The sequence below is a fragment of the Advenella sp. FME57 genome (assembly GCF_014897675.1).
GTDB lineage: Bacteria > Pseudomonadota > Gammaproteobacteria > Burkholderiales > Burkholderiaceae_B > Advenella.
On record NZ_JABUXU010000003.1, the window covers coordinates 228,397 to 286,067 of the forward strand.

General features: G+C 55.2%; 52 protein-coding genes (2 of these 52 only partly in view). 29 read left to right on the plus strand and 23 right to left on the minus strand.

The window, feature by feature from the left end:
- The 3 genes from INT32_RS05730 to INT32_RS05740 form a co-directional block, all read right to left on the minus strand.
- Positions 1-620: the 5' portion of an ABC transporter substrate-binding protein gene (locus tag INT32_RS05730; RefSeq protein ID WP_370540178.1), read on the minus strand. It extends 550 nt beyond the left edge of the window; 620 of the gene's 1,170 nt are visible here — the first part of the coding sequence; it begins with the start codon at positions 618-620; its stop codon lies off the left edge, out of view.
- Positions 621-772: 152 nt separating this feature from the next.
- Positions 773-2,347, minus strand: a complete 1,575-nt coding sequence (locus INT32_RS05735) for a benzoate-CoA ligase family protein (protein WP_193087763.1) — start codon at positions 2,345-2,347, stop codon at positions 773-775.
- Between the two features lie 160 nt (positions 2,348-2,507).
- Entirely contained in the window at positions 2,508-2,978 is a 471-nt protein-coding gene (locus tag INT32_RS05740; RefSeq protein WP_193087764.1) for a DUF4863 family protein, read from the minus strand.
- A gap of 144 nt (positions 2,979-3,122) precedes the next feature.
- On the opposite strand from INT32_RS05740, the gene INT32_RS05745 reads away from it, so the two are divergent.
- The 10 genes from INT32_RS05745 to INT32_RS05790 all read left to right on the plus strand — a co-directional run bounded on the left by INT32_RS05745 (position 3,123) and on the right by INT32_RS05790 (position 14,191).
- Complete coding sequence (locus tag INT32_RS05745) at positions 3,123-4,037, plus strand: helix-turn-helix transcriptional regulator (protein ID WP_193087765.1); 915 nt, start codon at positions 3,123-3,125, stop codon at positions 4,035-4,037.
- 124 nt (positions 4,038-4,161) lie between these two features.
- A complete protein-coding gene (boxC, locus tag INT32_RS05750; RefSeq protein WP_193087766.1) occupies positions 4,162-5,823 on the plus strand; it encodes a 2,3-epoxybenzoyl-CoA dihydrolase in 1,662 nt (553 codons plus the stop codon).
- Between the two features lie 95 nt (positions 5,824-5,918).
- A complete protein-coding gene (boxB, locus tag INT32_RS05755) occupies positions 5,919-7,346 on the plus strand; it encodes a benzoyl-CoA 2,3-epoxidase subunit BoxB (protein WP_193087767.1) in 1,428 nt (475 codons plus the stop codon).
- Between the two features lie 62 nt (positions 7,347-7,408).
- On the plus strand, positions 7,409-8,674 hold the full coding sequence (boxA, locus tag INT32_RS05760; protein ID WP_193087768.1) for a benzoyl-CoA 2,3-epoxidase subunit BoxA: 1,266 nt from the start codon (positions 7,409-7,411) through the stop codon (positions 8,672-8,674).
- 283 nt (positions 8,675-8,957) lie between these two features.
- Positions 8,958-9,785: an ABC transporter substrate-binding protein gene (locus tag INT32_RS05765; RefSeq protein WP_193087769.1), complete on the plus strand. Its 828-nt coding sequence runs from the start codon at positions 8,958-8,960 to the stop codon at positions 9,783-9,785.
- A gap of 134 nt (positions 9,786-9,919) precedes the next feature.
- Positions 9,920-10,615 carry an amino acid ABC transporter permease gene (locus INT32_RS05770; RefSeq protein ID WP_193087770.1) on the plus strand — a complete coding sequence of 232 codons (696 nt, stop codon included), beginning with the start codon at positions 9,920-9,922 and terminating at the stop codon, positions 10,613-10,615.
- A complete protein-coding gene (locus INT32_RS05775; protein WP_193087771.1) occupies positions 10,612-11,331 on the plus strand; it encodes an amino acid ABC transporter permease in 720 nt (239 codons plus the stop codon). Before INT32_RS05770 ends, INT32_RS05775 begins: the two co-directional genes overlap by 4 nt.
- Positions 11,328-12,071 carry an amino acid ABC transporter ATP-binding protein gene (locus INT32_RS05780; RefSeq protein WP_193087772.1) on the plus strand — a complete coding sequence of 248 codons (744 nt, stop codon included), beginning with the start codon at positions 11,328-11,330 and terminating at the stop codon, positions 12,069-12,071. The genes INT32_RS05775 and INT32_RS05780 overlap by 4 nt, the downstream gene beginning before the upstream one ends.
- Positions 12,072-12,077: 6 nt before the next feature.
- Positions 12,078-13,229, plus strand: a complete 1,152-nt coding sequence (locus INT32_RS05785) for an isopenicillin N synthase family oxygenase (protein WP_226816569.1) — start codon at positions 12,078-12,080, stop codon at positions 13,227-13,229.
- A 242-nt stretch (positions 13,230-13,471) separates the two neighbouring features.
- A complete protein-coding gene (locus INT32_RS05790; protein WP_193087773.1) occupies positions 13,472-14,191 on the plus strand; it encodes a GntR family transcriptional regulator in 720 nt (239 codons plus the stop codon).
- A 48-nt stretch (positions 14,192-14,239) separates the two neighbouring features.
- Here the strand turns inward: INT32_RS05790 and INT32_RS05795 are convergent, their stop codons facing one another.
- Positions 14,240-15,664, minus strand: coding sequence for a biotin carboxylase N-terminal domain-containing protein (locus tag INT32_RS05795; protein WP_193087774.1), 1,425 nt, complete (start codon positions 15,662-15,664; stop codon positions 14,240-14,242).
- Between the two features lie 87 nt (positions 15,665-15,751).
- On the opposite strand from INT32_RS05795, the gene INT32_RS05800 reads away from it, so the two are divergent.
- The 5 genes from INT32_RS05800 (at position 15,752) to INT32_RS05820 (ending at position 21,234) form a co-directional block, all read left to right on the plus strand.
- Positions 15,752-15,964, plus strand: a complete 213-nt coding sequence (locus INT32_RS05800) for an acetyl-CoA carboxylase biotin carboxyl carrier protein subunit (RefSeq protein ID WP_193087775.1) — start codon at positions 15,752-15,754, stop codon at positions 15,962-15,964.
- A 43-nt stretch (positions 15,965-16,007) separates the two neighbouring features.
- Positions 16,008-17,255, plus strand: a complete 1,248-nt coding sequence (locus tag INT32_RS05805; protein ID WP_193087776.1) for a CoA transferase — start codon at positions 16,008-16,010, stop codon at positions 17,253-17,255.
- Between the two features lie 73 nt (positions 17,256-17,328).
- Positions 17,329-18,891 (plus strand): acyl-CoA carboxylase subunit beta, encoded by a 1,563-nt coding sequence (locus INT32_RS05810; RefSeq protein WP_226816572.1) that lies wholly within the window; start codon positions 17,329-17,331, stop codon positions 18,889-18,891.
- 100 nt (positions 18,892-18,991) lie between these two features.
- The gene (locus INT32_RS05815; protein WP_193087777.1) at positions 18,992-20,008 is read left to right on the plus strand and encodes a tripartite tricarboxylate transporter substrate binding protein; all 1,017 of its coding nucleotides are present in this window, start codon (positions 18,992-18,994) and stop codon (positions 20,006-20,008) included.
- Between the two features lie 209 nt (positions 20,009-20,217).
- Positions 20,218-21,234: a tripartite tricarboxylate transporter substrate binding protein gene (locus tag INT32_RS05820; protein WP_193087778.1), complete on the plus strand. Its 1,017-nt coding sequence runs from the start codon at positions 20,218-20,220 to the stop codon at positions 21,232-21,234.
- 101 nt (positions 21,235-21,335) lie between these two features.
- On the opposite strand, the gene INT32_RS05825 is transcribed toward INT32_RS05820, so the two are convergent.
- Together INT32_RS05825 and INT32_RS05830 are read right to left on the minus strand one after the other, a co-directional pair.
- The gene (locus INT32_RS05825) at positions 21,336-22,142 is read right to left on the minus strand and encodes an aspartate dehydrogenase (protein WP_193087779.1); all 807 of its coding nucleotides are present in this window, start codon (positions 22,140-22,142) and stop codon (positions 21,336-21,338) included.
- A 333-nt stretch (positions 22,143-22,475) separates the two neighbouring features.
- Entirely contained in the window at positions 22,476-22,916 is a 441-nt protein-coding gene (locus tag INT32_RS05830; protein WP_193087780.1) for a nuclear transport factor 2 family protein, read from the minus strand.
- A 233-nt stretch (positions 22,917-23,149) separates the two neighbouring features.
- On the opposite strand from INT32_RS05830, the gene INT32_RS05835 reads away from it, so the two are divergent.
- Positions 23,150-23,404, plus strand: coding sequence for a hypothetical protein (locus INT32_RS05835; protein WP_193087781.1), 255 nt, complete (start codon positions 23,150-23,152; stop codon positions 23,402-23,404).
- 325 nt (positions 23,405-23,729) lie between these two features.
- On the opposite strand, the gene INT32_RS05840 is transcribed toward INT32_RS05835, so the two are convergent.
- Positions 23,730-23,936, minus strand: coding sequence for a hypothetical protein (locus tag INT32_RS05840; protein WP_193087782.1), 207 nt, complete (start codon positions 23,934-23,936; stop codon positions 23,730-23,732).
- A 370-nt stretch (positions 23,937-24,306) separates the two neighbouring features.
- Positions 24,307-24,582, minus strand: a complete 276-nt coding sequence (locus INT32_RS05845; protein ID WP_193087783.1) for a hypothetical protein — start codon at positions 24,580-24,582, stop codon at positions 24,307-24,309.
- Positions 24,583-25,298: 716 nt separating this feature from the next.
- Between INT32_RS05845 and INT32_RS05850 the strand changes: the two genes are divergently transcribed.
- A complete protein-coding gene (locus INT32_RS05850; protein ID WP_193087784.1) occupies positions 25,299-25,943 on the plus strand; it encodes a hypothetical protein in 645 nt (214 codons plus the stop codon).
- Positions 25,944-26,178: 235 nt separating this feature from the next.
- Here INT32_RS05850 and INT32_RS05855 read toward each other — a convergent pair whose 3' ends face one another.
- Positions 26,179-26,628 (minus strand): DUF4142 domain-containing protein, encoded by a 450-nt coding sequence (locus INT32_RS05855; RefSeq protein WP_370540179.1) that lies wholly within the window; start codon positions 26,626-26,628, stop codon positions 26,179-26,181.
- An 859-nt stretch (positions 26,629-27,487) separates the two neighbouring features.
- On the opposite strand from INT32_RS05855, the gene INT32_RS05860 reads away from it, so the two are divergent.
- Positions 27,488-28,339: an SDR family oxidoreductase gene (locus INT32_RS05860; protein WP_193087786.1), complete on the plus strand. Its 852-nt coding sequence runs from the start codon at positions 27,488-27,490 to the stop codon at positions 28,337-28,339.
- 160 nt (positions 28,340-28,499) lie between these two features.
- Here INT32_RS05860 and INT32_RS05865 read toward each other — a convergent pair whose 3' ends face one another.
- On the minus strand, positions 28,500-29,300 hold the full coding sequence (locus INT32_RS05865) for an alpha/beta fold hydrolase (protein ID WP_193087787.1): 801 nt from the start codon (positions 29,298-29,300) through the stop codon (positions 28,500-28,502).
- A gap of 185 nt (positions 29,301-29,485) precedes the next feature.
- Here INT32_RS05865 and INT32_RS05870 point away from each other — a divergent pair, with 185 nt between their 5' ends.
- A complete protein-coding gene (locus tag INT32_RS05870; RefSeq protein WP_193087788.1) occupies positions 29,486-29,944 on the plus strand; it encodes a MaoC family dehydratase in 459 nt (152 codons plus the stop codon).
- 159 nt (positions 29,945-30,103) lie between these two features.
- On the opposite strand, the gene INT32_RS05875 is transcribed toward INT32_RS05870, so the two are convergent.
- Entirely contained in the window at positions 30,104-31,297 is a 1,194-nt protein-coding gene (locus INT32_RS05875) for an acyl-CoA dehydrogenase (RefSeq protein WP_193087789.1), read from the minus strand.
- 167 nt (positions 31,298-31,464) lie between these two features.
- Here INT32_RS05875 and INT32_RS05880 point away from each other — a divergent pair, with 167 nt between their 5' ends.
- Positions 31,465-32,358 carry a LysR substrate-binding domain-containing protein gene (locus INT32_RS05880; protein ID WP_193087790.1) on the plus strand — a complete coding sequence of 298 codons (894 nt, stop codon included), beginning with the start codon at positions 31,465-31,467 and terminating at the stop codon, positions 32,356-32,358.
- 346 nt (positions 32,359-32,704) lie between these two features.
- On the opposite strand, the gene INT32_RS05885 is transcribed toward INT32_RS05880, so the two are convergent.
- The 6 genes from INT32_RS05885 to INT32_RS05910 form a co-directional block, all read right to left on the minus strand.
- Positions 32,705-33,073, minus strand: a complete 369-nt coding sequence (locus INT32_RS05885; RefSeq protein ID WP_193087791.1) for a DUF4180 domain-containing protein — start codon at positions 33,071-33,073, stop codon at positions 32,705-32,707.
- A gap of 591 nt (positions 33,074-33,664) precedes the next feature.
- Complete coding sequence (gene purU, locus INT32_RS05890) at positions 33,665-34,516, minus strand: formyltetrahydrofolate deformylase (RefSeq protein WP_193087792.1); 852 nt, start codon at positions 34,514-34,516, stop codon at positions 33,665-33,667.
- A gap of 31 nt (positions 34,517-34,547) precedes the next feature.
- Positions 34,548-35,660, minus strand: coding sequence for an NAD(P)/FAD-dependent oxidoreductase (locus INT32_RS05895; protein WP_193087793.1), 1,113 nt, complete (start codon positions 35,658-35,660; stop codon positions 34,548-34,550).
- Complete coding sequence (locus tag INT32_RS05900) at positions 35,660-36,181, minus strand: flavin reductase family protein (RefSeq protein WP_193087794.1); 522 nt, start codon at positions 36,179-36,181, stop codon at positions 35,660-35,662. Before INT32_RS05900 ends, INT32_RS05895 begins: the two co-directional genes overlap by 1 nt.
- Before the next feature lie 36 nt (positions 36,182-36,217).
- Entirely contained in the window at positions 36,218-36,850 is a 633-nt protein-coding gene (gene pdxH / locus INT32_RS05905; RefSeq protein WP_193087795.1) for a pyridoxamine 5'-phosphate oxidase, read from the minus strand.
- A gap of 95 nt (positions 36,851-36,945) precedes the next feature.
- Complete coding sequence (locus INT32_RS05910; protein WP_193087832.1) at positions 36,946-37,512, minus strand: gamma-glutamylcyclotransferase; 567 nt, start codon at positions 37,510-37,512, stop codon at positions 36,946-36,948.
- Between the two features lie 217 nt (positions 37,513-37,729).
- On the opposite strand from INT32_RS05910, the gene INT32_RS05915 reads away from it, so the two are divergent.
- Both INT32_RS05915 and INT32_RS05920 read left to right on the plus strand, forming a co-directional pair.
- Entirely contained in the window at positions 37,730-38,530 is an 801-nt protein-coding gene (locus tag INT32_RS05915; protein ID WP_193087796.1) for a ThiF family adenylyltransferase, read from the plus strand.
- Positions 38,531-38,907: 377 nt separating this feature from the next.
- Positions 38,908-39,597 carry a DUF2239 family protein gene (locus INT32_RS05920; RefSeq protein WP_193087797.1) on the plus strand — a complete coding sequence of 230 codons (690 nt, stop codon included), beginning with the start codon at positions 38,908-38,910 and terminating at the stop codon, positions 39,595-39,597.
- A gap of 164 nt (positions 39,598-39,761) precedes the next feature.
- Here INT32_RS05920 and uvrA read toward each other — a convergent pair whose 3' ends face one another.
- Entirely contained in the window at positions 39,762-45,458 is a 5,697-nt protein-coding gene (gene uvrA / locus INT32_RS05925) for an excinuclease ABC subunit UvrA (protein ID WP_193087798.1), read from the minus strand.
- Positions 45,459-45,924: 466 nt separating this feature from the next.
- Between uvrA and pdxA the strand changes: the two genes are divergently transcribed.
- The 3 genes from pdxA to INT32_RS05935 all read left to right on the plus strand — a co-directional run bounded on the left by pdxA (position 45,925) and on the right by INT32_RS05935 (position 48,525).
- Positions 45,925-46,950 (plus strand): 4-hydroxythreonine-4-phosphate dehydrogenase PdxA, encoded by a 1,026-nt coding sequence (gene pdxA / locus INT32_RS05930; protein ID WP_193087799.1) that lies wholly within the window; start codon positions 45,925-45,927, stop codon positions 46,948-46,950.
- A 98-nt stretch (positions 46,951-47,048) separates the two neighbouring features.
- A complete protein-coding gene (locus INT32_RS22265; protein ID WP_024006693.1) occupies positions 47,049-47,177 on the plus strand; it encodes a hypothetical protein in 129 nt (42 codons plus the stop codon).
- A gap of 415 nt (positions 47,178-47,592) precedes the next feature.
- Positions 47,593-48,525, plus strand: coding sequence for a glycosyltransferase family 2 protein (locus INT32_RS05935; protein ID WP_193087800.1), 933 nt, complete (start codon positions 47,593-47,595; stop codon positions 48,523-48,525).
- Positions 48,526-48,638: 113 nt separating this feature from the next.
- Here INT32_RS05935 and INT32_RS05940 read toward each other — a convergent pair whose 3' ends face one another.
- Positions 48,639-49,139 carry a hypothetical protein gene (locus INT32_RS05940; protein ID WP_193087801.1) on the minus strand — a complete coding sequence of 167 codons (501 nt, stop codon included), beginning with the start codon at positions 49,137-49,139 and terminating at the stop codon, positions 48,639-48,641.
- Between the two features lie 110 nt (positions 49,140-49,249).
- Here INT32_RS05940 and ettA point away from each other — a divergent pair, with 110 nt between their 5' ends.
- Positions 49,250-50,923 (plus strand): energy-dependent translational throttle protein EttA, encoded by a 1,674-nt coding sequence (gene ettA, locus INT32_RS05945; protein WP_193087802.1) that lies wholly within the window; start codon positions 49,250-49,252, stop codon positions 50,921-50,923.
- A gap of 253 nt (positions 50,924-51,176) precedes the next feature.
- Positions 51,177-51,395, plus strand: coding sequence for a glycine zipper 2TM domain-containing protein (locus tag INT32_RS05950; protein ID WP_128395392.1), 219 nt, complete (start codon positions 51,177-51,179; stop codon positions 51,393-51,395).
- 495 nt (positions 51,396-51,890) lie between these two features.
- Here the strand turns inward: INT32_RS05950 and minE are convergent, their stop codons facing one another.
- The 4 genes from minE to INT32_RS05970 form a co-directional block, all read right to left on the minus strand.
- Positions 51,891-52,175 carry a cell division topological specificity factor MinE gene (minE, locus tag INT32_RS05955; RefSeq protein ID WP_193087803.1) on the minus strand — a complete coding sequence of 95 codons (285 nt, stop codon included), beginning with the start codon at positions 52,173-52,175 and terminating at the stop codon, positions 51,891-51,893.
- 1 nt (position 52,176) lies between these two features.
- The gene (gene minD, locus INT32_RS05960; RefSeq protein ID WP_193087804.1) at positions 52,177-52,992 is read right to left on the minus strand and encodes a septum site-determining protein MinD; all 816 of its coding nucleotides are present in this window, start codon (positions 52,990-52,992) and stop codon (positions 52,177-52,179) included.
- A 96-nt stretch (positions 52,993-53,088) separates the two neighbouring features.
- Complete coding sequence (gene minC / locus INT32_RS05965) at positions 53,089-53,985, minus strand: septum site-determining protein MinC (RefSeq protein WP_193087805.1); 897 nt, start codon at positions 53,983-53,985, stop codon at positions 53,089-53,091.
- A 21-nt stretch (positions 53,986-54,006) separates the two neighbouring features.
- The gene (locus INT32_RS05970; protein ID WP_193087806.1) at positions 54,007-55,767 is read right to left on the minus strand and encodes a glutamine--tRNA ligase/YqeY domain fusion protein; all 1,761 of its coding nucleotides are present in this window, start codon (positions 55,765-55,767) and stop codon (positions 54,007-54,009) included.
- Positions 55,768-55,872: 105 nt separating this feature from the next.
- Here INT32_RS05970 and INT32_RS05975 point away from each other — a divergent pair, with 105 nt between their 5' ends.
- Together INT32_RS05975 and INT32_RS05980 are read left to right on the plus strand one after the other, a co-directional pair.
- Positions 55,873-57,033, plus strand: coding sequence for a cytochrome ubiquinol oxidase subunit I (locus INT32_RS05975; protein WP_193087807.1), 1,161 nt, complete (start codon positions 55,873-55,875; stop codon positions 57,031-57,033).
- Positions 57,030-57,671: the 5' portion of a cytochrome d ubiquinol oxidase subunit II gene (locus INT32_RS05980; protein ID WP_193087808.1), read on the plus strand. The gene runs 414 nt beyond the window's last position; 642 of the gene's 1,056 nt are visible here — the first part of the coding sequence; it begins with the start codon at positions 57,030-57,032; its stop codon lies beyond the right edge, outside the window. Before INT32_RS05975 ends, INT32_RS05980 begins: the two co-directional genes overlap by 4 nt.

The following is a 57,671-nucleotide window of genomic DNA, read 5'->3' on the forward strand; positions in this document are numbered from 1 at the left end:
TGGAATTCCACGTTGGGGAAGGGCAGCGTGAGCTCTTTGATCACTTTGCCGCCCTTGGCTTCGAAACCTTCGCGGAAACCATCGGCCGCCTCGGTGCCGGCGGCGTATTTCCAGTTGATGGTAACAGCGGTTTTATGCTTTTGCTTTTCGGCGGCAACAATGCCCATGCCATAGGCGGGCTGCCAATTGGTGAATGAGCTGCGGAAGATGTTTTTGGCACACAGCGGCCCGGTGAGCATATCTGCACCGGCGTTGGGAATAATGTAGATGACGCCGCTGTCACGAGCGATTTTCGCCATCCCCATGGCCACCCCGGAATGCACTGTGCCTACCAGCACATCGACCTTGTCGCGCTGCACCAGCCGGTTGGTGTTCTCCGGCGCCTTGGCCGGATCAGATTCGTCATCGACAGCAAAATATTGTATCTGCTGGCCGCCCAGTTTGCCGCCCTGTTCCTCGACATACAGTTTAAAGCCATTTTCGATCGCCTTGCCAAGCGCCGCATAGGTGCCTGTGGCTGGCAGCATGAGGCCCACCTTGACCTCGGCCTGCGCCGCCTGACCCAATCCCCCGGCCAGCATGATCGCTGTCGCGATCGTGGCTTTTCTCACATTATTCATTGTCCTGTCTCCTGAATGTACGACTGTTTTTTATGATGACTGCTTATTTGTGTTGCCACGAACGACGCCGCTTGTCGCGATCCTGGTACCGCATTTCCAGGATCACGGCATACCTTGCGATAGCCCGCTATGCCTGCCTTTTGGTTGATGACTTACGCCACCTCATGCTGATTCATTTCACGCAGACGGAAGCGCTGGATTTTGCCGGTTGCCGTTTTGGGCAGCTCATCCAGAAATTCAATGCTGCGTGGATATTTGTGCGGCGCCAGCCGGGATTTGACAAAGGCCTTGAGCGCATCCCTGAGCGTGTCGTCGGCCGCCGGCGCCGTTTCCTTGAGCACCACATAGGCGCGGGTCTTGACCAGCCCCTGCGAGTCAGTAACGCCGATCACGGCCGCCTCCAGGACGGCTTCATGCTCAATGAGCGTCGCCTCCACTTCGAAGGGAGACACATACTGTCCGCTCACCTTCAGCATGTCGTCGCTGCGACCCGCATAGGTGTAATAGCCGTCGGCATCGCGCGAATACTTGTCGCCACTCTTGGTCCACTCCCCCTGAAATGTTGCTCTTGTCTTTTCCCGGTTGTTCCAGTACATGAGGGCAGCGCTTTTTCCCTTGACGTACAGATCGCCGATTTCGCCATCTGCGACGATAGCACCTTGCTCGTCGCGAAGCTCGAGTTCATAGCCGGGTACGGGTTTTCCTGTGGTGCCATAGCGGATGTCATCGGGCCTGTTGGACAGAAAAATATGCAGCATTTCGGTCGAGCCGATGCCATCGATGATATGACAGCCGAAATGGGCCGTGAAGCGCTCGCCAAGCTCCCGTGGCAGCGCCTCGCCGGCTGACGAACACATGCGCAATTGCACCTCGTCGCGGGTGGGCGTATTGGCAGCGGCCAGCATGCCGGCATAACCGGTTGGTGCGCCGCAAAATACAGTAGGCTGATGTTTGCGCATCGCCTCAAAGACGGCCTCCGGGGTGGGGCGGCCCTCGATCAGAATCACGCTGGCACCTACGCCCAGCGGGAAGGTCAGGGCATTGCCCAGCCCGTAGGCAAAAAACAGCTTTGCAGCTGAGAGAATACGGTCCGATTCGGTCAGCCGCAGCAGGTCCTGTGCATAATAGCGAATCGTCCAGTAGGGGTTGGCATGACTATGTATGGTGCCTTTAGGCTTGCCGGTCGAACCCGAAGAGTACAGCCAGAAGGCCGGTTCGTCGGCTTGGGTGCTACAGGGACGGTGACAGGGCGTGGCCGCGGCCAGCACCTGGTCCATGCTCAACTGGCCATGCGAGAGTTCACCTTGCGGGCGCGACACGAGGATATGCTTGATTTCGTGCTCTGCTTCGCTCATGGCCTGAGCCAGCACCGGTAGCAGCGCGGCCGACACCATCGCGGCCTGGCAGCGACTGTCTTCAATGATGTATTTATAGTCCTGTGGTGTCAGCAGGGTATTGATGGCAACCGGCACGATACCGGCATGAATGGCGCCCAGGAAGGCGACAGGCCAGTCTGTGCAATCGTTCATCAGCAGCAGCACCCGTTCCTCGCGGTGCACGCCGAGGTTTTTCAGTACAGAGGTCAGGCGCCGCACTTTGTCAAAAAGCGCCTCATAGGTCAATGTGCCGTTGCTATCGATGTACGCAAGGCGATCCAGACGGTGCTGGTTGGTTTGCATCAGATAGTCGGCAATATTGAACTGATTGCTGTTTTCAGGGGTCTGCATGGTTAACTCCGCTAAATGCCTGGCTGCTTATTGCCAGCTCACTACAAGTTGTTGGCACTGCCGCGCTGCGAGTGGATCGATTGGCTGTCTTTATCGGCTTTGCGCTATCTCGATACGGCTGCAGCCTGGTTATCGACAGGATCTGAAGTCCTTTGGCCTGTCATTGCTGTTGCGCCGTGAATTCTATTTTTCCTTCCGGCAGCAAATACAGCACATGGGCTGCGCCGTTGCTGACGGTGGGATAATGTGCGGAGTCCGGGGCGTAGACCTTCCAGCCGGCATCACAACCATCAAACCGGGCGCCGGGGGTGATCGGCATGATCAGATCGATTTCGCCATTGGGATGACGGTGATGGGGACCGCGGATATCCAGCATGCTCACCACATCTACGGAAAATCCGTGGGTCGCTTCGGACGGCTTGCTCACCCGGCCGTATTTGAGTCCCTGCGCTTCGTGCTTGCACATCCAGCCATCCTGCACGCCTTCAATACAGGCCGCGCTGATGTCGCGATACCACTGGCTATCCGCACCGTAGTGGCTATTGAGCCAGACCTGTAACGTCTCATCCAGCGGACGGTTTGCGATTTGCCAGGTTACTGCCTGGATGAGCGTGTCGAAATGTTCACGCATGCTGAAAGTCTCCTTAACACCTGATTTTTTTTCGTGCATTATTTTGCATGTAGATGATAAGATATGCATGCAGTTAAAATCAGTCAAGATTTTTGCTCTATCTTTAGGGAAAACACTAGCTCCCGATTTACGAAATGGCACGCTATGACGCTGGAAAATTCATTTGAAATAGATCCGATGGAAGACAAGACGCCGCTGTTGCGGGCGTTGGGTGAACGGATCCGCTCACTGCGAGCGCGCAAGGGGATCACGCGCAAGAAGCTGGCGAGTCTGGCGGGCATTTCCGAGCGCCATATGGCCAATCTTGAGCTGGGTACCGGCAACGCAACCATACTGGTGCTGCATCAGGTCGCCCAGGCGCTGACCTGCTCGCTGGCCGAACTCATCGGCGACGTTACCACCTCGTCGCCCGAGTGGCTGATGATCCGGGAGTTGCTGGAGAACCGCAGCGAGAAGGACCTGCATAAAGTGCGGCTGCGACTGATTGAACTGTTCGGCGCTGACAAGACCCCGGGCTCGCGCCTGTCACGCATTGCCCTGATTGGCCTGCGCGGCGCAGGTAAATCTACGCTGGGCCGCATGCTTGCGGACCGGTTGGGCTATCCGTTTATCGAGCTGTCCCATGAAATTGAACAGACGACCGGTTGCAGCATCAACGAGATTCATTCGCTGTACGGTCCCGTGGCCTACCGTCGCTATGAGCGACGCGCGCTGGAAGAAACCATCCAGCTTTATCCTGAAGTAGTGATTGCCACGCCGGGCGGGCTGGTTTCCGAAGCGGCCACCTACAATAATCTATTGGAGCATTGTCTGACGGTCTGGCTGCAGGCCACGCCGCGCGAGCACATGGACCGCGTCATCGCCCAGGGAGATTTCCGTCCCATGTCCGGCAGCAAGGAAGCCATGCACGATCTGAAACTGATTCTGGAGGGCAGGGTGGCCTTCTACAGCAAGGCGGACGTGCATCTGGATACCAGTCTTCAGCCTCTTGAAGAGACCTTTGACGCACTGTTTGCGAAAGTCCAGGCAGCCCGCCAGTCAGCCGAAGTATTGACCTGATTCTACGTGAATGCCTAGGGTAAGTCCCTAGTTAAACGGCTTGACCACCTATAGAATCATGCAATATAGTGCCTCTAATGACAAACAAAATGCAATGAAATGCATGACTCTATTGGAGACAGCCATGAGCGAGCTGAAAGTCAATTACCAGACCAACCCGTCGCAGTACAAGCACCTCTCATTGACGATCGAAGGCAATATTGCGCGCCTGACGATTGACATCGACGAGGATAGCGGCATCCGCCCCGGCTATAAGCTGAAACTGAACTCTTATGATCTGGGCGTGGATATTGAATTGCACGATGCACTCAATCGCCTTCGCTTTGAACATCCCGAAGTGCGCAGCGTAATCGTATCCAGTGGCAAGGAGCGCATATTCTGCTCGGGCGCCAATATTTTCATGCTGGGTCTGTCCAGCCATGCGTGGAAAGTCAATTTCTGCAAGTTCACCAATGAGACGCGCAACAGCATTGAGGATACCAGCGAGCATTCGGGGGTGAAATTTATTGCCGCTGTCAATGGCGCCTGCGCCGGTGGCGGCTATGAGTTGGCTCTGGCCTGTGATGAAATCTATCTGGTGGACGATCGCTCCTCGTCGGTATCGCTGCCCGAAGTCCCGTTGCTTGGCGTTCTACCAGGTACGGGCGGCCTGACACGGGTAACCGATAAGCGCAAGGTCCGCCATGATCACGCCGATATTTTCTGCACACTGGTCGAGGGTGTTCGTGGCCAGCGGGCTAAAGACTGGAAGCTGGTTGATGAGGTCGTCAAGCCTGCCAAGTTTCAGGACACCATCAACGCCCGGGCAATGGAGTTGGCGCAGCAGCATGGTTCAGGTTCATCGACGGGACTGCAGGGGGTGGCGCTGACGCCGCTTGAAAAACACGAAACCGCCGACAGCCTGCATTACAAATATGTCAGCGTCGATATTGACCAGGCAGGCAAGTTCGCCACGTTCACTCTGAGGGGCCCCGACGCGGCGCAGCCCGAGAGCATTGAGGCCATCATGCAGGCCGGCATGACATGGTGGCCACTGCAAATGGCGCGCGAACTGGATGACGCGATTTTATCGATGCGCACCAACGAGCTGGACAGCGGGCTTTGGCTGATCAAGACGGCCGGCAGTCCCGAGGCCGTCCTGCAAAGCGACGAAATCCTGCTGAACAATAAAGATCACTGGTTCGTGCGTGAAACCCTGGGTCTGTTGCGCCGCACCCTGGCGCGCCTGGATGTCTCGTCCCGCTCCCTTTTTGCACTGGTCGATGAGGGTTCGTGCTTTGCCGGATCGTTGCTGGAACCGGCGCTTGCCTGCGATCGCATCTATATGCTGACCCTGCCTGACGACCAAGACCGCACGCCGCATATCACGGTTGGTCCAATCAACTTTGGGTTTTTGCCCATGGTAACGCGACAGTCGCGCCTGGCGCGCCGCTTCTATGATGATCAAGCCAGCCTGGAGGCGATCAAGTCCCTGGCCGGCCAGGGACTGGAGGGCGATCAGGCCGAACAGGCCGGGCTGGTTACCTATGCGCTGGATGACATTGATTGGGACGAAGAGGTACGGATTGCCATTGAAGAACGGGTGTCCATGTCGCCCGATGCGTTGACCGGCATGGAAGCCAACCTGCGCTTTAACGGCCCGGAAAATATGTGGACCCGCATTTTCGGCCGTCTGACGGCCTGGCAAAACTGGATCTTCATCCGGCCCAATGCGGTCGGTGAAAAGGGTGCCCTCAAATTGTATGGCAAGGGCGAAAAACCGAACTTTGACCGCAATCGCGTCTGACCCAATCGCGTCTGACTGCTAGCTGCGTATATCCATCAAAATGAAGGAGCAGGGTAACCCATTGATATACCCGCTCCATGACACTGGAGATCACTATGTCGAGCATCAACTACAATGAGAAAATCCCCAATAATGTGAACCTGTCCGAAGACAGGACGCTGCAGCGCGCGCTTGAGCACTGGCAACCGAATTATCGCAAATGGTGGAACGAAATGGGTCCCGACGGCTCCCAGGACTTTGACGTCTACTTGCGTACCGCGACCAGCGTCGATCCGCAGGGATGGGCTTCCTTTGGTTATGTGAAGATGCCGGATTATCGCTGGGGCATCTTTCTGAACCCGCGCGATGCGGAGCGTCAGGTCAATTTCGGTGAACACAAAGGCGAGAAGGCTTGGCAGGATGTGCCGGGTGAGCATCGCGCCAATCTGCGTCGCATTATTGTGACCCAGGGTGATACCGAGCCGGCATCGGTGGAACAGCAGCGCTATCTGGGGCTGACCGCGCCGTCCATGTATGACTTGCGCAATCTGTTCCAGGTCAACGTGGAAGAGGGGCGGCATTTGTGGGCCATGGTGTACTTGCTGCACAAGCATTTCGGTCGTGATGGCCGTGAGGAAGCAGAAGCGCTGCTGGAGCGCAATAGCGGTGACGAAGACAATCCGCGGATTCTGGCTGCCTTCAATGAAAAAACGCCAGACTGGCTATCGTTTTACATGTTCACCTATTTCACGGACCGCGACGGTAAATTCCAATTGTGTGCGCTGGCCGAATCCGGCTTTGATCCGCTGGCCCGCACCACAAAATTCATGCTGACCGAAGAGGCGCATCATATGTTCGTCGGCGAGTCGGGCGTATCGCGGGTCATCCAGCGAACCTGCGAGGTGATGAACCAATTGAAAACCGATGATGCCGCGCGCCTTCGCGAGGCCGGCGTGATTGACCTGGAAACCATTCAACGCTATCTGAATTTTCATTTCAGTGTCACCATTGACCTGTTCGGCGCCGATGAGTCCAGTAACGCCGCCACGTTTTACAATACTGGATTGAAAGGGCGCTACGAAGAGACCAAGCGTGACGACGACCATAAATTGTACGATCGCACCTACAACGTGCTGGCCGTGCAGGATGGTCGCCTGGTCGAGCGTTCTGTGCCGATGCTCAACGCGCTGAACGAAGTGTTGCGCGATGACTATATCAAGGACTCGGTCGGTGGGGTCAATCGCTGGAACAAAGTGATTGAGAAGGCGGGTATTCCCTTTCGCCTGAAGACACCGCACAAGGCATTCAACCGGAGCATTGGCACCCTGTCGGGCGTGTTTGTTTCTCCTGACGGCACGATGATGTCCGAGGCCGAATGGGTCAGGCGCGAGCGCGACTGGTTGCCGACAAATGAAGATCGGGCCTTTGTCGCTTCTCTGATGGGACGCGTCGTCGAGCCGGGTAAATTTGCCAACTGGATCGCGCCGCCTGTCATGGGCATCAATCGCCAGCCGGTCGATTTTGAGTATGTGCGATTCAACTAATCAGGGATGCCCGGAAAACGGGCATCCAATAACATGGAAATAGATTTCGGAGGCAGACTGTTATGGCGACGATCGAACAAGCCCAGGTAATAAAAAAACAGCACCTGATTGATCCGGAAATTTGTATACGCTGCAATACATGCGAGGAGACCTGTCCGATCGATGCGATTACGCACGACGGCACCAATTACGTCGTCAAGCCCGACGTCTGTAACCATTGCATGGCCTGCGTGGCGCCCTGTCCTACAGGCGCCATAGACAACTGGCAGCCGGTGCACGCAGAAAAAATGTATTCAATCGATGAACAATACAGCTGGGACGAGCTGCCGGCGCCGCTGGCGCTGGATGTGCCGGATATACCGGCGGTCCCCGATGCCGGCGCGACTGATGCAGATGCAGAGGTGGATGCGCAAGTAACCATCCAGGGCAGCAATTATGTCGCCGGCTCGCAGATTCCTCCCTGGTCAGCGTCGCACAGCTATACAAACTTGTATGGCACGCGCAACGTGGTGACGGCAACGGTGTCGGGAAACTACCGTTTGACCGATGATTCGTCCGATAGCGACATTCGTCATGTCGTGCTGGATTTTGGCGATGCCCCATTTCCTGTGCTGGAGGGCCAGTCCATCGGCATTATTCCACCGGGCACTGACGCCGGTGACCGTTTGCATCATGCCCGTCAATATTCGCTGGCCAGCCCGCGGGACGGCGAGCGGCCCCGCTACAACAACGTATCGATCACCGTCAAACGGGTAGTGCAGGACTATGATGGCAATCCGGTCCAGGGCGTCTGTTCCAACTACGTATGTGATTTGAAGAAGGGTGACAAAGTACAGGTCATCGGGCCCTTTGGCCATACCTTCCTGATGCCGAACCACCCTGGTGCAAATATCATCATGATCTGCACCGGAACGGGTAGCGCACCCATGCGCGCGATGACCGAGAGGCGCCGGCGCAAGCGCCTGGAAGGGCAGGGCGACGAACGCGGCAAGCTCATGCTGTTCTTTGGTGCCCGTTGCAAGGAAGAATTACCTTATTTCGGACCGCTCAACAAGTTACCCAAAGACTTTATCGATATTAATTTTGCGTTTTCGCGCACGCCAGGTCAGCCCAAAAAATATGTGCAGGATGTGATGCGCGAACGCCTGCCCGATCTGCTTGCGCTGCTGAAGAACGAGGACACTTATATTTATGTCTGTGGCGTCAAGGGGATGGAGTCTGGCGTGCTGGAGGCGTTGCAGGAAGCGGCCACTGCCGGCGGCATGCAATGGTCCGAACTGCATGCCACGCTCAGGGAAAAAGGGCGTCTGCATCTGGAGACGTATTAGTTGCTGTATCTGTTGGAGCAGAGCAAAAGTCGCAGCCTGTGGTCCGGATGCGACTTTTTTGCGTTTGCTGGGGTTGCCTATGGACGGGCTAAAGGACACTGCGCCATGCTCCGATGGCGCTGCGGCAGTACGCATAGCCAACGCTAGACATGGAACCTGATTATTATCATATAACCATTGGTTATTTTATTGGCTTTTGTTATGCTGATATAGTTTTTTTCACGAATATCTGCATTCCAAATAACGCTTGAGCATAACGCCAACTATCAGGAAATCTGCCATCATGAAACTGAGAAAACTTTTACCCTTGCTGGGCGCGACCCTCATTGGCCTGAGCGCCGTCAACGCCCAGGCTGATCAACTGGACGATATTAAGAAAAACGGCGAACTGGTTGTCGGTGTTCTGGGCACAGATGAACCGGCAACCTTCATAGACCCCAAAACCCGTGAATTCATTGGCTATGAAGTGGATCTTGCCAAGGCGGTAGCCGACAAGATCGGCGTCAAGGCCCGCTTCAAGCAGGTAGCCGTGGCTGCCCGCATTCCGGAACTGCAGCAAAAGCACGTAGATATTATTGCCGCCGGCCTGACGCACAACAAGGAACGCGAGGCGCAGATCGATTTTTCCGTGACCACTTTTGTGACCGGGCAGAAGGCGCTGGTGCGCAGCGATAGCGGTATCAAGGACTTGCCCGGACTGGCAGGCAAGAAAGTGCTGACCATCCGTGGCGGTACCCAGGAGCCCAATATCCGCAAAGCGGTGCCTGATGTGAACGTGGTCACGTTCGATACCAGCCAGCAGGCGTTTCTTGCATTGCAACAAGGCAAGGGTGTGGGCTATGTTGACGATGAAGCAGCGCTGCTGCGCGTCTACGCCAAGCTGGGGCCCAAGCAGAAGGATTTTGTGGTGCTCAAGCAAAGCATCAGTGAAGAACCGCTGGCATTCGGCTTGCGTAAAGGCGAAGCCAGTTTGAAAAAAGTGGTCGACGATACGCTGCGTGAACTTGAAGCCTCTGGCGATGCCGAGAAAATTTTCTTCAAATGGTATGGGCCGGATACCAAATCACAGTTTTCAACGCGCAGTTTTAAACTCGAAACCGATAAAATTTAAGAGTAGACTGGATATCCGCAAGACAGCATCGGAACAACGGCCGGTTGCTGTTGCTACGCGACGGCGTGTGCTGCGCTCGACCAGCGCAGTAGATTTCACGCCGTTTTTTGTTTCCATGACTACGCGACCAATCCATGCCCGAGTTTGACGCTTCCATGCTGCTTAGCGGCCGATACCACGAAATGCTGCTGGCAGGATTATGGTTATCCATACAATTGCTGGCCATTTCACTGGTGCTCGCGCTGCCACTGGCCACCTGTATCGCCTTGCTGCGCCTGTCGCCGCTGCCGTTGCTGCGCGGTCTGGGCTTTGCCTATGTCGAGACCATCCGTAATATCCCGTTGCTGGCGCATATGCTGTTCTGGTATTTCGGTGCGCCCGAGATGCTGCCCGAAGCAGCAAAGCAATGGCTTTATGCCGGCAACACCGAAGCCAGCTGTGCGGTCATTGCACTTACGCTTTATACCGCAGCCTATATGGCTGAAGACATCCGCAGCGGCATCCGGGCTATTTCATTTGTACAGATGGAAGCGGCACGTGCGCTGGGGCTGAGTTTTCTGGCAGCCATGCGTCTGGTCATCCTGCCACAGGCCATGCGGGTCATTACGCCTCCGTTGATTTCGCAGACATTGAATTTGTGGAAGAACACCAGTATTGCAACCGTCATCGGCGTGGCAGAGCTCATGTATCAGGCCGGCCAGGTCGAAAGCGCCAGCTTCAGAAGTTTTGAATCCTTTGCCTTTGCCACCTCTGCCTATCTGAGTCTGTCGCTGCTGATCACCGCGCTGGCGGCGTGGTTCCAGCATCGTTATCCGCCGAGGGCGCTATGAGCGGATTCCTGGAGGTCATCGATACGTACTGGCTGTACTTTCTGATTGGACAGTATCCGAATGGGCCGCTGGGCGGCCTGGCGCTGACTTTGCTGCTGGCAAGCTGTGCGCTGGTCATGGCCATGCCGCTGGGCATTCTTCTGGCGTTTGCCCGCATCAGCCCGTGGCGGGCGGTGCGCTGGCCCGTGACTATCCTGGTTTTTGTGGTGCGTGGAACGCCGTTGTTGATGGTGGTGTTCTGGGCCTATTTCTTTTTGCCCAGTGTGACCGGCATAAAAACCAATCAGTTCTGGACCATGCTAATTGCCCTGGTTGTTTTCGATGCCGCCTATCTGGCCGAGATTATCCGGGCTGGCATCCAGGGTCTGCCCAAGGGACAGATGGAGTGCGCCCGTTCGTTGGGCTTCGGTTATTTTCGAGCCATGCGACTGGTAATATTGCCGCAGGCGATCAGGCATATGCTGCCATCGCTGGTCAACCAGTTTATTTCGACGATCAAGGAAACCTCCTTGGGTTATATCATCGGTCTTGCGGAGGTCTCTTTTATCACCTCGCAGATCAATACCCAGGTGATGGTGTATCCGGCGCAGATTTATCTCGTCCTGGGCCTGACCTACCTGCTGCTGTGTTTCGGCCTGTCCCGTTTTGCCTATTGGCTTGAGCGCCGACGTGGGAAACAGCAAGCGGCCATCGCTGCCCGCAAGGAAGCAACATGATTAAATTTGAAAATGTGAATAAATGGTATGACAAGTACCATGCCCTGGTGGATGTCACGGAAACCGTCGCGCGCGGGGAAGTGGTTGTCGTGTGCGGCCCGTCGGGATCAGGCAAATCGACCCTGATCCGCACGATCAACCGCCTGGAACCCATCCAGGCGGGCCATATCCGCGTCAATGGTCAAGATATCCATGATAAATCGATAGATTTGAATGCCTTTCGCTCGGGCATCGGTTTTGTTTTCCAGCAGTTCAACCTGTTTCCTCATCTGAGCGCTCTGGAAAACTGTACCCTGGCGCCCATGCATCTGCGAGGACTGTCTGCCCCGGCTGCCCGGGAAAAAGCCTTGTCCTTGCTGGACCGGGTCGGACTGGCCCATAAGGCTGACGCGATGCCCGATGCGCTGTCGGGCGGGCAGCAGCAGCGCGTTGCCATTGCTCGTGCGCTGGCCATGGAGCCGCCACTGATGCTGTTTGATGAGCCGACCAGTTCGCTGGATCCGGAGATGGTCGGAGAAGTGCTGTTGGTCATGCGGGATCTGGCTAAAGACGGCATGACCATGGTATGCGTGACGCACGAGATGGGATTTGCGCGCGAAGTAGCCGACCGGATTCTGTTTATGGATGCAGGCAAAATGTTGGAGCGCGCCACACCGGACGATTTTTTCAACCGGCCGCAGCACCCCAGGGCCGCACAGTTTCTCTCCGATATACGCACGCCATTTGCCCGGGCAGTATGACAACGGTTGCCCGAGCAAGATGACAACTGGAATATTCTTGCCATTGCCATTGCCATTGCCGTTGTGCCCGCTATTGCCGTCGTTCGCAAACCGCCAGGCGGCGCCAGATCTTCAATCATTCCTTCAATAAAGACCATGACTTATACCCCAGAGGCCCACGCGGCACTACCGATTATTGATGTCTCTGCGCTGGTAACCGATAGCAGCCGCCAGGCATTGCAGTCGGTTGCCGATCACATTCGCAATGCCTGTCGTGTTCACGGTTTTTTCTACATTTCCGGACACGGCGTAGAGTCGGCGTTGATTCAGCGCCTGGATGCGCTCAGTCGCCAGTTCTTTTCTCTGGACGAGCAGGAAAAGATGCGCTGGCGGATGGCGCTGGGTGGCCGGGCGTGGCGTGGTTACTTCCCTCTTGGTGGTGAATTGACTTCAGGCAGGCCGGACTGGAAAGAAGGGCTCTATCTGGGTACCGAGCTGGCCGATGATCATCCGCTGGTGCAGGCAGGCACGCCCGTACATGGGCGCAACCTATTTCCAGACATCCCGGGCATGCGCCAAACCATCTTGCAATACATGGAAGCGGTCACCGCGCTGGGTCATATCCTGATGCGGGGTATTGCGCTCAGTCTGGCGCTACCGGCAGACTACTTCGAGCGCCGCTACACCGCTGACCCTTTGATTCTGTTTCGCATTTTTAACTATCCGACCCAGGATGTGCCCGAAGACATGGACGTGCATTGGGGCGTAGGCGAACATACGGATTACGGTTTATTGACCATTTTGCTACAGGACCAAATCGGTGGCTTGCAGGTAAAGACGCCTGACGGCTGGGTTGATGCTGCACCGGTGCCGGGCACTTTCATTTGCAATATCGGCGACATGCTGGAACGCATGACCGGCGGCTTGTATCGATCAACCGCACATCGGGTCGTGCGCAATACCTCGGGATGCGACCGGCTGTCTTTCCCGCTGTTCTTTGACCCCAATTATTTTGCACAGATGCAGCCCATCGAAGGGCTGCCCGCCGTCCCCGATTCGGACGACAGCGCATCGCGCTGGGACAAGGCAAATGTGCATGCCTTCAATGGTATTTACGGAGATTATTTGCTCAATAAGGTATCCAAGGTATTTCCGCAATTGCGCCAGGATGTCTTGTAAGAGGTGACCAGCGCGACATGGATATTTCGCTGGCACGAAAAAGCCGGATGCTGTGATGAATGGCCCATAGAGCAGGGCGACAGCAGGCTCAGACGCTACAGAATAATGATCATATAATCCCGACAATCCTATTGTTAACTATATGAATTATCACAACGGCGTTATAATACGCTGAATCGTCTGCAATCATTTTCTGCCGGGCGCCGTGTCTACAAACGCATGCCAGCGAACAGGATTTTATTTTGAAACCAACTGATCAAGACGCGCTTGATAATTTTGAAAGTTCGGTCGGATTTCGACTCTTTGCGGAACGCAAACAACTCACATTATCGCTGCCAGAGCAGATTGCCGCCCAGCTGGGTGACCAGATCATCAGCGGCTCCATGGCCAACAGCGCGCATATTCCCGAGCAGGAACTGGCCGAACGGTATGAAGTCAGCCGGGGGCCAGTGCGCGAGGCGTTAAGGATCCTGGAACGAGAAGGCCTGGTTGTCGTCAATCCCAGACGCGGAGCCAGTGTGTCTGAGTTGAACGCCGATGAACTGGCCGAGATATTCGAAGTGCGCAGCAGCCTGTTGTCTCTGGCGGCGCGAAAGAATGCGGTGACCCAAAATCCTGAATTGCTCAAGCTGCTTGAGCACGGAATCAAAAAGCTTGCGTCGTGCATTGACACGCCCGCCGATGGCAGTCTTTACGCCGAGACCACTTACCGCCTGTCTTTGCTGACGGCGCGCTACGCCAACAATACGCGCTTAAGCCAGATCGTGACCTCCTTGTCGTTGCAAACCCTGCGTTATTCGAAGCTGCAATTTCGATCCCGGGAACGAAGAGTGCGCTCTATCGAACACTGGCGGCGCTCCCTGCAGGCCTGCAAAGCAGGTGACGCTGAACTGGCGGCCCAGATTTGTCAGCAGCGGATCCAGGAGTCCTGGGATGCCACGCTCGCGGCTCTGCAAGCCTAGAAGCACTAGAGACCCGGCCGATCCGCAATGGGGCTGCCGCGCGATGTATCACGGGGCAAGCGGGCGTTTTCTATCGGGTGCTGCCTGTCTGACAATATCCTGTGCCAGTTGCGTATGAACCTGTCCTTGGCAAAAGTCCGGATATTCCAATGCGGCCAGCAGGAACGGTATATTGGTCTTGATGCCTTTGATAACGCTGTCTGATAATGCGCTTCTTAAGCGCTCAATGGCCTGGTGCCGGGTGACGCCATGCGCGATCACCTTGGCAATCATCGGATCATAAAACGGCGATACCCTGGTGCCTTCTGCGTAGCCTGTTTCAATGCGAATGCCTGCGCCCTGGCCCAATCGGAAAACGCTTAATAATCCGGGAGACGGGGTGAAACGCCATGGGTCTTCGGCATAAATGCGAACCTGGATCGCATGGCCGTCAGGGGCCTGCGGCCGATTGGGAATCACTTCGTGCAGATGTTTGCCGGCGGCCAGCGCAATCTGGCTTTGCACAATGTCAATGCCCGTGACTGCTTCGGTGACGCCATGCTCGACCTGTAGCCGGGTGTTCATTTCCAGAAAACTGAAACCAGTTTGCTGATCGTATAAGGTTTCCACCGTTCCAATATTGTTATATTTCACGTTTTCCATGATGCGAACAGCAGAGTCTGCCATCGATACGAGCGTGGCCCTGTCAATGGCCGGGGCGCCCGCTTCTTCGATTACTTTTTGATGGCGTCGCTGGATTGAACAGTCGCGCTCGAAAAGATGCATGGCGTTGCCAAAGTTGTCTGCCATGATCTGAAATTCAATATGCCGCGGCTGCGCAAAGAGGCGCTCGGCATACAACTGGCTGTTGCCGAAACTTCTTTGCGCCAGGCTCGTGGCCTGTTCGAGCGCAGCGGGCAATGCTGAAGCTTCATGCACCGCAATCATGCCAATGCCGCCACCGCCTGCCGCAGGCTTGATCAACAACGGAAAACCCGCGCTTGCGGCCTGGTGGCATTGCTGTTCTGCCGTGCCCTGGAGGATGCCGCTGCTGCGGCACATCGGCATGTCGTGCCGCGCCATCAGTTCCCGTGCCCGGGTTTTGTGCCCCATGGATTCGATCCAATGCGGCGATGGACCAATGAACACCAGTCCGGCGCGCTGCACGCGTGCGGCGAACTCGGCGTTTTCCGATAGAAACCCATACCCTGGATGGATCGCGTCGACGCCAGCCGATTGCGCGACGGCCAGTATTTTGTCCATATTCAGATAACTGTCGGCCGCAGCGGGGGCGCCAATACAGATTTTTTCCTCGGCCTGGCGCACGTAGGGCAGGTCGGCATCTGCCTCTGAATAGATCACCGTGCAATCTATACCCATTTGCGTTGCGGCGCGAATAACCCGTGCAGCGACAGCGCCCCGGTTTGCCACCAATATTTTCTTGAACACTGTCAGATCTCCTGTTGTACTCTTCAACGCCGGTTTGCCGGCCATCGAGCAATGATTGATTGTGTAATTTCAATTTGTATATTATATTATTGTTAACAATCTGTTTGTTAATTTATTTATAAGGCAAAAAATATGGACGTTCTGTCAGAAGTGACCGGCACGGTATGGAAAGTCGTCGTTAATGATGGCGATACGGTTCAAGAGGGCCAGACTTTGGTGATTGTGGAATCCATGAAAATGGAAATCCCGGTAGAGGCGCCTGCCGATGGCCAGGCCACGGTTCTGGTGCAGGAAGGCAGTGCCGTCGAAGAGGGCATGATCGTTGCGCGAATCGGCGCAGCCTGAGTCAGCAGCCAATCGGCCCCCTTATTTGCAACAGGAGAATACGGTGAATCCACCCTCGACCAATCAGCAACCCACAACCGCATCAGAGGCGCAGCCGCTGGCGGGCGTCAAGGTGATCGAGATCTGCAGCACCATTGCTGGACCCGCTTGCGGGCGCCTGCTGGCTGATTTTGGCGCCGATGTCATCAAAATAGAGCCTCCCCAGGGGGATCCGGTTCGCCAGATGGGCAGCCATGTGGGTGATATCTCCCTGTACGCCGCGTCCATCCTGCGTAACAAGCGCTCGGTCGTGATCGATCTGAAGTCCGAGCAAGGCTGCAGGCTGGCGCAGGCGCTGATCGCCGGGGCAGATATTGTGCTGGAAAACAACCGGCCCGGCGTTCTGGAAAGACTGGGGCTGGGCTATGAGCAGGTATCGGCGCAGCATCCCGGCATCATCTTTGTGCGCATCAGCGGATATGGCCAAGACGGGCCTTACGCCCAAAGGCCGGGTTATGGCGCAATCTGTGAGGCGGTGGGCGGCGTCAGGCATATGACCGGAGACCCGGATCGGCCGCCGGCACGCGTCGCATTGGCCACAACCGATTATCTGACGTCGGTGTATGCCGCCTTTGGCGCAATGGGTGCACTGCGCAGTCGCGACCGGACCGGGCTGGGCCAGGTCGTGGATGTCGCGCTGTACGAGACCGCCTTCACGCAGCTGGAGCCGCTGGTTCCTGCATACCAGAAGCTTAATAAAATTCCGATGCGGGTCGGCCCGAACCTGCCTTCCATGGCGCCCAACAGCCTTTATCCGACTCGCGATAATAATTACCTGCTGATCGCTGCCAACAGCAATGCCACGTTCGAACGTTTGCTCAAACTGATGGATCGTCTTGACTTGCTGCAGGATACGCGTTTTTGCTCGATTCGTGCGCGGGGCCAAAAACCCAATATGACGGACCTGGACGCCATTATCAGTGCGTGGACTCGCCAGTACGATGCCGTCGAACTGGAACAGATGATCATTGCCGTGCAAGTGCCTGTATCCAGGGTCTATACGATAGCGGACATCTTCGACGATCCGCATTATCAGGCGCGCGGCATGATCGCCAATGTGCCTCACCCGCAACTGGAGTCTGTGGCCCAGGTGGGAATCGTGCCGCGCCTGTCGGCCACGCCGGGCAGCATCCGCTTTACCGGCCCCGATCTGGGTGCTGATACGGTCAGTGTGTTGCGCGGCGAGCTTGGCATCGACGACAAGACCATAGAAGATCTGCTGCGCGAGGGGGTGATTTCGGCTGGCAATTGACTCACCTTTACAGACCCGGACAAAGCGTCTCGCGCCTTGCCGGCTGTCATTACAAAGCTATATAGAAGAGATTATGCAAACATTCGAATATCACGGCCAGCAGTGGAAAGCGGAATACGAAGAGCTGTACAAGCGTCGAAAAATGGCGCAGGCCATGGGTGGCGAAGCTGCCCTGCAAAAGCATAAGGATCGTGGGCGGTTGAATGCGCGCGAACGGATTGACGCGCTGCTCGATAGCGGTAGCTTTCGTGAAATGGGCAGGCTGTCCGGCAAGGGGCGTTACGACGAAAAAGGTCAGTTTATTGACATGACGCCGGTCAATGCCATTATCGGTACCGGCAAAGTATCGAGCAAAACCGTGGTGGTCTCAGGTGATGACTATACCTTGCGCGCCGGGTCGTCTGAATCAACGATTTCCGATAAATGGATTTACGCAGAACGGTTGGCCATTACGATCGGCGCGCCGTTGATCAGAATGGTCGATAGCGCCGGAGGCAGTGTCAAGCTGCTTGCGCAGATGGGCGGAACGAAGATCCCTGGTTATCCGACCTGGCCAGCCATTAAACTGATGGATAAGGTACCTGTTGTCGGTATTGCGCTGGGCTCGTGTGCCGGGCTTGGTGCCATGAAAGTGGTGTTGTCGCATTTCTCTGTGATGGTACGCGATCAGGCTCAGGTGTTTGCTGCCGGGCCACCGGTGGTCAAACAGGCTTACGGCATTGATATCGACAAGAACGAATTGGGCGGCTATAAAGTGCATCGTCGCAGTGCGCTCGTGCATAACGAAGCCGTGGATGAGGCGGATGCTTTCGCCCAGGTTAAACGCTTCTTAAGCTACTTGCCACCAAACAGCGATCAGCTGGCCGAGCGTACGGTTTCGGACGACTCACCGGATCGGGTAGAGGAGTGGCTGGCCGATGCGATTCCAAAAGATCGGCGCAAAATTTTCGATCCTCGCAAAATCCTCGCTGCAATCTGCGATCGTGATTCAGTCTTTGAGATAGGTCGCTGGCAAGGTGGATCGGTCATAACGGCGTTCGCGCGGATCGATGGTTATCCGGTTGGTATTTTGTGCAACGATCCAAAAATTGCCGGCGGTGCCATGACGGTAGCGGCCGCGTATAAAACAGAGCGGCACGTCAAGCTGTGTGACACCTTCGGCTTGCCAATCATTAATCTGGTCGATCAGCCTGGTAATGCGACTGGCCCCGAGGCCGAGTTGCAAGGCACGCTGTTGTCTGCCGTGCGGGTGCTTACCGCTATTGAACATGCCGATGTGCCATGGTTCACCGTGATTATGCGACGTTGCTTCGGTATGGCCGGCGGCATGCATGCACCAAAGCATTTTCCGGCACTGAACCATCGGGTCGCATGGCCTTCCGCGCGGTGGGGCTCTATTCCTATTGAAGGTGGCGTTTACGCGGCACATCGTCGTGAGATTGATTCGGCAGAAGACCCCGTTGCGCTCAGAGAACAATTAGAGGCGCAATACCATCATCTGGGTTCACCGTTTCGTACCGCCGAGTCCTTCGGCATTCTGGACATTATTGATCCGCGCGAAACACGCTCGTTGCTGTGTGAATGGGTGGATCAGGCGTGGCATATGCTGGCAGCCAAACGAGGCACGAAAAAGTAAAAGGCCGTTTTTTTTGGGCAGCGTGTAATGGCGCTGCCCACCATTTTTATTACAGAAGCGAGCGTTGGATTCGCTCAATCTACCATCTGAGGAGATCAGTATGAGTCTGAATAGTCGGGCCAAACGGTTAGGCAGCGCGGCAATGGGTTTGTTTTTTATGGGTGCGATGATGACAGCTGGAACCGCTCACGCGCAACAGGCAGATGAAAAAAAATGGCAGCCAAGTAAGGGTGAGTTCATTGTGCCAGCAGGTCCGGGTGGGGCGCTTGATACCGCCGCTCGCATGATCTCCCATATGCTGCAAAAGGAGAAGCTTTATCCTAATCTTGTCGTGGTCAATAATCCCGGCGGCAATATGGCGATTGCACTTAATGCGCTTGACAAGCACAAGGGAGATGGCAATTACGTGATGACGTCGATCAGCTCGCTTATGAACCAGGAAATTCTAGGAAAAATTCAACATAAGCTGAGCGATTACACAGAGATTGTTACCCTGTTTGACGAATATGTGGCCATTGCCGTTCGTGCCAATTCACCCTATAAAAATATTCACGATTTGATAGCCAAGTTCAAAGCGTCGCCTGGAGAACTGAATGTTGGCGTAGCGACATCCATCGGAAACCATATACATGTCGGTCTTGCAAGCCCGTTGAAAGTGGCCGGCGTCGATATCAGCAAGATGACCGTGGTACCTTATAAATCATCAACTGAATCCATAACTGCATTGCAGGGCGGACACCTAGACGTTGTTGCGGCGACCACCCCTAACCTGGTTGGTCTGACTAAAAGCGGCGCAATTCGGGTATTGGCGATTGGTGCGCCAGAACGGCTGAGCGAGCCGTTCGAAAATGTACCCACCTGGGTTGAAGAGGGCATTAACGTTGTGCCCAGTTCAGCGCAGGGCGTATTAGGCCCCAAAGACATGCCTAAAGAGCAGCTTGATGTATGGGTGAATATGCTGACAACCATTGCTGCGACTGACGAGTGGAAAGCGTTTGTGGCCAAAAATCATTGGAGAGAGCACTTTCTTGGTCCCGAAGCAACGCGGGAATATCGTGCTGGAGAATATAAGCAGATTCGTTCTGTATTGACCGATCTTGGGCTGGTAAAGAAATAAGAAATAACGAATCATACTTCTTCGAGATATCCGCGAGACCCGCTCGTTGCCGAGTGTGAGGGTGAGTCAGGCGTGACAGTGGCTGGCTGCCAAACGAGACATAAAAATAAAAGGCTATGTTTACGGGCAGCTGCTAGTGGCGCTACCCGAGATTTTTATAAAAGGAGCGAGCGTTGGATTCGCTCGTTTCACCTACAGAGGAGAACAATATGGGTGTGAGTATGTGGGCCGCAAGGTTCGGCAAGGTTAGTATCTGCACGAGCGTGGTCTGTGCATTCCTGACGGCTGGCGTTAGTCAGGCACAGCAGGCGGACGCTCATAAATGGCGACCAGGTAATGGCGAATTTATCGTACCAGCTGGGCCCGGTGGTGCAGTGGATACGGCAGCGCGCATGATCTCCCGTTTATTGCAGAAAGAAAAACTGTATCCGAATCTTGTTGTGGTCAATAATCCAGGGGGCAACGCGGCGATCGCGTTGAACGCGCTAGACAAACACAAGGGCGACGGTAATTATGTGATGACGTCAGCCAGTTCGATCATGAATCACGAAATTTTGGGCAACATCCACCATCGCATGAGCGACTATACCGAAATTGCGATCTTGTTTGACGAATATGTCGGCGTTGCTGTCCGAGCAGACTCCCCTTACAAAACGATCCATGATCTGATCGCCAAATTTAAGGCGTCGCCTGATGCGCTGAATGTGGGTGTGGCAACGGCTATTGGTAATCACATTCATGTTGGTCTTGCTGGGCCATTAAAAGAAGCGGGTGTCGATATCAGCAAAATGACCATGGTGCCTTACAAATCGTCGTCGGAATCGATAACCGCATTGCAGGGTGGGCACTTGGATGTTGTTGCCGCTACAACGCCCAATCTGGTCGGACTGGTGAAAAGTGGTGCGATTCGGGTGTTGGCGATTGGTGCGCCTGAACGACTGAGTGAGCCTTTTGAAAATGTGCCAACCTGGATTGAAGAGGGGATTGACGCGGTGCTCAGTTCAGCTCAAGGTGTAATGGGTCCCAGAAATATGCCTAAAGAGCAATTGGACGTGTGGGCACAGATGCTGGCAACCATTGCTGCGACTGACGAGTGGAAAGCGTTTCTGGCTAAAAATCATTGGAAAGAGCACTATCTTGGTCCAGAGGCGACGCGGGAATATCGTGCTGGCGAATACAAGCAGATTCGTTCGGTATTGACTGAGCTTGGCCTGGTAAAGAAATAGCCAATCAAACTCCTTAGGGAAGTGAATCAAACTCCTTAGGGCCCCGGGCTATGTGCCAAAGGCGGTTGTGCGATTGGCCATGTCCCGGGGGGTGATTCGTGTCAGGTTCCCACGCTGAGTGGCGCACGCAGTTTACGCAGCAGGGCAACGACGCTTTGGGCGGTAATACGTCCGGTTTTGGGATTATCAGAAGGAATGTTCTGGATTTCCACCGATAGCAGCGCTGCATCGGAAACGACTTCGATGCGATGCGTATTGCGCTCCAGAAAAGGATCCGCCCACACTTCCAAAAAAGTATTGTCGGGACCGACGCCGGCCAGCGCAACGCTGGCTGCCACGTTCAGATTGGCCGGAAAGCCAGCCGCAGCCTCGCGGGCCGTGCCGGAAAAAAGCATAGTCGGCTCCTTGAACGTCATCACATCGATATTCTGCGCTTGCAGAAATGGTGCGCCGGCAAAACCCTTGAGCGGCTTGCGCGAGGTCATCCGGACCGATTCAATTGTGCCTTCGGCAGCGCCCAGAATGGCGTCCAGTCCGACAATGGCGCCCGAAGCAATGAGAATTTGCCCGTTATGGGCTTTGGCCAGCTCTACCAGCTCGGGATGAGCCAGCAATGCGCCGCTGCTTAAGCAGATGACCTTTTTCCCTTTTTTCAGAAAAGGGATGGCAATGCGTGGCAGCAGTTGTGCCGGTGCACATTCAATCACAATATCGCAGCAGGCCTCCATATCATCGATCAGGACAAATTGTGGCACAGGCATGTCGTTCCAGGCGAATGTCGGCGGCGCGCCCGGATCCCTGACGCCCACGGCGACAAGCTGCACGCCTTCAACGCCTTTGACCAAGTGAGTTGCGATAGAGCGGCCGATTGCACCAAAGCCGGCTATGCCAATACGTAAGTCTTGCATGTGTAGTATTCCTATTGAAAAAATTGATTTGGTCCCGGCGCCCGGTGGTATCTATTCTAGGAGAGAGCGGGCACCAGGACAAACAGTTTGTCGTGGTGCCAGTAATTGGCGCAACGGAGGCAACCAGGTCGGGTAAGGTGGCCTTATTGCCTGAATCCTTTGGTAGTCCACGAGTCTTGCTATTGATATGCAATCCGGTATTGACGGTCCAATGGACGCAGGGCGCAAACAAGATATCGCAAGGCCCTGCCGTTTGCGGCGCTGGCACCGTCATATGTTGCCGTACGCAGGCTCATAGCGGCACTGCATATGCCATCCGGCTGTTCTGTCCAGTCATTCCATCAATTGAACCAGGTTCCAGGTGTCCAGGAAGGCATTGACATGTGTGATTTTGCCATCGGCCATGGTCAGATGCCAGGCATAGCTGTTTTCATAGGGCTTACCATTCTTTGCCGTGGCCACACCATTCCACATGACGACAACCTGGTCTGCCTGGGCCACGATGTGTTTCACCTCAGCGGTAATGGGCGTGGCAAGCCTTGCGGTGATCGGACGGACTGTCTGTGCGATAAACGAATCGCGTGATCGATAGGTATTCGACATGGGACTGTATCCGGCCACCGTCCATTGCGCATCTTCTGTCAACAGGTCAAAAACACTGCCCTGGCCCAGTTTCCAGGCCTGGAATGCCTGCTGAACAATGGGAGTGTTTGCCGCTTCGGTGGTTTCAGCAGTCGTTGCCGCACTGGCGGTGTAGTAAGAAGAGACGGCCATCAGGGCAATGTATGCAATGGCTTTAGCCCCAGCTGCGCGCTTACTGCACACGCCAATAAATAACGGGGTGATGAGACAAAAGATTGAAAGTTGTCCGAAACCGAGAGAAAAAATGGGTAAAAGTTGGTTAATGCCGGTCCAAACACAATTGAAATTATGCTACAGATAGCATTAAGGCCACAATTGACTACCATTCTGGTGTGAGCCTTATTTCACTTATATGAGGTGATGCTATGACTACCGATGAAACCATTCAGGAAAAGGCCGCCGCCGCTGCAGACAAAGCGCAGGCCGCTACCGAGGAGTTTATTGATGATCCCAAAGAACAAATCAAGCGCCGGGCGGGTCAGGCAGCCGGCGATGCAACGTATGCGTTCAATTCGCTGATTGATTCGATCGAGGACTGCACACGGCGCAGTCCCGGATGCGCGTTGCTTATTGCCGGCCTGATCGGCGTGTGTGTCGGCCGTCATTTTTATAAAAAGTAGATACGACGCAACGGGCGGGGCGCGCCTGCGCGCGTGGTCAGCCGTCACTGTACGCGCCCAACCCAGATAATGCAATGACGATTGAAACCAACATCTGGGGATGCGCAGGTATTTCTCTGGATAAGCAGCGCTGTGGGTCGGGTTCAATTTACGCCAGACATTGATCGACAGAACCTGTTGGGGAAACTTGATTGGAGTTGCAGAGAAAGTAGAGGTGACCGTTCTGGCTGACCATTTTCGGCAAGCTGAGGGAACTGAAAAAAATTTGCAGATAAATGAGAAGTTACTCAAGGCAATGACATGCTACTAGCCGAGACCGTGCCGGTCAATCGTTCATTGCAGGCCCATCATGCCAGAAACGCAGAAGATGCAGGTCGCCCCTGATCATGGGAGCTGCGGATTTTCTGCGATTTTTTCTGGCGCGGATCCAGACCTTGCCGGTCCAGTATGCTTCGCGTTCTGCGCCGGTAAACAGCTTGATCGGATAAGTGCCTGGTCTGGGCGGAACAGCGTCGTCGATGCAATGCCACATCTGGCGTCTCCTTGTTCGTAGGCATGGGCCGGTTTTATTGTGCAGCAGGAATAACAGGCTATATCAAAATGACAAAAACATGTTCTGCGATTCGTATCAAAATTTTTCTTGAATACGGCAATATGCAATCGGGAAAATAAATATTTGTTCTGAATGTTCCCGCAAACTGCAATAATATGACGCTTAAGCGCCGGTAAAGTTTGCCAATGGTTTTGCACGATGCAGCCAAAAAAAATTGCAATTGTGCAGTCGCGGCTTTGCGGTCTTGCATTTGAACGCTCGTCGCAGCACCCTGTCGAGCAACCTGCACGTCTGCAGCCATCATCATGACCGTTAACGTGGCTGTAACTGACGCTAGGACCGATCCCGTCTAGGAATCCTCCCGGGCATCGTCCCAGGACTCATGTATTTCAGATCCGGTATCCGATGAGTAATACCGGGTGTTCTTGGGCATGGGGTAGGACAGAATGAATTTGATCGAGCCGTCTTCATTGTGGATGGTCATTGACCCTTCCAGTGCAAGCATATAGCAATGTCCAAAATTGAGCACCAGGCGACGAGATATTGCATGAAAGTAATCGCCGCTTTCGCCTTCCTTAGTAAATTTCCAGAGCTCGTCTTCTTTTAAAAGGTGAAATTTATGCATTTTTTTCTCCTTATCAAAGCAATTGGGGAAATGTTTTTTACTGGAATATTTCAGGCTATCGGATCATGAGATCTGATAGGCAGTGTTGTGCATGCTCCTACCGATTGAAGTTGCCCAAAAGGATTATATGGAATACGAATCACAAAAAGCAAGCCCCCGCTTTTGCAACTTACCGGAATGTCGGCTGCCAGCCGTCGCGATTGTGCCGATAGGGAAAAAGGCGGCCAACAAGCGAGCTGAAATTTTGTCCGATCTGCCGCTTTTGCTGATACGTCAACCTTCAGAAAAATGGCTCCCCAGCGTCGGTCCCGATCTGTCGGCAGGGTGTCGTTTTCCGGCACGTCGGTGCAGGTTGTCAGGAGCGTGCGGGCAGCATCAACAGTAACTTGCCACAGCTGAAGATGGCGTCGCCATATAAATAAACGATACGAAAGCATGGCGTTAAGCAATGATCGGGTCAAGGTGACGGCGATCAGCCGATGCTGATAGACTCGTTTGCGCTCTGCTGCGGATGCCATCAATAACAGTTGTTATTTTCGATACATGTGTTTTCAAAAAATTATCTGTGGCATCTGATTTCGTGAAATGATGATCACTACTCGCTGTTGCTTCATGCGTGATAAAGCGTCCTTGTAAATTTGACCTTCCCTACAGTTGCGACCGATAGCAACCGTGCGTAACCGACGCGAAGGCACAGGTATGGAGATGTCAAATAAATGAACCGCCCCTTAAAAATTATCTCGGGCACTCTGATGCTGCTGGTTCTGTTTTTCTTTGTGTTCGTAGACATAGATTTATCAAGTAAGACCAGTCTGCTCATTGCTGCTGGCACCTTTACCGCTGCCATTGTGTCCCTGTATATTGCCAACAGCAACTGGAAGCGGGAAAACAACAAGGAAAAGCAGACCGAAGAGAAAAAAAGAATACTGTTTCTGAGCTTATGCGAAGTCACCATGGACCACTATACAGAGGCCGTCTGCAGCTTCAATAATGTAAAAAAATACAATGCGAAGCTTCAGGCTTCCTTTGACGATCAGGACAACGTCGACCCCGATGGCCAGGCACGATTGTGCAAGTCGATTTGTCGCGAAATTGAATTCAATAAAATCAAATTTGATTATGTCAACTTCGATCTGATCGTCAAGAATCTCGATTCCCTGCTTTATCTGCGCAAAGAAGCAACGCCCATCCTGGTCAATTTGATCACTTTTGTGGAGATAATCTATCAACAGATAGACCTGATCCTGAACTCGTCCAACAACAGCGAAACACAAGAGTTGTGCAAGCAGTGCGACTATCTTATGCAAGTACTGTCAGAAGTCGAACGTGAAATTAAAAAATTCCAGACCTTGAACAAATAACCTGGCATGTAACGTATAGAGACCGGCTTGCCCAGTCGTGTTGGCTTTTCCCAGAAGGCGTCAATGACGCAGAATACTATGGTGCTTCAGGAGATGATGGCCTGGGCTTGTGAGCTACAGATGCATGCTTCATGGTTGGCCACATTTTGTAGTGGGACACTGTTGAGCAGGCTCATAGAGGCTCAGCAACGTGGCGGGAACGACATTCCATTTCTGTCATAGCCGGGTCTTGCCCTCAAGGTTGTAGCCTGGCTTTGCTGACGGTCGGGTTCAGCGCCTTGGCCAACTTCAAATGGGCTTGCAGCGACGGTAATGTTTTTTCGGTAAACGCCTTGATGTCCTGGTCTTGAGTATTGACGGCGGTGTCCTGGAAAAGCGCAATGGTGTGCTCATGTGCGGCAACGCCGAGCCGGCCTACATAGCTTTCATCAAACTTGTCATCCAATAGACTGAGCGCCTTGAGTTCGCCTTTTTGCAGCAAAGACGGTTCATTGGGCAGCTTGACATCTTTGGTTGCTGCCAGCGCTTTCAGTTCGTCGTTGATCTTGGTATGTTCGGTGATCATCTGGGCGGCAAAGCGCTTGACTTCGCCGGTTGCTGCTTTCTGCTGGGCAAGCATGGCGCCTTCGATTTCTGCCATGCCGGCTTGTGCCGCATCGTTAAGAAATGACTGATCGCTTGCCACGAGTGGTTTTGTCGCGGGCGGATTGTTCGCCTCCGGGCTCGTATTGGCAGCTGGGTTAGCCGGTTGTGCTGAAGCAGAATTGGGAACGATTAATAACGCCGTTAACAATATGATCGCTTTGCAGGATAAATGAAACATAGAGCCTCCAACATCGGGTAGGTGCCCGGACTATTCCGAGCTCAACTATTGTTTGTCCATAAGCGTCGCATTTATGAGTTTCAACGCCTAGACCTTAAACCTGCGCTGCCCCGCCGCCTTCGAGTTTGACTGTAACACGCAGCGAGGCAGCGGGCGGATCATGCCGATGTCGCCGCATGGCCCAGGCGGACGAGCCCAATCACCGTGGTATGGCATCGGACTCGCAGGCGCTGCATCGCCAGCTTTGTTGGCGCGTTGGCTCAGAATGCCCAGGCAGCGTAGCAAGCAGGAACAGAATTCATACTAGCAACCAAATAAAGGGAAAAACATGGGATGTTACATATGCTTAACAAGACTATGCGCCTGAAATAAAAAAAGGCTTGTCACGTTAGGCTCGCAATTGGGGCGACTAAAGACCAATACCGTGCAATTAGAGGGACATTTGACGAGCTTGGTGAACGTGTTGTATTGCGGCTTTACGTGTATTTACAAACTAGGAGGCAGGATGTTTGCGTTAGGCCGATGGCTGGGCAGATAATGAAAATGTCTTTTGGCGTTAGGCAAAAAAGACCTGGCTCGTTTCAGCCCGCCTGATATGCAAGTGCACATACAAGAACAATGACTGATGCGGCGTGAATACGAAGCTTATCCATGCGCTTGCAGGCCCGATGCAGAGCCTGAATGTACCGTTATATAGGACTCTCAATCTTAAGGAAGAAATATGACACAGACAATGCCAGCCCAGGAACAGCAAGTGCAGCCTGGCCGCGAATCAAAAATGCATCCAGCCCCCGTTTATGACGATCCGCATTACAAGTCAGCAGGTAAATTGCAGGATAAGGTCGCGCTCATTACCGGCGGCGATAGCGGAATAGGGCGTGCGACGACCATTGCTTTTGCCAAGGAGGGTGCCCGGGTCGCCATCGTTTATCTGGAAGAAGATCATGACGCCAAGGAAACCCAACAATGCGCGCAAGCGTACGGCTCGGAAGTGCTGTTGATCAAGGGCGATATCGGCGATGTGGCATTCGCAAAAAAATGCGTCAATGACACATTTGAACATTTTGGAAAACTGGATATTCTGGTCAATAATGCGGGTGAGCAGCATACTGCCGCCGAACCGGAAGACATCAGTCATGAGCAACTGGTGCGCACTTTTCAGACCAATTTTTTCAGTATTGTCACCATCACGCTGGAAGCGCTCAAGGTCATGCGCGAAGGTGCATCCATTATCAACACGTCTTCCATTACCGCTTTCAAAGGCAATCCCGACCTGATTGACTATTCGGCGACCAAAGGTGCGATTACGTCTTTTACGCGCTCTCTTTCGACAAAAATAGTTGACCGGCAGATCCGTGTTAATTCGGTTGCACCAGGCCCCATCTGGACGCCCCTCATACCCGCTTCTTTTTCGGCTGACAAGGTGGCCAAGTTCGGCAAGGACACGCCCATGGGCCGCCCGGGGCAGCCGTTTGAGCTGGCGCCGGCATACGTTTATCTTGCCAGCGCGGACTCCAGTTATGTGACAGGCCAGACGATACATGTCAACGGTGGTACGGTACTGAACGGATAACTGGGATCGCAGATTGCATCAGCGGTGCTCATCGGCTGACGTGGATAGCGTTATTACATCTGTAATGAAGGTGCTGATTGTCCCAGGTGCGGCATTCAAGCGCCATAGTAAAACAGCACAGTAAAACGCGCGCTGCCAAGGCGCCCGGAACCCGCAGGCGTTAAGACAGTCCGCGCACAAAGGCGACAATGGCATCGGTGGTTTCTTGCGGCTTGTCGCGATGCGGGGAATGGCGGCAATCGTCGATCACATACAGCCTGACGTCGGCGGCAAGCTGGGCGATATGCTCGATCTGGGCCAGCGACCCATATTCATCTTCTCGCCCCTGCATAGCCAGGATCGGGCACCGGATGAGCGCGACGTCGTCTTCAATGCTCCATTGCCGGAATGCGGACGAGAGCCAGACGTTGTTCCACCCCCAGAAGGCTGAATCGGCATCGTCATGATAGCGTTGCAGTTTCTCGGGCAGATCGCTTTTCAGATAGGCGGTGCGGGCCAGTTCGATATTTCTCACGGTAGCCTCTTCGACAAACAAGTGCGGGGCCAGCACCGCCGCGGCACGGATGCAGTCAGGAAAAGCTGCGGCGTAAAGCAATGCGATCGAGGCGCCGTCGCTATGCCCGATCAGAATCGGTTGGTCCGCGCGCGTGTCTATTCCAAGCGCAGTGAAAAATGCAGGTAGAAACTGCTGTGCCTGGATGTGCATGAAATCTGGCAACCACTGTTCCTGAGGTGGACGGGGCGTGGATTTGCCGTAGCCATGGCGCGAAAAAACCAGACCGCGGCAATCGAGCAGCCGGCACAGGTTTGTGGGCCAGTCTTTCCACATTGCGACCGAACCCAGGCCCTCATGCAGGAAGACCAGAAGCGGCCGGTCAAGCCTGTCGGGCTGAATCAACTGATATTCGATAGCCGCTGTTTTTTCGTTATATGAAACGTTAGTCAGTTGTGTGTCAGCCATTTTCAGAATAAGTGTGGGTTTGCGGTTGTAGGTACGAAGTTTAAGTAAAATAACCGGTTGCGGGCAGCTGTCTGGTCGTGCACCAGTTATTCGCACCAACGTCAGTTTATCAAGTCAGACGCTGCATTTATAGAGGGGCATACAGCTTTTGCTGCATTTGTGCCGTTCACAATAAGGTTAGTTAAATGAAATTCGCGGAATTCCAGCCGGGTATGGTCTTTGAACAGGGGCCCCGGCATTTGACCGAAGAAGAAATCATTCGCTTCGCCGAAGCCTATGACCCACAGTGGTTTCACGTTAATCCTGAACGGGCCAAGGCCGGCCCCTGGAAAGGCCTGATTGCCAGCGGTTGGCACACCTGTGGGATCGCCATGAAAATGGCCGTGGAGGCGGCACTGGAAGGCTCCGAATCGTTTGCCTCGCCTGGCCTGGACGGCGTCAAATGGCTCAAGCCGGTACGGCCCGGCGATGACCTGTTTTGGAAAGGCGTGGTCAAGGCCAAGCGGATATCCAACACCAGGGAGGGTCTCGGCATTCTGCTCTGGAGCTGGGAAGTGACCAACCAGAAAAACGAAACCGTGCTGGAACTAGATGCCACTAGTCTTTTTGATATTTCCGAGAGTATGGAAAAAGAAGAGGAGTAATCCATCGAAAATCCAATGGCTGGCGATCATGTAAGCTGCCATTGCACATTGAGTCTTACAGTACGAAATTGAAAAGCCAGCATGCGGTACCCGATGCTGGCTTTTGTCTGGCCGGATGTTTTTGCGGATGCTGGTGAACCACAGCATCCTTTTTGATGATTAGTAGAACGCCTGCAGGCCGGTTTGTGCACGACCCAGAATCAGGGCATGTACATCATGCGTACCTTCGTAGGTATTGACCACTTCCAGATTCACCAGATGACGGGCTACGCCAAATTCATCTGAAATGCCATTGCCGCCCAGCATATCCCGCGCCATACGGGCAATATCCAGCGATTTGCCGCAGGAATTGCGTTTCATGATGGATGTGATTTCTACGGCAGCCGTGCCTTCGTCTTTCATGCGACCCAGGCGCAGGCAGCCCTGCAGGCCAAGTGTAATTTCTGTCTGCATGTCGGCCAGTTTCTTCTGGATCAGTTGGTTCTGCGCCAGCGGGCGACCAAATTGCTTGCGGTCCATCGTGTATTGACGGGCCATGTGCCAGCAGGCTTCGGCTGCGCCCAATGCGCCCCAGGCGATGCCGAAACGGGCAGAGTTCAGGCAGGTGAAGGGACCGCGCAGGCCGCTGACGCCTGGCAACATCTGCTCGTCAGATACTTGCACGTCGTCCATCACGATTTCACCTGTGATAGAGGCACGCAGACCGACCTTGCCATGGATGGCTGGTGCGGACAGGCCTTTCATGCCTTTTTCCAGAATGAAGCCGCGGATTTTTCCGTCAAAATCGCCGCCGACACAACGCGCCCATACGACAAATACGTCAGCGATCGGGGAGTTGGTGATCCACATCTTGTTGCCGCTCAGGCTGTAGCCGCTGTCGATTTTTTTTGCGCGGGTTTCCATGCCATCCGGGTCAGAGCCGTGATTGGGTTCGGTCAGGCCGAAGCACCCGATCCACTGACCAGAGGCCAGTTTGGGCAGATATTTGGATTTTTGTTCTTCGCTGCCGAATTCATTGATTGGCACCATTACCAGTGAAGACTGGACGCTCATCATGGAACGGTAGCCCGAATCAATGCGCTCCACTTCGCGTGCGATGAGCCCATAGGCGACATAGTTCAGGCCACCGCCGCCATATTGTTCAGGAATGGTGGGGCCCAGCAGGCCCAGCTCGCCCATTTCGCTGAAAATGGCCGGATCGGTTTTCTCGTGGCGAAAGGCTTCCAGTACACGGGGCGCCAATTTGTCCTGGCAGTATGCCGCAGCGGCATCGCGAATCATGCGTTCTTCGTCGGTCAACTGTGCATTGAGCAGCAGGGGATCGTCCCAATGGAATGAGGGGTTAGAGGACATATATGGCTCCTGTCTGTAATTATGAATGACGGCTTTCGGTTTTAACGGGCTGATTGATCAGCACAGTCTGGATGAATGCATTGTATGTGTTAAATTATCAACGATCAATTGATAAAAATGCACAATGTCGTGCGCTGTATTCAGATTGTCTCATGCGGGAGAGGGTTATGCGTAAAGGGATTCCCAGCCTGGGCGCGTTGCAGGCGTTTGAGGCCTGCGCCCGTCTGGGTTCGTTTTCAAGGGCCGCCGAAGAATTATCGCTGACCCATAGTGCGGTATTTCGGCAGGTCGAAGGGCTGGAGGCTCGATTGGGCGTGACGCTGTTCAACCGCGTACGCCGGCGCATATCACTGACGACACAGGGCGCGGAATATGCTGCGCGCATTCGCCACCATCTGGAACAACTGCAGAAGGATACCTTTGGGCTGATGAGCCGCTCGGGGCTGGGACGCAGCCTGCATATTGCGACGCTGCCCACCTTGGCCACCACCTGGCTGATTCCCCGGCTGGCCGATTTTCAGCGCCACTGGCCCGACATCCAGATCAGCCTGTCGGTACGTACCCATCCGTTTCAGTTTACCGACGTGCCAGTGGATGGCGCCATTTATCACGCCGCGCAGCCCTGGCCAAATACCCAAGGCGTCATGCTGTTTCGTGAACAGGAGTTGGTGCCGGTGTGTTCCTCGCAATTGCTGGCCCGCGCAAAAGTAAAAGGGGCAGGGGCGTTGGCGCAACTGACGCATCTGCACATGATGACGCGTCCCGATGCGTGGCCCAGTTGGTATGAACACAACGCCGTGCCCTTTACGCCACTGGTGCTGGGTGGGCCCCGCTATGAGCTGTTTACCATGCTGCTGGCTGCCGTAGATGCAGGGCTGGGTGTGGCGCTGGTGCCGGCTTTTGTTGCCCGCGAACATATTAAAAGCGGTCGCTACGTCATGCCGGTAACGGCGACCCTGCCGGTGGACACCGCCTATTATTTCGGCTACCCAAAAGCACAAGCCTACCCCGAGGCGTTGACCCTGTTCGAATCCTGGCTGAAGGCGCAGACGATACGTTAGCGGCGTCTGCCTCCCATCTACGGCTGCGGAGATTGCGCAACGACAAAATGGCTCAAACCTCTGCCGCGGCGATTGAAAAAAAAAGCAGAATAATGCTGCTGTGCTGAAGGGCAGCGCAGACGGTAAAAGGGCCCGACCGAAGCCGGGCCCTGCCTGATAAGGAGGATACGATGAATAGAATCGTATTACAACTTATCCTGATCAGTATATTGCTGATGCTGCTGGTGTACAGCACGCCAGCTTACTGATCAGGGACCGGCGAGCCCTAACTCGCCGGTTTCAGGTTTTAATTTACTTAACTGTATTTCTTTTGTCAATGTCGTAGTTTCCGAAGTTAACGCGGACATCAACTCGCTTTTCGACAAAGCCTGGCTTCCATCTCGGACCGGGTAGCTGCGAACAGATGGTGACCTGTGCGGTTGGTCTCACCCACGAAGTCTTGTAGCGCCTTGCTGCTGGCACTGTAGGCGCAAATGTCACCGATGATTACCAAGCGCGCTTGATAGTTCTGCATCTTCTGAAAGAAATGGCCCGCCTGTTTGCTGCTGAGCTGGAAGAACTGAGGTGTAAACCGGCCAACCGGCACAACAATGACGTCGATCTCCTGGCCGTAGGTTTCTCCTATGAGGTCCAGCGCATCCTGCTCGCTCGCTAATGCAGGTCCCCCAGCGGCGGCAAAGTACACATTAAGATTACCTAAACGTTCTATCCCCATGGCGATCTTCCATCCGTAATTATTGGTCAGTTAAGTTATCGGCTGGGCTTCCAGCCCTTGTTGAGCGATTCACCGGTCAAATGATCGCTTCAAGGCTATAGCAGTTTGGCAAGGCAGTCAAACCGGTCGATATGATGGTTCTCGGACAACGATTCTTGTCACACTGCGGCTCATACCGGCGGCGTACGAGCGTCCAATCGGTACATCACGCGGTTGTCGATGGGTTTACGAATGTGGAAATGGCGCAATGACTTTTTCGGTCAAGGCCATGCGGCAGCGATCGAATAAAAAAGCAGAATAATGCTGCTGTGCTGAAGGGCAGCGCAGACGGTAAAAGGGCCCGACCGAAGCCGGGCCCTGCCTGATAAGGAGGATACGATGAACAGAATCGTATTACAACTTATCCTGATCAGTATATTGCTGATGTTGCTGGTATACAGCACGCCAGCTTATTGATCAGGGACCGGCGAGTATACGGCTCGCCGGTTTCAGGTTTTAATTTACTCAACTGCTATTTTTTTGTCAATATCGTATTTTCCGATGTGCATACTTGCAAGCATCGGGGTATCGACGTACCCGGCTGGTCCGATCCTAGCGGAAAATCACCGTGCGGTGGTTATTGAGCAGAATGCGATGCTCAACGTGATATTTGACGGCACGCGACAAGACCAGCGATTCAATGTCGCTGCCAACTCGAGTGAGCTCATTGGCTGACATGGTGTGGTCTACCTGCTCGATATCCTGGGCAATAATAGGGCCTTCGTCCAGATCGGCGGTTACATAGTGTGCAGTGGCGCCGATGATTTTTACGCCGCGCGTATGGGCCTGGTGGTACGGGCGGGCGCCTTTGAAGCTGGGCAGAAAACTGTGGTGGATATTGATTGCCCGGCCTTCCAGCGCGCGACAGAAATGATCCGACAGGATCTGCATATAACGGGCCAGTACGACAAGATCGGCCTTGTGGTTTTCTACCAGCGCCAGTACCTGTTTTTCCTGTTCGGCTTTGGTGTCCGGCGTCACGGGCAGGTAATGGAAGGGAATGCCGTAGCCGGTAGCCAGTCGTTCATAGTCGCGATGATTCGAGACGACGGCAACAATTTCAATCGGCAAAGAGCCGCTATTGGCGCGAAACAGCAGGTCATTCAAGCAATGTCCCTGCTTGCTGACCATGATCAGCACGCGTGCTTTTCTTCTGGCGTCGTGCAACTTCCAGGTCATATTGAATTTTTCGCCCAAGGGAATAAATCTGAGGCGGATGTCGTCATGGTTGATCGCGCTGTCCACGCTGAAGTGTACGCGCAGGAAAAAACGCTGGGTTTCTTCGTCCCCATACTGTTGTGAATCAATAATGTTGCCTTCCATTTCAAGCAGCAGGCCGGAAATGGCATGCACAATGCCGGTGCGGTCTGGGCAGGAAACAGTCAGGATGTAATCGTTTTGCATATTCTTTCGCGCGTCGGTAGCGGGTTAGGGGTCAGCGGGAGGACAGGGCCTGGGCCGTCGTTGTGGCAACGGCCAGGGCCGCTGTCAGGCCGGGAGATTCAATGCCGAACAGATTGACCAGGCCGGGTACGCCATGATCACCAGGGCCGGAAATAACAAAGTCGCCCGCCGCTGATGAGGCCGGCACAATTTTGGGGCGAATGCCGGCATAACCCGGTTCCAGGGCATTGTCGGGCAGGCCCGGCCACCAGCTGCGAATGGCCTGGTCAAAAGCGGCGGCATGATCCGGGTTGACTAGATAGTTTTCGTTCTCGATCCACTCGGTATCGGGCCCGAATTTTGCCTGGCCACCCATGTCCAGGGTCAGGTGCACGCCAAGGCCTGCGCTATTGGGCATCGGATAGATCAGGTGAGAAAACGGTGCGCGGCGGTTCAGCGTGAAATAGCTGCCCTTGCAGTAATACTCGCCCGGAATATGTGCCGGGTCAAGCCCGCTGATGTTGCGCGCCAGCGTAGGGGCGTGCAGGCCAGACGCATTAATGAGTGTGCGACAGCGTAAAGTCATGGCTTCGTCCCCGCCGAAATGGCAGGTGAAGGCGCCGTCGGCGTCGATATTCGCGTGCAGCATGGGCGTGCGCAGGATAACCTGGGCGCCGGCGTTTTCTGCATCGCCCTGCAGGGCCAGCATATAGGCGTGGCTATCGATAATGCCGGTTGACGGAGACAGTACAGCGGCGGCGCAGTCAAGTTCGGGTTCCAACTTGCGCGTCTGCTCGGCAGTAAGCCATTGCAGATCGTCTACGCCGTTGGCCTTGCCCTGGGCGGCGATTTTTTCCAGATACGGCACCTGGCTGTCGGCGGTGGCGACCAGCAGCTTGCCCATGCGTTTGTACGGAACATGGCGTGAATCACAATAGGCATAAAGCTGCTTTTTGCCTTCTACACAGAGGCGGGCCTTCAGGCTGCCTTCGGGATAATATAAACCGGCATGAATCACTTCGGAGTTGCGTGAGCTGGTGCCCATGCCGATGGCTTCTTCGGCTTCCAGCACCAAAACTTCGGTTCCCGAACAGGCCAGTTCGCGGGCTATGGCAAGTCCGACAACACCGGCGCCGATGACGATGCATTCAATATCAACACTCATTATGTTTCTGTTAAGGTAGGGGTCAAGTCAAAACTGCCCGCATGATAGACCAGGGGCAGTGAGTCGGTATGGTGACACCGCTCCACCTCGCCGATCAGGATCATATGATCCCCTTCATGGTAGTGATTGCGGTTGTAGCATTCGAACCAGGCCGAGCAATAGCGGTCATCCAGTTTTGGGACCTGTTCATCTGTTGCGCCTGGCGTCCAGACTATGTCGCGGAAACGTTCTTGCGGACTGCCGGCGGAAAACTGGCGGGCCAATGTCAGTTGTTCGGCGTTCAATATGTGGATGTTGTAGCGCGTGATCTGTTCAAATGCTTCCCGGTTGGAAGAGGATTTGATCAGGCTCCAGAGCACCAGCGGGGGGTTCAGCGAGACAGAATTGAAGGAGCTGACGGTCAATCCGATGGGATGGCCGGTTTGCGGATGATTGGCCGTCACGATGGTGACGCCGGTCGCAAAGCGGCCCAGCGCAGACTTGAAATCCCGAGAGTCAAAATCCGGAGCCTGTGCGCTCATTGTCTTGATACCTTATTTCTTAGCTTTATGATCATGTCAGGGAGACAGGCGAACCATGGACCAGCGTGCGTCCTGGTCACGCGTATAACGAAGCCGGTCATGCAGCCGCGACGGGCGGCCCTGCCAGAACTCGATCATTTCCGGAATCACGACATAGCCTCCCCAGTGGGGCGGTTTTGGGACTGTGTCGCCAAATTTTTCCCTGAAATCCTCTGCGCGTTCTTCCAGTTCTTCGCGGGTAATCACTTGGCTTTGCTTGGATGCCCAGGCGCCGATTCGGGAGCCCAGCGGACGGCTGACGAAGTAGTCGGTCGACTCCGCTTCGGGGAGTCGCTGCGCGATGCCGTTGATATGAACCTGACGTTCCAGTCCCAGCCAGACGAATAGCAGGCTGACCGCTGCATTGCCGGCAATATCGTGGCCCTTGCCCGATTCGTAGTTGGTGAAAAAGGTGAAGCCTTCGGCCGTCAGGTCCTTGAGCAGGACTGTGCGGGAGGAAGGTCTGTGGCGCGCGTCGACGGTGGACAGCACCATGGCGTTGGGTTCCTTGATGCCGCCGGCGACGGCATCGTTGAACCAGCGTTCGAATTGTTTGATCGGGTCGGGATCGGCCTGGGATTCCAGAAGCACGTTCTGTTCGTAGTTCTGGCGTAAATCTGCGAGCGTCATAATTACTTCTTCAGGGAAAATACCTAAAGGAATAGTGTACTGCACTTGGGCGGATTTCCCCGGCAATTCCCGGTCGCCGACAGCAGATTTCCCGGTCAGGTAGCTGGTTTTGCCGGGTATGTTTTTTTGAGCGTATCTGCCAGTTTGAACAGGGCATGATCCTGGATGTTGGCATCCGACAGGGCATGCGCGGTTTCGATCACATATTCAGGGCACGGGCCGTTCTGACCGGTGGCGTTCAGGATGATCTGCAGGGTTTCCTCGAAGGTCAGGTCCTTGGCGTAGGCGTGATTTTCCCGGTCCATGATAAAGGCCAGGGCGCGTACCGTACCGTGTTCTGTTTCGCAGTGGGTCCAGGTTGGGATATAGGCGCCCGAGACCATTTCGCGTTTCCACAAGGCGCGAAATTCTTGTTCCAGCGCATCGGGCCGCAGTTTGAAGACTTTGCCTTCGCATTTTCCTCCTTCGTCCAGGCCAAACACCAGACCAGGCCGTTCCGGGGTCCCGCGGTTGACGCTGGACCACAGGCACAGTGCACGATGGTAACCATGGAGGGTGGCAAGACGGCATTCCTGGAATTCGAATTCAGGACGCCAGATAAGGGATCCGTAACCAAAAACCCATACGTTGCCCGGGTCGGTGCCGGCCAGGTTCTGCTGCATGGAGTGTTCGACTTCTTCGTCGGTCCACAGACGGAACTGGCGGATATGGTCGAGTGCTTTTTGTAAGGGATTCCTGATTAGTTCAGCCACGGAAATGAACTTCTTTGAATGTGCATTAAAATATTACAGGAGTCCGGAGCGCAGATGAAGCCAGACCAGCCGGACGCCGGCGGTTAAATCTCTGTAACAAGTTTAGTATAGGTCAGATTCGATTGGAATGGATACAACTATTAACGATAAGCAAAGACGTTTCAGCGGTTTACAGCGCCTGTATGGCGATGGAGCAACAGCACGCCTGGAGCAGGCCCATGTCATGGTGGCGGGAATCGGCGGCGTGGGCTCGTGGACAGCAGAGGCCCTGGCCCGTTCCGGCGTGGGCGAACTGACGCTAATCGACCTGGATCATATCGCCGAATCCAATGTGAACCGGCAGATTCATGCGCTGTCGGCCACATTTGGTCAGGCTAAAATTCAGGCCATGGCTGATCGCATTGCCGGGATCAACCCCGATTGCCGCGTGAACCTGGTAGACGATTTTCTGGGACCCGATAATGTCGATACGCTGCTGCAGGCGCGACCCGTAAGCGTTCTGGTGGACGCCACCGACCAGGTCGCGGCCAAAATCGCCATGGTGCTGGCCAGCCAACGTGAGCAAATTTCATTTATTATGTGTGGCGGCGCCGGCGGCAAGCTGGATGCGCTCACGCTGACCGCCGGTGATTTGTCCGCGGCGCGCAACGACGCGTTGCTGGGTCGTATCCGGCAACAGTTGCGTAAGCATCATGGGTTTGCCAAAGGCTCGGATCGACACGGCAAGGCCCTGCGCAAGGCGCCTGCCATGCGCGTTTTTGCGCTCTGGTTCGACCAGCCTGCCATTTTGCCCCAGGCATGGGGGGCGCCGGCAGAAAGCGGCGGTCCTCAGGGCTTGTCCTGCGCCGGCTATGGATCTGCGGTAACGGTAACAGCAGCAATGGGTATGGCGGCGGCCGGCGAGGCGATTCGCAGGATCCTGGCCTGATCGCAAGCGCATTGCGGCGTTGCCGATATAGCGATGTCTTGAACAAAAAAACGGCAGAACATGGCCATGGTCATGGTTTTTGGCATGGCCGCGGCTGCGCGTGCGCTTTGGCACGGTGGCGATGGGCTGAGGCGAGAGGTGAATGGTAGGTGTAAAGTGAATGGCAGGGTGCGAAGTCAAGGGTGAAGGGGCGATCGTTGATGCACGACTTGCCGCGCGGTTTGCCTGGTTCGACGAAGGCGCCCAGTTGTATTTTGGCTTCGGTAGTGGCACATAAAAGACATTTTTCCATAAATTACCCGGGTAATATTTAAATTTTATTTATATCCGGGTAATATTTGGGTTGCACTTATCAAGCCGACCAAGGAGTTCCACCAATGGCTGCAACCCCTGAACAAACCTATACCGTATTCTATGGATACCGCAAGCTCGCCTCCGGTACGCTGTCCCAGGTGGCGACGGCATATCGGACCGCCCTGAAAACACCGTCAACCAGTGCGGTATTGATATTCGACGATGCTTCCGGTCGTTCGACCGATATTGATGTGCGGCTGCTGGATGCCGCAGCGCCAAACGATCAGCAGGAAGGTCTTAACCCACAGCTCACAACTTTGCGCACTGGTAGCGGGGCAGCAGGGGCGCCTAAGCCCGATATGACGGACGCCACCGCTTCTTCATCGCCTCTTGCAACGTTGACGCAGGCACCGCAGGAGAGCGGCCATCAGGCTGTGCGGCGACGCGGCCGACCGAAGCTGGGGGTGATTTCCCGGGAGGTGACGCTGCTGCCCAGACATTGGGAATGGCTGGCCGCCCAGCCAGGGGGCGCATCGGTCGCGTTGCGTAAGTTGGTTGAAGCGGCCCGGCTCCGCAACACGGACCGTGATGCCCGGCGCGCAGCCCAGGAACGGGCCTATCATTTCATGCTGGCGCTGGGCGGTGATCTGCCCGGCTACGAAGAGGCTACCCGGGCGCTGTTTGCTGATGATATGGCTGCGCTGAAAACGCACGTTGCCGGTTGGCCAGACGATGTGCGCACGCATGCGCTGATGCTGGCCACTGGCGACTGAGGGCGGCCATGATGTCCGATTGCGCCGCCCGGCTTTCGGTACCGTGCGCGACTCATTGCAGCGTAGCGGCTTTGCTGCCGGCTGCGATTGACGGGCGCGGCGGCACCGCAGTTCCTGAGCGAGGCAGGCCGCGGTGCAGGTGGGATGCCCGATTTACACCACAATCACGACGCCAGGGCCGGCGTTACTTCAGACGTGCGAGTCAGAAACTCGTCAAGGACGAGGCCTGTATGGGACACGGATTTTTTCGCAATAATGTCCTGCACCGATCCGACGGCGACAACCTGTCCACCGCCGTTGCCGCCTTCGGGTCCCATGTCGACAATCCAGTCGGCCTCGGCCATGATGTCCAGGTTGTGCTCAATGACTACGACCGTATTGCCTGCTTCAACCAGCCGGTGCAGTACAACAATCAACTTCTCGACATCGGCCATGGATAGCCCGACGGTGGGCTCATCCAGCACGTACAATGTGTGTGGCCGGCTTGAGGCCCTGCCGGTTTTGATGACGCCTTCGTCGAGCCGCGCCTTCACCAGTTCCGATACCAGTTTGATCCGTTGGGCTTCGCCGCCGGACAGGGTGGGCGAAGGCTGACCCAGTGTGAGGTAGCCCAAACCGACATCTTGCAGCAGTTGCAGTGCGCGCTTGACCCGTGGATGAGCAGCGAAATAGGGGATGGCGTCATCAACTTCCATCTTCAGCACTTGGCCCACATTCTTTTCGCGCAAGCGGATGGCCAGCGTATCCGGACTGAAGCGGTTGCCATTGCACGCCTCGCACGGGACTTTGATGTCGGGCAAAAAGCTCATTTCAATGGTGCGCATACCCTGGCCCTCGCAAATCGGGCAGCGCCCGTCGCCAGTATTGAACGAGAAGCGGGAGGAGCTCCAGCCGCGAATCTTTGCATCGCGGGTTTCCGCAAACTGACGTCGTACATCGTCCCAGAAGCCTATATAGGTTGCCGGGCACGAACGTGGCGTTTTACCGATAGGCGTCTGGTCCACCTCAAGTACGCGGTCCAGGCTTTCCCAGCCGGTGATATCGTCGCAGCCACGCCATGGCGTCGGTGTTTTGGTACCGATCACGCCCTTGAGATTATCCAGCATAACGTCGCGCGCCAGCGAGGATTTACCGGAGCCGGATACACCGGTAATCACACTGAGGTGGCCCTTGGGGATGCGGACATTCACGTGTTGCAGATTATGCAAATGGGCGCGATGGATCTCAATATAATCGGTATTGGCATCGGTGGGCTGGCCGGGTCTTAATGGATGCACCATGGGGTGCGCCAGGTAGCGGCCCGTGAGTGAGTCCGGGTTATTGATGATATCTTCGTAGGTACCCTGGGCCACCACGGTGCCGCCACGCACGCCGGCGCCGGGTCCCATATCGATAATATGTTCGGCGCGGCGAATGGTGTCATCGTCGTGCTCCACCACCACCAGCGTATTGCCATTGCCTTCCAGCCGTGACAGCGCATTGAGCAGAATTCGGTTATCGCGTGGATGCAGGCCGATTGTCGGCTCGTCCAGAATGTAGCATACGCCCTGAAGGTTCGAGCCCAGCTGGGCGGCCAGGCGGATGCGCTGCGCTTCACCGCCGGACAGCGTCGGTGCCGACCGATCCAGGCCCAGGTAGCCCAGCCCGACCTCCTCCATGAAGGACAGACGACTTTTTATTTCATTCAGGATATCGCGGGCAATCTCGGCATCGCGACCTTTCAGAATCAAGCCGGCAAAAAAGGTATGCGCTTCGCTCACTGGCAGCGCCGCCAGATCGGCAATACTGCGGTCTTTCCAGCGCACGGCCAGGGCGTTGCGATTCAGGCGCTGCCCGTGGCAGGCCGGGCAGGCCTGAAGTTCGTGTTCTTCGTCGCCGGACAGATTTTTCCAGGCATCTTCTTCACCGCTTTGTTCTTCATTGAACCCGCTCAGTTTGACGCCAGTCCCGAAGCAGGAGTTGCACCAGCCATGCTTGGAGTTATAGGAAAACAGACGAGGATCGGGTTCGGGGAAACTTATTCCGCAGCTTGGGCAGGCGCGTTTGGTGGAAAAGTGCTGCTGCTCCAGTTCACTGGCGTGCAACGGGTTTGTCGGATCCAGGTCCAGAATGATGCTCATGGTGCCGTGGCCGGTTTCCAGTGCACTGTGCAGGGCCTGCTTCAGGCTGGACTCTGCTGCCGGGGCAATGACCAGATCGGCCACCGGCAATTCGATCGTGTGTTCCTTGTAGCGGTCCAGTCGCGGCCAGGGCTTGACCGGGATGAAGTCGCCGTCGACACGCAGATGGGTATGGCCTTTGCCTTCTGCCCATTTGGCCAGATCGGTGTAGTAACCCTTGCGAGCCGTAACCAGCGGGGCCAGAATGCCGATGTGCCGGCCCTTGCACGAGCTCATGATGCGGGCAAAAATTTGTTCCTGCGATTGCGGTTCCACTGGCACCTGGCAGTCAGGGCAATATTGTGTTCCCAGTTTGACGTAAAGCAGCCGCAGAAAATGGTGGGCTTCGGTCATGGTGCCGACCGTGGATTTTCGCCCACCACGACTGGTACGCTGTTCGATTGCCACGGTGGGCGGGATGCCGTAAATGGCGTCGACATCCGGCTTGCCGGCCGGTTGAACCACGGCGCGCGCATATGCGTTGAGTGATTCCAGATAGCGGCGTTGTCCTTCATTGAAGAGGATGTCGAAGGCCAGCGTTGATTTTCCTGACCCCGACACGCCGGTGATGACCGTAAAGGTGTTATGCGGAATATGAACGTTGACGCCTTTTAGATTGTGCTCCTTGGCGTTCAGGATGTCGATCTGCGAAGGCGTTTCGCGCCGTGCAACAGTCAGCCCCGTACTGCCTGCATAAGCCACCTGCGGCTCCTGCAGTGAAAGCGGCGCGCTGGCGATAATATTGGATTCGTATTCGCGCAAAGCCACACCAGTGTGCGACTGGGCAATGTCCATGACGGTGTCGGGCGTGCCTTCGGCGATAATCCGGCCACCGCCCACGCCGCCTTCAGGGCCGAGATCGATCAACCAGTCGGCGGCACGGATCACGTCCAGATTGTGTTCAATGACCAGCAGGGAATGGCCGGCGCCCAGCAGCTTGCGAAACGCGCCCATGAGCCTGGCGACATCATCGAAATGCAGGCCGGTGGTGGGTTCGTCAAACAGGAACAGGCTGCCTTTTTTGGCGACCTTTGCCGAGGAAATGCCGCTGCGCGCTGCTTCGGCCAGATGCCCGGCAAGTTTCAGGCGCTGCGCTTCGCCGCCCGACAGGGTAGGCACGGGCTGGCCGAGCTTGAGGTACTCCAGCCCCACGTCAATGAGCGGTGAAAGGCTGGTCTGTACGTCGCGCAGGCCTTTGAAAAATGTCAGCGCTTCGCTGACGGTCATGTTCAGCACTTCATCGATGGAGGCACTGTTGCCCAGATGTTCGACACGGATTTCCAGAATCTCTGGGCGGAAACGCTTTCCGTCGCAATCGGGACAGCGAATGTACACGTCGGACAGGAATTGCATTTCCACATGCTCGAAGCCGGTGCCGCCGCAAGTGGGGCAGCGCCCATCGCCGCTGTTGAAGCTGAAGGTGCCGGGCGTATAGCCGCGCTCACGGGCCGCCGGCGCTTGCGAGAACAGCTTGCGGATCGCATCGAAGGCGCCGACATAACTGGCCGGATTCGATCTGGCGGTTTTGCCGATCGGACTTTGATCGACCATGACGACGCCGGCGATTTGTTCGGCGCCAAGCAGACGGGTGAAGGGGCCGGGTGCTTCAGTCGGGCGACCGAAATGTTTGAGCAGCGCAGGGTAGAGCACATCCTGAACCAGGGTGGATTTGCCTGAACCCGAGACGCCGGTCAGGCAGACCAGGCGACCCAGCGGAAAGGCGGCGTCGATGCCCTGCAGGTTATTGGCGCTGACGCCTTCGATGATCAGCTTGGGGGTATTGGGTTGCACCGGCATCGGGCGTGGCGCTTCGACACGCAACTGGCCGCTTAAGTAGCGGCCGGTGAGCGAGCTGCCTTCGCGCAGGCGCTGCGGCGTGCCGTCAAAGACAATCTGACCTCCACGTTCGCCCGGCCCGGGGCCGATGTCCAGAATACGGTCGGCCGCAACCATGACCTGCGGATCATGCTCGACCACCACCAGCGTATTGCCGGCATCGCGCAGACGATGCAACACCTGGACAATCCGGTGCATGTCGCGCGGATGCAGGCCAATGGATGGTTCATCCAGGACAAATAGCGTGTTGACCAGGGAGGTGCCCAGTGCGGTGGTCAGGTTGATGCGCTGGACCTCGCCGCCAGACAGGGTGCGGCTTTGCCGGTCCAGGCTGAGGTAACCCAGGCCCACGTTGCACAGGAAGTCCAGCCGGCTGCGGATTTCCTGGAGCACCAGATCCATGGCGCTGTCCATGAATACGGAAAGCGCCAGCGTGGCAAAAAAATCGCGCACCTGTGTGATAGGCAGGCGCATCAGATCATGAATGCCAAGGCCATCCAGCGCGGTAAGCGCAGGGACGGACCACTTCGCATGCACCGGCATGAAACGGGTGTAGGTTCCCATGATGTCGTTACCGACCGGCGCATCGCCCAGTCGCCACAGCGTTGCGTCGGGTTTGAGACGCGAGCCATGGCAGGCCGGGCAGGGGGTGTAGCTACGGTATTTGGACAGCAGCACGCGCACATGCATCTTATAGGACTTGGTTTCGAGCCAGTCAAAAAAGCGCTGTACGCCATACCACTGATGCTTCCAGGCCGATGGGCCGCCTTTCCACTCGGGATCGCCATACAGCACCCAGTGCTGTTCTGCATCATTGAGCTGTTTCCATGGCGTGTCGGTGCGGATGCCTGCCTTTTTGGCGTATTGCATCATTTCGGTCTGACACTCATTGTAGCTGGGCGTCTGCCAGGGTTTAATGGCGCCATCCTGCAGTGTTTTGGTTTCGTCAGGAATAACCAGGCCGAAGTCGATACCCATGGCGCGGCCGAAGCCGCGGCAGGTTTCGCAGGCGCCCAGGGGGGAGTTGAAGGAAAAAGTGCTGGGCAGTGGCGACGAATAGGTAATATCGCAGTTGGCGCAGTGCAACTGTTCGCTGAACTTCCATGATTGCAGCGGATTGCTGTCATTGTCGACAGCGTACACCGTGCACATACCGGTCCCGTAGCGCAGGCAGGCTTCCAGCCCTTCGATGACCCGCGACTTTTCTGTGGTGGAAAAACGGAAGCGGTCCTGGACCACATGCAGGACACGGCTTATTTCCACTTTTTGCGACTTGCCGCGTCCTTTGGGCGTTACAGTTGCACTGCGTTCCTCTTCGGCATGAACTCGGGTATAGCCTTGTTGTTCAAGATACTGGCGGACTTCTTCCTCGCTGTAGTTGCCGGGAACGACCACAGGAAAGGTGAGGATCAGGCGCGGATCGCTCAACGCTGGCGTGGTCGTTGAGAGAAATTCATAAATAGTGTCCGGATTGTCCTTGCGCACTTCGGTCGAACATTGGCGGCAGTACAGCCTGGCTGCACGGGCAAACAGCAATTTGATGTGGTCGTTCAGTTCGGTCATGGTGCCGACCGAGCTGCGCGAATTGCGCACCGGATTGGTCTGATCGATGGCAATGGCGGGCAGAATGCCTTCAATGCGGTCGGCCTGGGGCTTGTCCATGCGGTCCAGAAATTGTCGCGCATAGGGGGAAAAAGTTTCTACGTACTTGCGCTGACCTTCTGCATAAAGCGTATCAAAGGCGAGCGAGCTTTTGCCTGAGCCTGATACCCCGGTAATCACCACGAATTCGCCGGTATTGAAAGCAACATCGAGATTTTTGAGATTGTTTTGTCTGGCGCCGAATATCCGGATCTGCGAACTCATGAAGTGCTCCGAAAGACCCCCTTTTCTGAGTGGGGTGCAATGAGGATGAAGGTGATTCTTACTGTATAAATAAACAGTTATAATATTGTCGCATAATAATTGATTTTTGACACGGCGCAGCACCAAAATTCGGCAGGCAGGTTCGGTGCTGTGAGCAGGTCAAGGCTGGAAGATGAGGCCGGCTTGGCAAATATAAAGCGTTGGCGGTATAAAGGGGTATAACGCTAGAGACAATAACCAGCGTCGATGATGCCGGGCGATCGGCGGCGCCGCAGGCAGGCAGAGCATCGGGCGTTGGCCCTCTGGCGCTGAAGAATCTGTCGTTGAGAATCTGTCGTTGAAAAATCTATCGCTGAGATCCTGTCACAGGGCCTGTCTGCCCGGTTTGTATTGTCCCTGCAATGGGATTACACTTTCGCACGCTGGCCCACATGGCCATTGACCACTGCTGGATGAACGTTACCATATGAAAACTGAACCGCTATTGCATTCAACCGAGCCCCTGGGGCTGACCATGGGCGATGCCGCGGGTATTGGCCCCGAACTGGTGGCCAGGCTGTTCAGCCAGGGACTGCCTGCCAGCACTGTTGTGTACGGAGATGCTGGTGCCATATCGCGGGCGGTCGCTCAATTGGGGCTGGCCCTGCCGGTGACCTCGCATGGCTCGGTGGCGCAGTGGCGGGCAACATGCCAAAACAGGGCAATTTCATCTGAAATACCGGTAATTAGCTGTACCGATCCTTTGCCGGAGGACCTGCCGCTGGGGCAGGTGAATCCGCAGGCCGGCCTGGCATCTTATCAATTTCTCATGAGCGCGATTACAGGTGCCATGGCCGGCGAGATTTCGGCAATTGTCACGGCGCCCATCAACAAGCTGTCGCTGAAAGCGGGCGGCGTTGATTTTCCCGGGCATACTGAAATCCTGGCGCATGCAGCGGGCGTACCGCGGGTTGCGATGATGCTGCTCAACGAGCAACTAAGGGTGATCCTGGTGACCATTCATGTGGCCTTGAGCGAGGTGCCTGCGCTTATTACATTCGAAAGCGAGCTGGATACCATCCGGCTGGCCGATCGCGCCTGCCGGATGGTGGGCCTGGGCTCGCCCCGCATTGCTGTGGCAGGACTCAATCCGCATGCAGGCGAGGGCGGGCGATTTGGCCATGAAGACGAAGCTGTCATCCGGCCGGCGATAGCGGTGGCTCGGGCCGAAGGCCTCGATGTGAGCGGGCCCTATCCGGGCGATACGATTTTCATGCGGGCACGCCGCGGTGAATTTGATATTGTCGTGGCGCAATATCATGACCAGGGCCTGATCCCGGTGAAGTATCTGGGCGTGGACAATGGCGTGAACGTGACGGTGGGCCTGCCGTTTATCCGCACCAGCGTGGACCATGGGACGGCTTACGATATTGCCGGCAAGGGGGTGGCGGATCCGTCATCGCTGCGTGTTGCGTGCGAACTTGCTTTGCAGATGCGCAACCCGAGTGTCTGATTTTCGCTCCGGCACCGTGTGTTACTGCAAGATTCGTGGATAAATGCCTGATTTAATGCTAGAATGCCTGATTACGTAAAATATTCTCGGAGAATCTCATGGCAGAAGTCAAACGCACTCGCCGCAACACGCTGGAGCGTCGTTGCCTGGGTAAAGCATTCAAGCGTCTTTTTGTGCGCTCACCCAAAGGCGTGTTCAAAATGCTGGAAAAAGTAAAGCGCGCATAATCGGCGCAGCGGGCAAGGGCTTCATTGCCGGCGACCGTGTATGAAGTGTCTTCCGTAGATGCCCTATGGGCGTTAATTGACAGGAAGAGGCTGCCAATAGCAGTATTGTATTGCGTCGTTTTTTCATTGTGTGAAATGGTAATGCGACGTATTGCTATATGGTATCCGATGGCGTCTTTTCGCTAAACGTCAGAGTTTGAAAAAGCCACTTGCGCAAGTGGCTTTTTTCTCGCCTGTTTGTCGGGGGCGGCGGCGCCTGGTCAAGTTTTGCAGGTATGTTGCGCTGATCCGATACGATCCGTTACTACGCAAGACAGCTTACTTTTTGCTACAAGTTGCACATCGTTTTCATCACTTTCTCTGCTATCGTAAATCAACAAAAATAAAATAATGATCGGATTGAATACGTAAAGCCATGACGCAAAATCTTTATTTTTTTACGGTGTTGACGCCTACCTACAACCGCGCTCATACCCTTGAGCGCGTCTACCAGTCGTTGTGCGAGCAGCAGTTCAAGGATTTTGAGTGGCTGGTTATCGACGACGGTTCGACCGACAATACCCGCAATAGAATAGAAACGTGGCAAGTCGATTCGCCATTTCCGATCCGGTATGTATGGCAACCCAATCAGCATAAAAAAACAGCATTCAATACCGGCGTCAAGGAAGCTTGGGGACGTCTGATTGTTGCGCTCGATAGCGATGATACGCTATTGCCCGATTCGCTGCAGTCCATGGCGGATGTATGGCGTAGCATTCCCGATGATTTGAAAAGCGGCTATATCGCGGTGACCGGGCTATGTGCGCGTCCTGACGGCAGTATCGTGGGTGACCGGTTTCCGGAGGACGTCATGGACATGACTTCACTTGATATGAATTTCAAATGTCATGTGAAGGGAGAGAAATTCGGCTGCCTGCAGACACAGGTGCTCAAGCATTTTCCATTTCCCGAAGATATCGACGGTTTTGTCCCAGAAAGCGTGGTCTGGCGGGCGATCGCGCGGGATGGCTATCTGACGCGCTTCGTCAACAAGGTGTTTCGCACCTATTACGAGAGTGCAGATTCGCTGAGTAATGAAGGCGCTGTGTCGGGTGAAAAGCATGCGCTGGGCATTCTGCTGCTGGCTCGCGATACGGTGGTCAATTGCCTGCCGTGGTTCCGCTTCCAGCCCGTGTCTTTTTTGCTGGCGGCGGCGCGATATACACGCTTTCGCATGCATCTGCAGCGAGCCGGCAAGCCCCTGCCGCCTGCTGTGGAATTGCAGGGGAATATGCCAAGATTGCTGGTCTCGCTGATGTATCCGGTGGGATGGGCGCTATATCTGCGGGATCGCCGCCGGCACGCGTAATTGGCCGGCGCCTGTGTTTGGCCAAATTGATCGTGATGCTGGCGCATGACGATCATCAGCGCTTACCGACAATTTATCTTCAACGTATATCTTCACAATGTGTACCCGCAGCGTTAATGCAGCGTGGGCGACGATGTGTCCTGGGGTGTAGCGGGCGGGTCTTCCTCTTCATCGTCGTCGTTTTCTTCGATTTCAAGTAATTCGCCGGGTTCCGGGTCCCGCATGCCGAACGGCAGCAGCTCTTCTATATCGTCTCCCCATTCCACTTCCTCGCCTTCAAAATCAATGCGCACGAAGCGTGCATTTTCGATATCGGTAATCTGGATGCCCCATAGAAATTCGCAGGCATAGACTTCTTCTTCGGGGTTTTCCAGGTCGCTGGATTCGCTGATTAGTCTGGCGCCGGGGCCGCCCATTTCAAGCGTGACAATATCGTCGGGGTTTTCATCTGCAATATCCAGCGGGACGCCGAAAGCGACCCATTCCATCCCGTCTTCGGTGGTATCGATTTCGGCGATAACTGGTTTGGCCAAATAGGCAGTAAGCGCATCTGCAGTTTTTTTCAGTAGCGCGATCTCGTGGTCGGTGAATGTGGGTTCAGGTACAAAACTCATGGCAGTGGTCCGATTTCTGGTCTTATTGTTATTGTAGCCGCCCTCGCGCGGCACGCATCATGTTTATTTCATACAATGGTTATTTGAATTTTTTGCAAGCAAAATTAACTATGGCCCAGTACGTTTATACGATGAATCGTGTCGGCAAAATCGTGCCCCCGAAGCGGCAGATTCTGCGCGACATTTCGCTGTCTTTTTTTCCGGGCGCCAAAATCGGCGTTCTTGGTCTGAATGGATCCGGTAAATCCACGCTGTTGAAAATCATGGCTGGGATAGACCAGGATATTGAAGGCGAAGCCACGCCCATGCCCGGTCTGAAAATAGGGTATCTGCCGCAGGAGCCGCAGCTGGATCCGGAACATACCGTGAGACAATCGGTGGAAGCCGGCCTGGGTGAAGTGTTTGCGGCACGCCAGCGGCTGGAAGAGGTGTATGCCGAGTATGCTGAGCCCGATGCGGATTTTGACAAGCTCGCAGCCGAACAGGCTGAGCTCGAAGCGGTGATTGCCGCCGCCGCATCCAGTGGCGCCGACGATATCGGCACGCAGATGGAAATAGCTGCCGACGCGCTGCGCCTGCCTCCATGGGATGCCGTTGTCGGTAAACTCTCGGGTGGTGAAAAGCGGCGTGTGGCCTTGTGCCGCCTGCTGCTTTCCAAGCCGGACATGCTTTTGCTGGACGAGCCTACCAATCACCTGGATGCTGAAAGTGTTGAATGGCTGGAGCAGTTCCTGCAGAAATTTCCAGGCACCGTGGTGGGTGTGACGCATGATCGCTATTTTCTGGATAATGCGGCCGAATGGATTCTTGAACTGGACCGTGGATACGGTATTCCCTGGAAGGGAAATTACAGTTCCTGGCTCGAGCAGAAGGAAGCCCGACTGGGACAGGAAGAGGCCAGCGAAACGGCGCGCCAGAAAACAATTCGCAAGGAACTGGAATGGGTGCGCCAGAATCCGAAGGGAAGGCAGGCCAAATCCAAGGCGCGTCTTGCCCGTTTTGAAGAACTGTCTTCGCACGAATACCAAAAACGCAATGAAACCCAGGAAATCTTTATTCCCGTAGCCGAGCGTCTTGGCAACGAAGTGATTGAGTTTGCCAATGTCAGCAAGGCCTTTGGCGATCGCCTGCTGATAGACGATTTGAGTTTCAAGGTTCCGCCTGGCGCAATTGTCGGTATTATCGGCCCCAACGGCGCTGGTAAATCCACGCTGTTTCGCATGATCGCCGGACAGGAACAACCTGATTCCGGTGAAGTGAAAATCGGCCAGACCGTGAATGTTTCATTTGTGGATCAATCGCGCGAAACACTGGCCAATAACCAGAGTGTGTTCGATTTTGTATCACAGGGATCGGATGTGCTCAATGTAGGGCGGTTTGAAATTCCCGCTCGCGCCTATCTGGGCCGGTTCAACTTCAAGGGATCTGACCAGACCAAGCTGGTGGGACAGCTGTCCGGTGGTGAGCGCGGCAGGCTGCACATGGCCAATACGCTGATCAAGGGCGGTAACGTTTTGCTGCTGGATGAGCCGTCCAATGATCTGGACGTGGAAACCTTGCGTGCCCTGGAAGATGCCCTGCTGGAGTTTGCAGGCGCCGTTATGGTCATCAGCCACGATCGTTGGTTCCTGGATCGTATTGCCACGCATATTCTGGCTTTTGAGGGCGATTCCAATGTCGTGTTTTTTGACGGAAATTATCAGGAATATGAAGCCGACAAGAAAAAACGCCTGGGCGAAGAGGGCGCAAAACCGCGCCGTATTCGCTATAAGGCGCTGAAGTAAACAGTCGCCTTGCTGCGGTCGCACATTGTTGCGCAACAAACGCGACTGCAGCGTTGCATTTTATCAACGCAAACGTGAGGGTTTATTTCAGTTGATATCATTTCGATTGAAATAAAACATCTGTGTAACAAAGCACCACCGCGCAGTTGGTTGCTTAAAGTTTTCCATTGTATAGTGTCAGTAAGGCGTTTGAGACGAGCACTCGCTTGGCCAATACGCGAGACATCTTCATTCCCACTCAGGAGTACATAATATGAAAACGAATATCGTAGCCAAAAGCATCATAGCCGGTAGCCTTGCCATTGCACTGGCAGGATGTGGCGGTATGACTCAGCGCGACAGAAATACTGTCGGCGGTGCAGCCATCGGTGGTATTGCCGGCTCTTTGCTGACCAATGGGGGCACCTTAGGTACGGTCGGTGGCGCCGCTGTCGGTGGTGTGATCGGCAATCAGGTTGGTGGTCGCCGCTAATCGCTAGCGATCGTGCCGTCAGTTTTCATCTGGACCTAAGTTGCCTGATCCGATCAGGCAACTGGCAAGGGTCATTGATTTGAATGTGTCAGGATAGGCCTGATCGGCTCAAATGAAATCAAAGGACCGAGTTCTGCATCAGGCAGCACTCGGTCCTTCTCATTTTGATTTGCGTTATCGCTTTGGGAATAGGCATTGGTTTGCGTGCGGGTTCATTTTTTTGAAAAGACTCCCTGGCTTCACGATTTTGTGCGCCTATGACTCCATGAGTCGTTGCACTGGGCGACGTTTTTGCCAAGCGTGCGACTTGCTATGATAGCGATCGGGTACGTTGCCGGCATGATATAAAACAGCACCGCAATACCGTCAACTGCTGCGGGTTTTGTGGTGCTGTTCAATGTGGCTTGCTGCCTGGGCTTTGCTCGCGCAGCACCAGGTGACAGCAGCTATGGGGTAGGTGCCAACACAACTGTGATGGCAGTACGTAGACGTGTATCAGCCGACCTTTGCGATCGCGTCTTTGGGATCCTGAGGCATTTCGATTTTGACTTCGAGTACTTCCAGATTGCCATGCTTGTCTACATTGACTTTCAGGTCTTCCGGATTGATTTTAATATACTTGGAAATGACTTCGATCAGATCTTTTTGCAGCTGTGGAAGAAAATCTGGTGCGCTGGTCGCGCCTTCCTTGCGCTCATGCGTAATGATGAGCTGAAGGCGTTCTTTGGCAACGCTGGCCGATGATTTTTTTTCACCAAGAAGAAATTTCAGGAAGGACATATTACTTGCCTCCGAAAAGTCGTTTGAAGAAGCCCGGTTTGTTGTAGTCGGTAAAGCGCAACGGTTTTTCTTCGCCCAGGTAACGTGCAACGATGTCCTGATACGCTTCGGACACATCAGATTCTTTCAGATGAATGGCAGGAACACCGGAGTTGGATGCCTGCAGGACTGATTCGGATTCTGGCACGACGCCGATCAGCTTGATGCGCAGGATATCTTCGATATCCTTCAGGGACAGCATTTCACCGTCTTCAACGCGTTTTGGACTGTAGCGGGTGAGCACCAGGTATTCCTTGACGGCGTCTTCACCCAGTTCAGAGCGACGCGACTTGGAGGACAGGATACCCAGAATGCGATCGGAGTCGCGTACCGAGGAGACTTCGGGATTGGTCACGACCAACGCATCGTCAGCAAAATAGGCAGCCATGAGCGCACCGGTTTCAATGCCGGCGGGCGAATCACATACGATATATTCAAAATCCATCGCCTTGAGATCATTCAGCACTTTTTCCACGCCTTCGCGCGTAAGTGCGTCCTTGTCGCGGGTCTGTGACGCAGGCAGGATGAACAGGTTTTCCAGCTGTTTGTCCTTGATCAGCGCCTGGTTCAGCGAGGCTTCGCCCTGAATGACGTTGACGAAATCGTACACGACGCGGCGTTCGCATCCCATGATAAGGTCAAGGTTGCGCAGGCCCACGTCGAAATCGATGACGGCTGTCTTGTGGCCACGCATGGCTAGGCCGGATGAAAAACTGGCGCTGGTGGTGGTTTTGCCCACGCCGCCTTTACCTGAAGTTACCACAATGATGCGAGTCATGTAAGGTTATTCCTATATATCCGTATGGCTGTAAGTGCCGATATCTTAACGCATATCGGTATGAATTTCTTTTAAAAAACGTTACGGGAGCCAGTGCTATCCCTGGCCGCTGTTGTCGCCCGGAATGAATTTGAGTGTATCGTTGTCCAGTTCGACAATGACTGGCTTTTTATTGAGTTGTGGCTCGATATCGGCGTCAATGACGCGATAGATGCCGGCTATGGCCAGCAGCTCTGCGTCCAGATGCGAAGTGAAAATTCGCGCCGACGCGTTGCCGCGTGCTCCGGCGATGGCCTTGCCGCGCAGCGGGCCGTATACGTGAATGTTGCCGTCGGCGATCACTTCGGCGCCACGGCTGACAACGCCAATAACAATCAGATCGCTGTTGCGCGCATAGACGCGCTGACCGGAACGCAACTGGCGCGCCAGCACCATGGTGGGAACCGGTACCGGCACTTCGCGAATGGTTTCGCGCACGATCGGTTCGGCCGGCTGGGATGGGGTGCGTGAGGAATGGGACGCTTTCCGGGTTTCGGCCGGCGGCGCTTTCGGCGCGGGTGGCGTGTCTTTTTCCGTGGCTGTCGCCACTGTCTGGATATTGGCGGCCGGCGCCATTTTGACCGCATCGGCTACCGGTTCGGTAAGCAGGGTCGGCTCTGGCGGCTGGCGACTATTGAGGGTGGACACGTCGACCTTGCATAGGCCTGCCTGACGGGCACTGTCGATCAGGGCGCCATCGGGCCCCATGACGCCGATAACCGGAAGCTTGTGCCGCGAAAGCAGCGCCACCAGTTCGGCCCAGTCGGGCGCATCGCTCAGGCCGCTGATATCCAGGACAACCGGTTCGTGTGCGAACAGGCTGCCGGCTTCGGCCATTTTCTGTTCCAGCGCCTGCTGCAGCGCTGCCGTATCGGTACTTTTAAGTTCGATCCGGACAACGAAAAGCGAAGCGCTTTTGAATTCGAGGGCAGAGAAAGAGGATTTGGAAGCCACGTTTCAATTCACTTTAATAAATTAGGACCATGAATCCCGCAGCGTAACACAGCGGTTCAATACCGGGTTTTCTGGCGTGGAGTCTTTGGAATCTGCTACAAAATAACCCAGCCGCTCAAATTGCCAGCGGGCGCCGGGTGTGGCGGTAAAGCCCGGTTCTAGCCAGGCGCTGACCCGCTGCATCGAGTCGGGATTCAGGAAATCAAGGAAATTCTTTTCTCCGCTGTCGGGAGACGGGTCGGTGAAGAGCCGGTCGTAGAGCATGACCGTGGCCGGTACGGCATGGGCCGCACTGATCCAGGTAATATTGCCTTTGACCTTCACGCTGTCGGCACCCGGCGTACCACTCTTGGTGTCGGGAAGATATTCGGCATAAACATGCGTAATGGTGCCGGCCTCGTCCTTGTCAAAGCCGGTACATTTGATCACATAAGCATATTTGAGCCTGACGGTATTGCCGGGGAACAGGCGGAAATATTTTTTGGGTGGTTCTTCGCGGAAATCGTCGCGTTCTATCAGCAATTCGCGCGAAAAGGGGAACTGGCGCCGGCCGGCCTGCGCGTCGTGCGGGTTGCGCGGGGCGCTGCACGCCTCGGTCTGCCCTTCGGGATAATTGGTGATAATGAGCTTGATCGGATCGAGCACGGCCACACTGCGATCGGCAATCGGATCCAGGTCATCGCGCAGCGCCTGTTCAAGCAGACTATAGTCAATCCGCGAGTCGGACTTGGATACGCCCAGGCGATCGCAGAAAAGCTTGAGGGCAGACGGCGTATAGCCACGGCGACGCAGTCCGGTAAGGGTGGGCATGCGCGGATCATCCCATCCGGTGACATGACCCTCGCGCACCAGTTGCAGCAGTTTGCGCTTGCTGGTCACGACATGCTTGAGGTTGAGACGGGCAAATTCATATTGGCGGGGCAGCGGGTCGCGCAATTGGCCCAGTTCCATCAGTCGGGCCAGCACCCAGTCGTAGAACGGCCGCTGGTCTTCGAACTCAAGGGTACAGATGCTGTGGGTGATGCCTTCGAGCGCATCCTCTATCGGATGGGCGTAAGTGTACATAGGGTAGATGCACCAATCGTTACTGGTGCGGTGATGCGCCGCATGGCGAATGCGATATAGCACCGGGTCCCGCATATTGATATTGGGCGAGGCCATGTCCACTTTGGCGCGCAGAGCCAGGCTGCCGTCGGGGTGCTTGCCCGCTTTCATTTCACGCAGCAGGGTCAGCGATGACTCGGCCGAACGATCACGCCAGGGCGAATTGACGCCTGCAGAGGTAAGCGTGCCGCGGTTGAGCCGGATCTGTTCAGGCGACTGTTCATCGACATAGGCATAACCGCCCTTGATCAGCGCTTCGGCGAAATCGTACATATAGCCAAAGTAGTCGCTGGCAAAATAGCGGTTTTCCTCGCCATCGGGACCTTTGGTGGTAAAACCCAGCCACTCGAGCGTGTCGTCAATGGCATCCACATATTCCTGCTCTTCTTTTTCAGGATTGGTGTCGTCAAAGCGCAAATGGCAGATGCCGCCATAGTCGCGCGCCAGCCCGAAATTCAGGCAGATGCTTTTGGCGTGTCCAATATGCAGGTAGCCATTGGGTTCGGGCGGAAAACGGGTGCGGATGCGGGCCGGATCTTTCGGTGCATTCTGCAAAACCGAGGCAGGGCCGGGTTCGCCGGCCCATCTTTTTGATTGATAGCGGTCGTTGCTCAGATCGTTTTCAATGATGGTTCGCAAAAAATTGGCGGCAGGAAGCTCTGGCGTTGAGGCGGACATATTTTAAAATTTCAATAAATCGATAATATCGACCATTTTGCCATGTTCAGCGGTTAGACTCATGGGAATCGCTCAACTGCCCCGAAATTTAAACTGCTATCGAGAATGTGGGATATTTCATCATTACAGCTGGCAAAACTGCAGTTTTTCAGTTCGCTGTCCTTTTTTGCCGTTTTCGGTCTGAGCACGGTCGTTTTAGGCTGGTTGCTGCTGTTCTGCAAAGGCATGACGCATCGCAAGTCTGCCGACGGGCGCTGGATGGATATGTACCGATTCTGGGTGCGTATTTTCGCGCTTTCGATGACCGTATCGCTGCTTGGCATGATGTTCCTCCTGATTCTGTCCGGCGCCTTATGGCCCAATCTGTTCGTGCGGCTGGGGCCCGTCAGTGGTCCACTTATCGTCCTGATCGCCGCAATTACGTTCGTTATCAAACTGTTCGTGACGGACGTCATGCTGTATCGTCAGGGGACACTTTCATCCTGGCTACATAGCATTTTTGTATTGCTGGCCGCGCTTGGCCTGACCGTGATTGCCGTGTTGTTGATCTGCTTTCAGAGCTGGCTGCATTTTCCGGCCGGACTGGCGCCTGACACCATCCCGCTTACCCTGATCGACTGGCGTGTGTTTATTGTGCAGGCCCAGGCCTGGCATCGCGTCGCATTCATGATCGCACTGGGCTGCCTGGGCGTCGGTGGACTGATGGTATCGATCAGCGCCAGCGAGGCCCTGACCAAACCCTTGAATGCAGCCGAACAGCTGGGATTCAGAATAGGCACCGGGTTGACGACCCTGGGGCTGGGTATGCTGGCCGCCATCGGCGCTGTTTTTCAAACCGAACTGTTCCGGCAGGCAGCGCCGCTGCCGATAATCGGGCTTTGGGCGCAAAAACTTGTGCTCGGCGTACTCTTACTGCTTGCCCTGGTGTCTTTGATCCAGTGGTGCTGGTATCTGAAGCGGCGCAGCGATTTTGGCAAACTGCCGCGCTGGCTGCAGCATGTGCTGGTATGGGTCGGTCCTGCGAGCTGGCTGGCACTGTGGCTGACGCATATCCTGCTGTCGCTGCGCGATGGCCAGTATTTCGTACATGGACTGGTGACCTACGCCGAAGCGTTCAGCCGTGGGCAGGGCGTAGTGCTGATCAGCGCTGTCACCGTGTTCATGTGGCTGTTGTTTGCCGTGATTGTGGCCGGTTTCATTTTCCTGGTGCGCCGCGCCGCTCGCTATGGTGTCGTGCCCGTGCGTAAAATCCGGAGAACGGCATGATCGATACACTGGCGGGTTCTTTGGGACTCAATAGCTACGATCCGGGCTTCTGGATGCCGCTGCTTTGTTTTACTGTATTTCTTGGTGTGTCCATCGCCGCGGCCGTCCTGGACGGATTCGATTTGGGCGTTGGGATGCTGATGCCGTTTGCTACGCCGGAGCAGCGGGCCAGGATGTTCACATTCCTCGGGCCATGGCGCGATATGAACGTCTTCTGGATTTTCTTCGGTTGTGCCATCCTGCTGTCGGCCTTTCCCAAGGCATGGGCGTATGTGAGTGGCGCCTTGTATTTGCCGTTGATGTTGCTGGGTGCTGGCGCCTTACTGCGTGGCGTGGCCTATGAGTTTCGTCTGCGTGCGCTGGCAGGTGGTCGTTCCGTGTTTGCCGCCGCCTTTGCCATTGGCTCGTTGCTGACTGCTTTCGGACAGGGACTGGTGCTTGGCCGTATCGCCGTCAATTTTGGCACCGAGCCCGGCAGTCAATTGTTTGCTGTATTCATTGCGCTGTGTACCGTGGCGACATTCGTGCTGCTGGGCGCCACCTGGCTGCTTATGCGAGTCGAAGATGATCTGCAATTGCAGGCCCGGGGATGGGTGCGCCGGGCTTCCCGCCTGACCGCTGCGGGCGTGGTGGCCGTG

What these genes read in the sequence shown, in the direction of transcription:
- INT32_RS05735 (WP_193087763.1), bottom strand. Translation starts at nt 2,347, where the DNA reads ATGCAGACCCCTGAAAACAGCAATCAGTTCAATATTGCCGACTATCTG.
- INT32_RS05740 (WP_193087764.1), bottom strand. Translation starts at nt 2,978, where the DNA reads ATGCGTGAACATTTCGACACGCTCATCCAGGCAGTAACCTGGCAAATC.
- INT32_RS05745 (WP_193087765.1), top strand. Translation starts at nt 3,123, where the DNA reads ATGACGCTGGAAAATTCATTTGAAATAGATCCGATGGAAGACAAGACG.
- boxC (WP_193087766.1), top strand. Translation starts at nt 4,162, where the DNA reads ATGAGCGAGCTGAAAGTCAATTACCAGACCAACCCGTCGCAGTACAAG.
- boxB (WP_193087767.1), top strand. Translation starts at nt 5,919, where the DNA reads ATGTCGAGCATCAACTACAATGAGAAAATCCCCAATAATGTGAACCTG.
- boxA (WP_193087768.1), top strand. Translation starts at nt 7,409, where the DNA reads ATGGCGACGATCGAACAAGCCCAGGTAATAAAAAAACAGCACCTGATT.
- INT32_RS05765 (WP_193087769.1), top strand. Translation starts at nt 8,958, where the DNA reads ATGAAACTGAGAAAACTTTTACCCTTGCTGGGCGCGACCCTCATTGGC.
- INT32_RS05770 (WP_193087770.1), top strand. Translation starts at nt 9,920, where the DNA reads ATGCCCGAGTTTGACGCTTCCATGCTGCTTAGCGGCCGATACCACGAA.
- INT32_RS05775 (WP_193087771.1), top strand. Translation starts at nt 10,612, where the DNA reads ATGAGCGGATTCCTGGAGGTCATCGATACGTACTGGCTGTACTTTCTG.
- INT32_RS05780 (WP_193087772.1), top strand. Translation starts at nt 11,328, where the DNA reads ATGATTAAATTTGAAAATGTGAATAAATGGTATGACAAGTACCATGCC.
- INT32_RS05795 (WP_193087774.1), bottom strand. Translation starts at nt 15,664, where the DNA reads ATGGCCGGCAAACCGGCGTTGAAGAGTACAACAGGAGATCTGACAGTG.
- INT32_RS05800 (WP_193087775.1), top strand. Translation starts at nt 15,752, where the DNA reads ATGGACGTTCTGTCAGAAGTGACCGGCACGGTATGGAAAGTCGTCGTT.
- INT32_RS05810 (WP_226816572.1), top strand. Translation starts at nt 17,329, where the DNA reads ATGCAAACATTCGAATATCACGGCCAGCAGTGGAAAGCGGAATACGAA.
- INT32_RS05815 (WP_193087777.1), top strand. Translation starts at nt 18,992, where the DNA reads ATGAGTCTGAATAGTCGGGCCAAACGGTTAGGCAGCGCGGCAATGGGT.
- INT32_RS05820 (WP_193087778.1), top strand. Translation starts at nt 20,218, where the DNA reads ATGGGTGTGAGTATGTGGGCCGCAAGGTTCGGCAAGGTTAGTATCTGC.
- INT32_RS05825 (WP_193087779.1), bottom strand. Translation starts at nt 22,142, where the DNA reads ATGCAAGACTTACGTATTGGCATAGCCGGCTTTGGTGCAATCGGCCGC.
- INT32_RS05830 (WP_193087780.1), bottom strand. Translation starts at nt 22,916, where the DNA reads ATGGCCGTCTCTTCTTACTACACCGCCAGTGCGGCAACGACTGCTGAA.
- INT32_RS05835 (WP_193087781.1), top strand. Translation starts at nt 23,150, where the DNA reads ATGACTACCGATGAAACCATTCAGGAAAAGGCCGCCGCCGCTGCAGAC.
- INT32_RS05840 (WP_193087782.1), bottom strand. Translation starts at nt 23,936, where the DNA reads ATGTGGCATTGCATCGACGACGCTGTTCCGCCCAGACCAGGCACTTAT.
- INT32_RS05845 (WP_193087783.1), bottom strand. Translation starts at nt 24,582, where the DNA reads ATGCATAAATTTCACCTTTTAAAAGAAGACGAGCTCTGGAAATTTACT.
- INT32_RS05850 (WP_193087784.1), top strand. Translation starts at nt 25,299, where the DNA reads ATGAACCGCCCCTTAAAAATTATCTCGGGCACTCTGATGCTGCTGGTT.
- INT32_RS05860 (WP_193087786.1), top strand. Translation starts at nt 27,488, where the DNA reads ATGACACAGACAATGCCAGCCCAGGAACAGCAAGTGCAGCCTGGCCGC.
- INT32_RS05865 (WP_193087787.1), bottom strand. Translation starts at nt 29,300, where the DNA reads ATGGCTGACACACAACTGACTAACGTTTCATATAACGAAAAAACAGCG.
- INT32_RS05870 (WP_193087788.1), top strand. Translation starts at nt 29,486, where the DNA reads ATGAAATTCGCGGAATTCCAGCCGGGTATGGTCTTTGAACAGGGGCCC.
- INT32_RS05875 (WP_193087789.1), bottom strand. Translation starts at nt 31,297, where the DNA reads ATGTCCTCTAACCCCTCATTCCATTGGGACGATCCCCTGCTGCTCAAT.
- INT32_RS05880 (WP_193087790.1), top strand. Translation starts at nt 31,465, where the DNA reads ATGCGTAAAGGGATTCCCAGCCTGGGCGCGTTGCAGGCGTTTGAGGCC.
- INT32_RS05885 (WP_193087791.1), bottom strand. Translation starts at nt 33,073, where the DNA reads ATGGGGATAGAACGTTTAGGTAATCTTAATGTGTACTTTGCCGCCGCT.
- purU (WP_193087792.1), bottom strand. Translation starts at nt 34,516, where the DNA reads ATGCAAAACGATTACATCCTGACTGTTTCCTGCCCAGACCGCACCGGC.
- INT32_RS05895 (WP_193087793.1), bottom strand. Translation starts at nt 35,660, where the DNA reads ATGAGTGTTGATATTGAATGCATCGTCATCGGCGCCGGTGTTGTCGGA.
- INT32_RS05900 (WP_193087794.1), bottom strand. Translation starts at nt 36,181, where the DNA reads ATGAGCGCACAGGCTCCGGATTTTGACTCTCGGGATTTCAAGTCTGCG.
- pdxH (WP_193087795.1), bottom strand. Translation starts at nt 36,850, where the DNA reads ATGACGCTCGCAGATTTACGCCAGAACTACGAACAGAACGTGCTTCTG.
- INT32_RS05910 (WP_193087832.1), bottom strand. Translation starts at nt 37,512, where the DNA reads ATGCAGCAGAACCTGGCCGGCACCGACCCGGGCAACGTATGGGTTTTT.
- INT32_RS05915 (WP_193087796.1), top strand. Translation starts at nt 37,730, where the DNA reads ATGGATACAACTATTAACGATAAGCAAAGACGTTTCAGCGGTTTACAG.
- INT32_RS05920 (WP_193087797.1), top strand. Translation starts at nt 38,908, where the DNA reads ATGGCTGCAACCCCTGAACAAACCTATACCGTATTCTATGGATACCGC.
- uvrA (WP_193087798.1), bottom strand. Translation starts at nt 45,458, where the DNA reads ATGAGTTCGCAGATCCGGATATTCGGCGCCAGACAAAACAATCTCAAA.
- pdxA (WP_193087799.1), top strand. Translation starts at nt 45,925, where the DNA reads ATGAAAACTGAACCGCTATTGCATTCAACCGAGCCCCTGGGGCTGACC.
- INT32_RS22265 (WP_024006693.1), top strand. Translation starts at nt 47,049, where the DNA reads ATGGCAGAAGTCAAACGCACTCGCCGCAACACGCTGGAGCGTCGTTGC.
- INT32_RS05935 (WP_193087800.1), top strand. Translation starts at nt 47,593, where the DNA reads ATGACGCAAAATCTTTATTTTTTTACGGTGTTGACGCCTACCTACAAC.
- INT32_RS05940 (WP_193087801.1), bottom strand. Translation starts at nt 49,139, where the DNA reads ATGAGTTTTGTACCTGAACCCACATTCACCGACCACGAGATCGCGCTA.
- ettA (WP_193087802.1), top strand. Translation starts at nt 49,250, where the DNA reads ATGGCCCAGTACGTTTATACGATGAATCGTGTCGGCAAAATCGTGCCC.
- INT32_RS05950 (WP_128395392.1), top strand. Translation starts at nt 51,177, where the DNA reads ATGAAAACGAATATCGTAGCCAAAAGCATCATAGCCGGTAGCCTTGCC.
- minE (WP_193087803.1), bottom strand. Translation starts at nt 52,175, where the DNA reads ATGTCCTTCCTGAAATTTCTTCTTGGTGAAAAAAAATCATCGGCCAGC.
- minD (WP_193087804.1), bottom strand. Translation starts at nt 52,992, where the DNA reads ATGACTCGCATCATTGTGGTAACTTCAGGTAAAGGCGGCGTGGGCAAA.
- INT32_RS05970 (WP_193087806.1), bottom strand. Translation starts at nt 55,767, where the DNA reads ATGTCCGCCTCAACGCCAGAGCTTCCTGCCGCCAATTTTTTGCGAACC.
- INT32_RS05975 (WP_193087807.1), top strand. Translation starts at nt 55,873, where the DNA reads ATGTGGGATATTTCATCATTACAGCTGGCAAAACTGCAGTTTTTCAGT.